At 70.7% G+C, this 56487-nt stretch carries 48 protein-coding genes and 16 pseudogenes (2 of these 64 running past the window's edge); 20 read left to right on the top strand and 44 right to left on the bottom strand.

Features of this window, described 5'->3' with window-relative positions; translation table 11 throughout:
* The 4 genes and pseudogenes from MTP03_RS09145 to MTP03_RS09130 form a co-directional block, all read right to left on the bottom strand.
* A protein-coding gene (locus MTP03_RS09145; RefSeq protein WP_248492105.1) for a thymidylate synthase crosses the window boundary here: on the bottom strand, nt 1–661 show its 5' portion. 98 nt of this gene lie to the left of the window's left edge; the window shows 661 of its 759 coding nt (coding positions 1–661); it begins with the start codon at nt 659–661; the stop codon falls past the left edge of the window.
* A 96-nt stretch (nt 662–757) separates the two neighbouring features.
* Nucleotides 758–1306 carry an HNH endonuclease gene (locus MTP03_RS09140; RefSeq protein ID WP_248491657.1) on the bottom strand — a complete coding sequence of 183 codons (549 nt, stop codon included), beginning with the start codon at nt 1304–1306 and terminating at the stop codon, nt 758–760.
* Complete coding sequence (locus MTP03_RS09135; protein WP_248491656.1) at nt 1234–1908, bottom strand: DUF222 domain-containing protein; 675 nt, start codon at nt 1906–1908, stop codon at nt 1234–1236. Before MTP03_RS09135 ends, MTP03_RS09140 begins: the two co-directional genes overlap by 73 nt.
* A gap of 168 nt (nt 1909–2076) precedes the next feature.
* A pseudogene (locus MTP03_RS09130) lies at nt 2077–2223 on the bottom strand (flavodoxin family protein); the annotation flags it as partial.
* A gap of 41 nt (nt 2224–2264) precedes the next feature.
* Here MTP03_RS09130 and MTP03_RS09125 point away from each other — a divergent pair.
* Entirely contained in the window at nt 2265–3386 is a 1122-nt protein-coding gene (locus MTP03_RS09125; protein ID WP_248491655.1) for a DUF4238 domain-containing protein, read from the top strand.
* On the opposite strand, the gene MTP03_RS09120 is transcribed toward MTP03_RS09125, so the two are convergent.
* The 4 genes and pseudogenes from MTP03_RS09120 to dapB form a co-directional block, all read right to left on the bottom strand.
* Complete coding sequence (locus tag MTP03_RS09120; RefSeq protein WP_248491654.1) at nt 3379–3861, bottom strand: flavodoxin family protein; 483 nt, start codon at nt 3859–3861, stop codon at nt 3379–3381. The genes MTP03_RS09125 and MTP03_RS09120 overlap by 8 nt on opposite strands.
* A gap of 19 nt (nt 3862–3880) precedes the next feature.
* Nucleotides 3881–4414, bottom strand: a pseudogene (locus MTP03_RS09115) (TIGR03086 family metal-binding protein); the annotation flags it as partial.
* Nucleotides 4411–4881 carry a hypothetical protein gene (locus tag MTP03_RS09110; RefSeq protein ID WP_371820930.1) on the bottom strand — a complete coding sequence of 157 codons (471 nt, stop codon included), beginning with the start codon at nt 4879–4881 and terminating at the stop codon, nt 4411–4413. The pseudogene MTP03_RS09115 and the gene MTP03_RS09110, both read right to left, overlap by 4 nt.
* A 5-nt stretch (nt 4882–4886) precedes the next feature.
* Entirely contained in the window at nt 4887–5630 is a 744-nt protein-coding gene (gene dapB, locus MTP03_RS09105) for a 4-hydroxy-tetrahydrodipicolinate reductase (protein WP_248491653.1), read from the bottom strand.
* A gap of 23 nt (nt 5631–5653) precedes the next feature.
* Here dapB and MTP03_RS09100 point away from each other — a divergent pair, with 23 nt between their 5' ends.
* Both MTP03_RS09100 and MTP03_RS09095 read left to right on the top strand, forming a co-directional pair.
* Complete coding sequence (locus MTP03_RS09100; RefSeq protein WP_248491652.1) at nt 5654–6034, top strand: MmcQ/YjbR family DNA-binding protein; 381 nt, start codon at nt 5654–5656, stop codon at nt 6032–6034.
* Nucleotides 6035–6043: 9 nt separating this feature from the next.
* Nucleotides 6044–7015, top strand: a complete 972-nt coding sequence (locus tag MTP03_RS09095; RefSeq protein ID WP_248491651.1) for a magnesium transporter CorA family protein — start codon at nt 6044–6046, stop codon at nt 7013–7015.
* Here MTP03_RS09095 and MTP03_RS09090 read toward each other — a convergent pair.
* Both MTP03_RS09090 and MTP03_RS22725 read right to left on the bottom strand, forming a co-directional pair.
* Nucleotides 6993–8066: an MMPL family transporter gene (locus MTP03_RS09090; RefSeq protein WP_248491650.1), complete on the bottom strand. Its 1074-nt coding sequence runs from the start codon at nt 8064–8066 to the stop codon at nt 6993–6995. The genes MTP03_RS09095 and MTP03_RS09090 overlap by 23 nt on opposite strands.
* A pseudogene (locus MTP03_RS22725) lies at nt 8063–8937 on the bottom strand (MMPL family transporter); the annotation flags it as partial. The pseudogene MTP03_RS22725 and the gene MTP03_RS09090, both read right to left, overlap by 4 nt.
* Here MTP03_RS22725 and MTP03_RS23575 point away from each other — a divergent pair.
* Nucleotides 8911–9066 carry a hypothetical protein gene (locus MTP03_RS23575; protein WP_371820929.1) on the top strand — a complete coding sequence of 52 codons (156 nt, stop codon included), beginning with the start codon at nt 8911–8913 and terminating at the stop codon, nt 9064–9066. The pseudogene MTP03_RS22725 and the gene MTP03_RS23575 overlap by 27 nt on opposite strands.
* Nucleotides 9067–9125: 59 nt before the next feature.
* Here MTP03_RS23575 and MTP03_RS09080 read toward each other — a convergent pair whose 3' ends face one another.
* The 10 genes and pseudogenes from MTP03_RS09080 to MTP03_RS09045 all read right to left on the bottom strand — a co-directional run bounded on the left by MTP03_RS09080 (nt 9126) and on the right by MTP03_RS09045 (nt 17313).
* The gene (locus MTP03_RS09080) at nt 9126–9968 is read right to left on the bottom strand and encodes a GNAT family N-acetyltransferase (RefSeq protein ID WP_248491649.1); all 843 of its coding nucleotides are present in this window, start codon (nt 9966–9968) and stop codon (nt 9126–9128) included.
* Entirely contained in the window at nt 9965–10129 is a 165-nt protein-coding gene (locus MTP03_RS09075; RefSeq protein ID WP_248491648.1) for a hypothetical protein, read from the bottom strand. The genes MTP03_RS09080 and MTP03_RS09075 overlap by 4 nt, the downstream gene beginning before the upstream one ends.
* Nucleotides 10130–10242: 113 nt before the next feature.
* A pseudogene (locus MTP03_RS23570) lies at nt 10243–10659 on the bottom strand (SidA/IucD/PvdA family monooxygenase); the annotation flags it as partial.
* Nucleotides 10660–10768: 109 nt separating this feature from the next.
* Nucleotides 10769–11248: pseudogene (locus MTP03_RS23565) on the bottom strand (SidA/IucD/PvdA family monooxygenase); the annotation flags it as partial.
* A gap of 99 nt (nt 11249–11347) precedes the next feature.
* Entirely contained in the window at nt 11348–14053 is a 2706-nt protein-coding gene (locus tag MTP03_RS09065; RefSeq protein WP_248491646.1) for a glucosidase, read from the bottom strand.
* Nucleotides 14054–14100: 47 nt separating this feature from the next.
* Nucleotides 14101–14781: a hypothetical protein gene (locus MTP03_RS09060; RefSeq protein ID WP_248491644.1), complete on the bottom strand. Its 681-nt coding sequence runs from the start codon at nt 14779–14781 to the stop codon at nt 14101–14103.
* An 81-nt stretch (nt 14782–14862) separates the two neighbouring features.
* Entirely contained in the window at nt 14863–15078 is a 216-nt protein-coding gene (locus MTP03_RS23560) for a hypothetical protein (RefSeq protein ID WP_371820928.1), read from the bottom strand.
* Complete coding sequence (locus tag MTP03_RS09055) at nt 15039–15611, bottom strand: pirin family protein (protein WP_371820927.1); 573 nt, start codon at nt 15609–15611, stop codon at nt 15039–15041. The genes MTP03_RS23560 and MTP03_RS09055 overlap by 40 nt, the downstream gene beginning before the upstream one ends.
* A gap of 30 nt (nt 15612–15641) precedes the next feature.
* The gene (locus MTP03_RS09050) at nt 15642–16718 is read right to left on the bottom strand and encodes a 2,3-butanediol dehydrogenase (protein ID WP_248491643.1); all 1077 of its coding nucleotides are present in this window, start codon (nt 16716–16718) and stop codon (nt 15642–15644) included.
* A gap of 85 nt (nt 16719–16803) precedes the next feature.
* A complete protein-coding gene (locus tag MTP03_RS09045) occupies nt 16804–17313 on the bottom strand; it encodes an Lrp/AsnC family transcriptional regulator (RefSeq protein ID WP_248491642.1) in 510 nt (169 codons plus the stop codon).
* A gap of 104 nt (nt 17314–17417) precedes the next feature.
* Here MTP03_RS09045 and ald point away from each other — a divergent pair, with 104 nt between their 5' ends.
* Entirely contained in the window at nt 17418–18533 is a 1116-nt protein-coding gene (gene ald, locus MTP03_RS09040) for an alanine dehydrogenase (RefSeq protein ID WP_248491640.1), read from the top strand.
* Nucleotides 18534–18545: 12 nt separating this feature from the next.
* Here the strand turns inward: ald and MTP03_RS09035 are convergent, their stop codons facing one another.
* The gene (locus MTP03_RS09035; protein ID WP_248491639.1) at nt 18546–20471 is read right to left on the bottom strand and encodes a putative nucleotidyltransferase substrate binding domain-containing protein; all 1926 of its coding nucleotides are present in this window, start codon (nt 20469–20471) and stop codon (nt 18546–18548) included.
* Here MTP03_RS09035 and MTP03_RS09030 point away from each other — a divergent pair.
* Together MTP03_RS09030 and MTP03_RS09025 are read left to right on the top strand one after the other, a co-directional pair.
* Nucleotides 20459–22095, top strand: a pseudogene (locus tag MTP03_RS09030) (amino acid permease). The gene MTP03_RS09035 and the pseudogene MTP03_RS09030 overlap by 13 nt on opposite strands.
* A gap of 115 nt (nt 22096–22210) precedes the next feature.
* Nucleotides 22211–23266: a glycerophosphodiester phosphodiesterase gene (locus MTP03_RS09025; protein WP_248491638.1), complete on the top strand. Its 1056-nt coding sequence runs from the start codon at nt 22211–22213 to the stop codon at nt 23264–23266.
* 122 nt (nt 23267–23388) lie between these two features.
* Here the strand turns inward: MTP03_RS09025 and MTP03_RS09020 are convergent.
* Nucleotides 23389–24719, bottom strand: a pseudogene (locus MTP03_RS09020) (M16 family metallopeptidase).
* Nucleotides 24720–24723: 4 nt separating this feature from the next.
* Entirely contained in the window at nt 24724–26970 is a 2247-nt protein-coding gene (locus MTP03_RS09015) for a polyribonucleotide nucleotidyltransferase (RefSeq protein ID WP_248491637.1), read from the bottom strand.
* Between the two features lie 387 nt (nt 26971–27357).
* On the opposite strand from MTP03_RS09015, the pseudogene MTP03_RS22710 reads away from it, so the two are divergent.
* The 5 genes and pseudogenes from MTP03_RS22710 to MTP03_RS08995 all read left to right on the top strand — a co-directional run.
* Nucleotides 27358–27555, top strand: a pseudogene (locus MTP03_RS22710) (hypothetical protein); the annotation flags it as partial.
* A 172-nt stretch (nt 27556–27727) separates the two neighbouring features.
* Nucleotides 27728–27991: a hypothetical protein gene (locus MTP03_RS22705; RefSeq protein ID WP_256465278.1), complete on the top strand. Its 264-nt coding sequence runs from the start codon at nt 27728–27730 to the stop codon at nt 27989–27991.
* Nucleotides 27964–28272: a phosphatidylglycerol lysyltransferase domain-containing protein gene (locus MTP03_RS22700; RefSeq protein ID WP_371820962.1), complete on the top strand. Its 309-nt coding sequence runs from the start codon at nt 27964–27966 to the stop codon at nt 28270–28272. The genes MTP03_RS22705 and MTP03_RS22700 overlap by 28 nt, the downstream gene beginning before the upstream one ends.
* Nucleotides 28188–29335 (top strand): annotated as a pseudogene (locus MTP03_RS09000) (phosphatidylglycerol lysyltransferase domain-containing protein). Before MTP03_RS22700 ends, MTP03_RS09000 begins: the two are co-directional and overlap by 85 nt.
* Entirely contained in the window at nt 29332–30651 is a 1320-nt protein-coding gene (locus MTP03_RS08995; protein WP_248491635.1) for a lysine--tRNA ligase, read from the top strand. The pseudogene MTP03_RS09000 and the gene MTP03_RS08995 overlap by 4 nt, the downstream one beginning before the upstream one ends.
* A 90-nt stretch (nt 30652–30741) precedes the next feature.
* Here MTP03_RS08995 and MTP03_RS08990 read toward each other — a convergent pair whose 3' ends face one another.
* Nucleotides 30742–32145 (bottom strand): serine hydrolase, encoded by a 1404-nt coding sequence (locus MTP03_RS08990; protein WP_248491634.1) that lies wholly within the window; start codon nt 32143–32145, stop codon nt 30742–30744.
* 124 nt (nt 32146–32269) lie between these two features.
* On the opposite strand from MTP03_RS08990, the pseudogene MTP03_RS08985 reads away from it, so the two are divergent.
* Nucleotides 32270–32639: pseudogene (locus tag MTP03_RS08985) on the top strand (nitroreductase family deazaflavin-dependent oxidoreductase).
* An 87-nt stretch (nt 32640–32726) separates the two neighbouring features.
* Here MTP03_RS08985 and rpsO read toward each other — a convergent pair.
* Both rpsO and MTP03_RS08975 read right to left on the bottom strand, forming a co-directional pair.
* Nucleotides 32727–32996: a 30S ribosomal protein S15 gene (gene rpsO / locus MTP03_RS08980; protein ID WP_126198343.1), complete on the bottom strand. Its 270-nt coding sequence runs from the start codon at nt 32994–32996 to the stop codon at nt 32727–32729.
* Nucleotides 32997–33086: 90 nt separating this feature from the next.
* Nucleotides 33087–34049 carry a bifunctional riboflavin kinase/FAD synthetase gene (locus MTP03_RS08975; RefSeq protein ID WP_248491633.1) on the bottom strand — a complete coding sequence of 321 codons (963 nt, stop codon included), beginning with the start codon at nt 34047–34049 and terminating at the stop codon, nt 33087–33089.
* Nucleotides 34050–34083: 34 nt separating this feature from the next.
* Here MTP03_RS08975 and MTP03_RS08970 point away from each other — a divergent pair, with 34 nt between their 5' ends.
* A complete protein-coding gene (locus MTP03_RS08970; RefSeq protein WP_248491632.1) occupies nt 34084–34782 on the top strand; it encodes a metal-dependent transcriptional regulator in 699 nt (232 codons plus the stop codon).
* Here MTP03_RS08970 and MTP03_RS08965 read toward each other — a convergent pair.
* The 3 genes from MTP03_RS08965 to MTP03_RS08955 form a co-directional block, all read right to left on the bottom strand.
* A complete protein-coding gene (locus MTP03_RS08965; protein ID WP_248491631.1) occupies nt 34772–35770 on the bottom strand; it encodes a hypothetical protein in 999 nt (332 codons plus the stop codon). The two genes, MTP03_RS08970 and MTP03_RS08965, sit on opposite strands and share 11 nt — an antisense overlap.
* Nucleotides 35771–35855: 85 nt before the next feature.
* Nucleotides 35856–36524: a DNA alkylation repair protein gene (locus MTP03_RS08960; RefSeq protein WP_248491630.1), complete on the bottom strand. Its 669-nt coding sequence runs from the start codon at nt 36522–36524 to the stop codon at nt 35856–35858.
* A 4-nt stretch (nt 36525–36528) separates the two neighbouring features.
* On the bottom strand, nt 36529–37602 hold the full coding sequence (locus MTP03_RS08955) for a citrate/2-methylcitrate synthase (protein WP_248491629.1): 1074 nt from the start codon (nt 37600–37602) through the stop codon (nt 36529–36531).
* Between the two features lie 54 nt (nt 37603–37656).
* On the opposite strand from MTP03_RS08955, the gene MTP03_RS08950 reads away from it, so the two are divergent.
* Nucleotides 37657–38697, top strand: coding sequence for a citrate/2-methylcitrate synthase (locus MTP03_RS08950; RefSeq protein ID WP_248491628.1), 1041 nt, complete (start codon nt 37657–37659; stop codon nt 38695–38697).
* On the opposite strand, the gene truB is transcribed toward MTP03_RS08950, so the two are convergent.
* From truB to MTP03_RS08935, 3 genes and pseudogenes are all read right to left on the bottom strand, one after another.
* A complete protein-coding gene (gene truB / locus MTP03_RS08945) occupies nt 38601–39506 on the bottom strand; it encodes a tRNA pseudouridine(55) synthase TruB (RefSeq protein ID WP_248491627.1) in 906 nt (301 codons plus the stop codon). The genes MTP03_RS08950 and truB overlap by 97 nt on opposite strands.
* Nucleotide 39507: 1 nt before the next feature.
* The gene (locus MTP03_RS08940; RefSeq protein WP_305852795.1) at nt 39508–40179 is read right to left on the bottom strand and encodes a 4'-phosphopantetheinyl transferase; all 672 of its coding nucleotides are present in this window, start codon (nt 40177–40179) and stop codon (nt 39508–39510) included.
* Nucleotides 40179–41185: pseudogene (locus tag MTP03_RS08935) on the bottom strand (metallophosphoesterase). The gene MTP03_RS08940 and the pseudogene MTP03_RS08935 overlap by 1 nt, the downstream one beginning before the upstream one ends.
* Nucleotides 41186–41302: 117 nt before the next feature.
* On the opposite strand from MTP03_RS08935, the gene MTP03_RS08930 reads away from it, so the two are divergent.
* The 3 genes and pseudogenes from MTP03_RS08930 to MTP03_RS08920 all read left to right on the top strand — a co-directional run.
* The gene (locus tag MTP03_RS08930) at nt 41303–42244 is read left to right on the top strand and encodes an ABC transporter substrate-binding protein (protein ID WP_248491626.1); all 942 of its coding nucleotides are present in this window, start codon (nt 41303–41305) and stop codon (nt 42242–42244) included.
* Between the two features lie 42 nt (nt 42245–42286).
* On the top strand, nt 42287–43096 hold the full coding sequence (locus MTP03_RS08925) for an ion transporter (RefSeq protein ID WP_248491625.1): 810 nt from the start codon (nt 42287–42289) through the stop codon (nt 43094–43096).
* A gap of 142 nt (nt 43097–43238) precedes the next feature.
* Nucleotides 43239–44909: pseudogene (locus tag MTP03_RS08920) on the top strand (cytosine permease); the annotation flags it as partial.
* Between the two features lie 27 nt (nt 44910–44936).
* On the opposite strand, the pseudogene MTP03_RS08915 reads toward MTP03_RS08920, so the two are convergent.
* A pseudogene (locus tag MTP03_RS08915) lies at nt 44937–45328 on the bottom strand (HNH endonuclease).
* Between the two features lie 80 nt (nt 45329–45408).
* Between MTP03_RS08915 and MTP03_RS23555 the strand changes: the two are divergent.
* Both MTP03_RS23555 and fmdA read left to right on the top strand, forming a co-directional pair.
* Nucleotides 45409–45477, top strand: a pseudogene (locus tag MTP03_RS23555) (FmdB family zinc ribbon protein); the annotation flags it as partial.
* Nucleotides 45478–45731: 254 nt separating this feature from the next.
* Entirely contained in the window at nt 45732–46988 is a 1257-nt protein-coding gene (gene fmdA / locus MTP03_RS08905) for a formamidase (RefSeq protein WP_248491624.1), read from the top strand.
* Here fmdA and MTP03_RS08900 read toward each other — a convergent pair.
* From MTP03_RS08900 to MTP03_RS08850, 11 genes and pseudogenes are all read right to left on the bottom strand, one after another.
* Complete coding sequence (locus tag MTP03_RS08900) at nt 46921–48000, bottom strand: hypothetical protein (protein WP_248491623.1); 1080 nt, start codon at nt 47998–48000, stop codon at nt 46921–46923. The genes fmdA and MTP03_RS08900 overlap by 68 nt on opposite strands.
* A gap of 72 nt (nt 48001–48072) precedes the next feature.
* On the bottom strand, nt 48073–48510 hold the full coding sequence (locus tag MTP03_RS08895; protein ID WP_248491622.1) for a hypothetical protein: 438 nt from the start codon (nt 48508–48510) through the stop codon (nt 48073–48075).
* A gap of 42 nt (nt 48511–48552) precedes the next feature.
* Nucleotides 48553–49879, bottom strand: a pseudogene (locus tag MTP03_RS08890) (MATE family efflux transporter).
* Nucleotides 49876–50820, bottom strand: coding sequence for a bifunctional oligoribonuclease/PAP phosphatase NrnA (locus MTP03_RS08885; protein WP_248491621.1), 945 nt, complete (start codon nt 50818–50820; stop codon nt 49876–49878). The pseudogene MTP03_RS08890 and the gene MTP03_RS08885 overlap by 4 nt, the downstream one beginning before the upstream one ends.
* Nucleotides 50817–51284 carry a 30S ribosome-binding factor RbfA gene (gene rbfA, locus MTP03_RS08880; protein WP_248491620.1) on the bottom strand — a complete coding sequence of 156 codons (468 nt, stop codon included), beginning with the start codon at nt 51282–51284 and terminating at the stop codon, nt 50817–50819. Before rbfA ends, MTP03_RS08885 begins: the two co-directional genes overlap by 4 nt.
* Nucleotides 51285–51382: 98 nt before the next feature.
* A complete protein-coding gene (locus tag MTP03_RS08875) occupies nt 51383–51673 on the bottom strand; it encodes a DUF503 domain-containing protein (RefSeq protein ID WP_248491619.1) in 291 nt (96 codons plus the stop codon).
* A 73-nt stretch (nt 51674–51746) separates the two neighbouring features.
* Nucleotides 51747–54566 carry a translation initiation factor IF-2 gene (gene infB / locus MTP03_RS08870; protein WP_248491618.1) on the bottom strand — a complete coding sequence of 940 codons (2820 nt, stop codon included), beginning with the start codon at nt 54564–54566 and terminating at the stop codon, nt 51747–51749.
* A 209-nt stretch (nt 54567–54775) separates the two neighbouring features.
* Nucleotides 54776–54940: pseudogene (locus tag MTP03_RS08865) on the bottom strand (ABC transporter substrate-binding protein); the annotation flags it as partial.
* Nucleotides 54941–55029: 89 nt separating this feature from the next.
* Entirely contained in the window at nt 55030–55236 is a 207-nt protein-coding gene (locus tag MTP03_RS08860) for a YlxR family protein (RefSeq protein WP_248491617.1), read from the bottom strand.
* Between the two features lie 56 nt (nt 55237–55292).
* Complete coding sequence (gene nusA, locus MTP03_RS08855) at nt 55293–56297, bottom strand: transcription termination factor NusA (RefSeq protein ID WP_248491616.1); 1005 nt, start codon at nt 56295–56297, stop codon at nt 55293–55295.
* Nucleotides 56298–56487, bottom strand: partial view of a hypothetical protein gene (locus MTP03_RS08850; protein ID WP_248491615.1) — the 3' portion only. The gene runs 86 nt beyond the window's last position; 190 of the gene's 276 nt are visible here — the last part of the coding sequence; its start codon lies off the right edge, out of view — the gene reads right to left on this strand; its stop codon occupies nt 56298–56300.

Genomic DNA, 56487 nt, shown 5'->3' with positions numbered 1-56487 from the left:
GTTCGAGCCGCGGGTACGGGTACGGTTCGCGGCTCAACTGCTCGGTGACCTGCTCGACGTGGTTGTCGTAGATGTGGCAATCGCCGCCGGTCCACACGAAATCGCCGGGTTCGAGGCCCACCTGCTGCGCCACCATGTGGGTGAGCAGCGCGTAGCTGGCGATGTTGAAGGGCACGCCGAGGAACAGGTCGGCGCTGCGCTGGTAGAGCTGGCAGCTGAGCTTGCCGTCCGCCGCGTAGAACTGGAAGAAGGCGTGGCACGGCGGCAGCGCCATGTTCTCGATCTCGCTGACGTTCCACGCCGACACGATGTTGCGGCGGCTGGACGGGTCGGTCTTGAGCAGCTCGACCGCCTTGCTGATCTGGTCGATGTGTTCTCCGTTCGGGGTGGGCCAGCTGCGCCACTGCACGCCGTAGACGGGACCGAGCTCGCCGTCCGGCGCCGCCCATTCGTCCCAGATGGTGACGCCGTTGTCCTGGAGCCACTTGACGTTCGAGTCCCCGCGGAGGAACCACAGCAGCTCGTACGCGATGGACTTCAGGTGCACCCGCTTGGTGGTGATGAGCGGGAAACCCTGGGACAGGTCGAACCGGAGTTGGCGCCCGAAGACGCTGCGCGTCCCGGTACCGGTGCGGTCCGGCCGGTGCGTGCCGTTCTCCATCACGTCGCGGAGGAGGTCTTCATAGGGCGTCGCGATCACAGCCCCAGTCTAGAGGCGACCACCGACAGGAACGGTCGCGGCGCGGGCGCGCCGCGCTCACGCCGCTTGGTCCGGTGCGGTGGACCGGTGGGTGTGCCCGCTGGGTGTTCTGGTGTCGACGGTGTGCCGACCGCTCGGGTCGGGGATGACGGTGCTGGCCCAGCCGGTGGCTTCCTTGGCGTAGTTGCACGCCGCGCACAGGCCCTGCCCGTTGTCGAACTCGGTGGGCCCGCCGGCCCCGTGCGGGACGATGTGGTCGATATGCGCAATCGGGGCGTCGCAGTACGGGGTGCGGCAGTAGCGATCCCGCGCGCGGATCATCTCGGCGAGCCCGTCGGGGAAGCACCGGGCCCGCGAATCCATGCCGACGACCGCGCCGGATTCCGGGGCGATGTAGAGCCGCTTGACCCAGGCGTTGCCCGCGGCGGTGGCCCGCCCGATGAGGTTGCGGGCGATCTCCGCCGGCATCGTGCCGCCGCCGTCCAGGTGCGCCGTGCCGGGCTGGTCGCCGAGCAGCACGGTGGCCGGCATCGTCAGATGCACCGTGACGGGCTGACCCTCGACGATCTCGCGGCCGGTGATCCGGGCGAACGCGGTGTCGGCCATGATCTGCCCCGCGTCCGCAGCTCCGCGCCGATGCCGATCAGGGTGTCCGCGTGCCGGCGCAGCGCCGCGTACACCCCGACGCCCTGCGCCACCGGCAACAGCACCGACACCCGCGCCATGCCCTCCGGCAACGGCCGGATCGTCACGGTGCGATCCTTTTCTGCCGACGCGTTCCGATCCACCGTGCCCTGCGGATCCAGGTCATACGCGACCTTCGACACCAGGTCACCGATGCGGCGCAGCCCGCACCCGGCGAGCGTCGCCGGATCGGCGCACAACAGCTCATCCGCGCGTCGTCGATCGCAGGCGTCCAGGTGCGCCAGGCCACCGACGATCACCAGGATCGCCTCCGGCGACAGATCACCTTCCCGCAGCCGGGCGCGCGTGTGCGGCAGGTTCTTCTCCAACTCCACCGCCCGGTTCAGGAACTTCGCGGCGGTGTGCGACGACATCCGCAAGGCGAGCCCGATCTCCCCGGCGACACCCTGCTGCCACCGGGCCTGCGGCAACCCCGCCGCGATCCGTTCGCACACCCGCTGCCGCAGCAGCTCTGCGGCCAACCGGTACTGCTCGAACACCGCCCGACAGCGCTGCCGTTCCATCGAACACAACTGATCGACCACGCCACCATCGGGCGGCTGATCTTATTCTACCCCAACGTCTTCTTTCATGCTTCGACGCTACTCCGACCGACTGACAAGTTTTCGATGACGCGGGCAGTTAACGAACACGACGACCGCCGGGCTCATCGGCCCTCGACGGAAAGCCGCCTACCCCTCCATCAGCTGCGCGGCCACCGTCGCGCCGAGATTCCAGCACTCCTCGAGCTGATCCTTCGTCGGTCTGCCCGACACCACCACGTACGGGGTCACCTTCACCCAGCCGAGCCCGGCGGTGATGGAGTCCACTGCTCGCTGGACGGTATCGCAGCGGGAACACCACGAATAGGATCAACGGAATGTCCGGCTCTGTTCCAGTTCCCGGCGGGTGGACCGTCAGACGAGTTCGAAATCCGTGGGGTCGCGTGCCGCACACCGGCGGCGGACGAAGCTTGACTGACCGTGCCCAGCAGCTCGTGGATCGCATCACAGAGAGAGCGCGTTCTCAGGACGCCGAGAGTGTGCGTCGCCACCACTACGTTCCTCGCGCCTACCTGCGCCGGTGGTCGTTCGACTCCCGTCGAGTTTGGACGTTGGATACGAAGACTGGATCAGTTCGTCCCATCGGGGTCGGTGACCTTTGCGTCGAAGAGAACTTCCACCGAGTGCTCGGGCGAAACGGCGAGCCCCACAATGCTGTCGAAATGATGTTCGGCGCTGTGGACCAGGAGCTTTGCCGTATGCAGAAGCTGTTCGATGGCCTCCAAGATGCCGAGACGCTAACGCTCGACGATCTCCAGATCCTCTGTGTTTCGATCGCCTCTCAGCGCATGAGGACTGTCCAACAGAGAAGGCTCCAGAGTCAGAGCGCCGCTTGGATGGCCGCGCAGAACCCCGACTTCAAGCCGTGGGTTCGGGACGCGGCCCCGCACTTCGCGGCGGGTATCCACACCAAAACGCTGTTCAGAGCCTTATGGGAGGCAACGGACGTGTTTGTCGGCAGGCAGATCGAGGTTTGGGAGGACGACGCCGAGCGGTTCATGACATGCGATGCCCCGGTGCTTGTCCCATTCCTCAAAGGTGGCAACCGACCGCCGCTCCTCGAAGCTGACCGAATCATATGGCCAGTGAGCCCGAGAAGAGCGGTGGTCCTGAGCCGCGAACTAGTGGGCGAACGCGCGATCATTCGCTCGGCGAACGGGAAGGACGTTGGAATCGTTCGTGACGCAGTTCTACAGGGCCGCGAACGAATGATTATCGCTGGGGAATTGCAGTCATCCCGTCTGGCCCGGTTGAAGCGATTCAACGGCCGCCGCGCTCAGGTTCAAATGCGGTGCTCAGACCGTAGCCCTGACGGCGAATACGTCCCACCACCTGGGTGTGTCGTCCGCACGTCGGATGCATTCGCGGCAAAGCCTGACGTCGTGCTCTGCGCCCAGGGCTTCCATCGCCCAGCTCCCGACATGTACGACCTCACTTAATCCCCACAAGCCTCTCGGCGCTACCCTCCATGAGCTGCGCGGCGACCGTCGCGCCGAGGTTCCAGCACGCCTCCAGGTCAGCCTTCGAGGGCTTGCCCGAGACGACGACGTTGGGCGTGACCTTCTCCCAGCCGAGGCCGCCGGTGATCGAATCCGCCGCCCGCTCGGCCCCCTCGGTGCCCTCGTTGCCGTGGACGTAGAAGCCCCACGGCCGCCCCCGTGTGGAGTCGAGGCACGGGTAGTAGATGTTGTCGAGCCCGTGCTTGAGCGCGCCGCTGAGGTACCCGAGGTTCGCGGGGGTGCCGAGTACATAGCCGTCGGCCTCCAGCACGTCGGCGGGCGACAGCGTGAGCGCGGCACGCCGCACGATCTCGACGCCCTCGATGTCCGGGTCGGTGGCGCCGGCGATCACAGCCTCGAACATCTCCTGGCAGTGCGGAGACGGCGTGTGGTGGATCACCAGCAGCGTGGTCATGTTCGCCCCGCGAAGGCCGGAGGCGATCCGCCGGCGCCTCGGACGCGGCGACGCCGCTCGGACCGAACATCCCTCGCGCACGCAGCTCTTCGATGACCGGCGCAGCCTCCGCGAGGAGGTACTCGGCCACCTCGCCCGGCGGTTCCCATGCCTGCGACAGGCCCATACATAGATCGTAGGCATGCAGGGCAAGCTCCATGACCCGCATGGTAATCAGCTCGCGCCCCGGTCGCGGGCCCGCACGATGATCGACGGGCGCATCGAGGTCGGCGTCCGCAAGCGCATCCCGGAACAACCGCTCGTATCGCCAGAACTCACCCACCGGATCCGATCCGACGTAGTCGTTCGACCGCGTCGTCGCGGTGTCCGCGGCAGAAGCACCCGCGAGGAGCATCGCGTACCGATGCCCGCCGCCCCCTACGTGGTCGATCAGCGCACGGTTGTCCCACCCGTCGCATCCGCTCGGACGGTCGAGCGTCTCACCCGAGACGGAGGACAGCAACCCGGCCCAGTACTCCTCGGCCGCGGCGAGCTTCTCCTGCACGCCCGTCATCGGGACGACTTCTCCATCGACACGGCTTTGGTCATCCACTGCCGGGCGCGGGACCGATCGCCGGCGTAGTCGTACGCCCGGGCCAGACGGTACGCGTTGACCCACGAATCCGGGTCGGCCTCGAACTCGGCCTTCACCTGCGCGAACAGCGCGTCGGCGGCGTCGCGCTGCACGCGGCCCGACGGCATCTTCGGCAGGTCCGAGACGTCGAGTTCCCGCCCGAGCGCCTTCGCCGAGGCCGCCAGCTTCTGATGCGCGTAGCCGTTGCTCAGCACCGACCACAGGATCCACAACCCGACGAGCCCGACGAGCACCATCCCGAAGCCGAGGCCGAGGTTCGCGCCGCCGCCGCGCCGAGCGATCATCCACGCCCAGGCACCGATCAGCCCGATGTACATGAGCATCGCGGCCGCGAGGAACCCGATGACCAGCAACTGGCCCAGGTTCCCCCGATCGCGGCGCGCCACAGGGCTCACAGATCCATGAACGGTTCGATGCCCACGGTGAGACCCGGCCGGGACGAGATGCCGCGGACGCCGAGCAGCACGCCGGGCACGAACGAGCTGCGATCGAGCGAGTCGTGCCGGATGGTCAGCGTCTCGCCCTGGGTGCCCATCAACACCTCCTGGTGCGCGACGAGGCCGGCCACGCGGACCGAGTGGACGCGGACCCCGTCGACCCTGGCGCCACGCGCGCGGTCGAACTCGGCCGAGGTGGCGTCGGGCATCTTGCCGCGCCCCGCGGCCTCCCTCGCCTCGGCGATCAGCTCGGCGGTGCGCGACGCGGTGCCGGACGGCGCGTCGGCCTTGTGCGGGTGGTGCAGCTCGATGACCTCCACCGAGTCGAAGAACTTCGCGGCCTGCGCGGCGAAGCGCATGCACAGCACGGCGCCGATGGCGAAGTTGGGGGCGATCAGTACGCCCACCTCGGGCTTCGCGGCGAGCCAGCGACGCACCGTGTCCAGCCGGTCGTCGGTGAACCCGGTGGTGCCGACCACGGCATGAATCCCGTTGTCGATGAGGAACTCCAGGTTGTCCATCACGGCGTCCGGGTGGGTGAAGTCGATCACCACCTGGGTGTTCGAGTCAAGGAAGCCGGTGAGCATGTCACCCGCGTCCACCGTGGCGCTCAGCGCCAGATCGTCGGCCGCCTCCACGGCGTCCACCATCGCGCGGCCGACCTTGCCGCCGGATCCCAACACACCCACGTTCAGCATGCGCCCGACGATACCCTTGCGCGGTGACCACTCGACCGGACGTTCCCGACGAATGGATCGACCGCCTCGCCGCCGTGCTGGAGGCGTTCCCCGAATGCGTCGCCGACCGGGCGTGGGTCGGCACGCGCTGGCGCGTCCGCGGGGCGACGGTCGCCCACGTCTTCGGCGGCGAGGACCAGCGGTTCCGGCTCATCTTCCGGGCCGAGCCCGGCGAGGTGCCCGCGTTCGAGAACCTCGGCGACCCGTACTTCCGGGTGAACTGGGGCGAGAGCACCGTCGGGATCCTCGTCGACGAACACACCGACTGGGGCGAGGTGGCCGAGCTCCTCACCGATTCCTACTTCGTGCAGGCCCCCGCCTCGCTCAGCGCGGTCGTCCCGCGCCCCGAGCCCGACGGGGCTTAGGGTCACGTCGTGGACCTCACCCTGCGCACCTTCAACGACGGTGCCGCCCCCTGCTTCGATCGCATCGATCACGCCGGCATCGACACGGCGGCGGAAGCGCTGCGGGCACCGTCGAGCATGGCCTGGGTGGACGTACTCGACCCGGCCGAGGAGGAGTTCGCGCCGCTTGCGGCGGCCCTGAAGCTCGACAAGCTGGCGGTCGAGGACGCGCTCACGGTCCACGAGCGCCCGAAGTCCCTGCGCTACGGGGAGATCCTCTTCGTCACCGCCTACACCCTCACCGAGGCCGGCGACACGAGCCGGATCTCGCTGTTCCTGTTCGAACACGGCCTGCTCACGGTCCGCCTGGGGCACGGATTCGACGTGGATGCGGTGTCGGAGAACATCTCGGAGAACGCCGACCTGCTCCGGTTCGGCCCGAAGTCCCTGGAGCTGATGCTGCTCGACGCGGTAGTGGACGGCTACACCGCGCGGGTCACCGCGATCGACGAGCAACTCGACGACGTGGAGTCGATCCTGTTCGACGGCCGGCAGAGCGATCGCGTCTCGCAGGTCACGTTCGACCTGCACAAGCAGGTGGGCGCGTTGCGCCGTGTCGTGCTGCCGATGCGCGATGTGGTCGGCTCGCTGCTGCGCCGGATCTCCGCGGCGCCCGACCTGCACGAGCTGCTCCCCTATGCCGAGGACGTGTACGACCACACCATGCGCGCGGCGGACTGGACCGAGGGCCTTCGCGACAGCGTGGAATCCGTGCGGTCGACCAACCTCGCGCTGGTCGACAACCAGCTCAACACGGTGATGAAGAAACTCACCAGCTGGGCGGCGATCATCGCCGTGCCCACGGCGATCACCGGGTACTTCGGCCAGAACGTGCCGTACCCGGGCTACGACCAGCCGTGGGGCTTCTGGCTCAGCGCGCTGCTCATGCTGGTGCTCGCAGGCGGCCTGTACGTCGCGTTCAAACGTCGCGGCTGGATCTGAGACCGCCCGGCCACCAGTTCGCCGTCCCCGCGGCCCTCATGAACGCGGGCACCAGCACCAGCCGCACCAGTGTGGCGTCCAGCAGGACCGCCAGCGCCAGCCCCACCCCCAGCATCCGCATGAACGACACCTGCGAGAAGCCGATCGCCGCGAAGACCACGGCCATGAGCAGTGCGGCCGCGGTCACCACGCGGGCGGTGCTCGCGATGCCACGCGCGACTGCCTCGTCGTTGGCCGCGCGGCCGCGTCCCGGCAGGGCCCGCCACTCCTCCCCGATCCGCGACAGCAGGAACACCTCGTAGTCCATCGACAGCCCGAACGCGATGCAGAACATCAACACGGGCATATCGGCGATGAGGTGCCCGGTCACCGTCGTCCCGAGCCCGCCGAGGTGCCCCTCCTGGAAGATCCACACCATCGCCCCGAACGTCGCCGAGAGCGAGAGCACGTTGAGCACCAGGGCCTTGAGCGGCAGCAGCACACTGCCCGTGAGCAGGAACAGCAGCACGAAGGTGGTCACCGCGATCGCGATCAGCACGCGAGGCACCGCCCCGAGTATCGACTCCACCGCGTCCCGATCCGCCTGCGCCGCACCGGAGAACAGCGTCGGCGCGGGGGCGGGGACCGCGCGTAGTGCGTCGAGCTGCTCGCGCCCCGCGTCCGACCTCGGGTCGTGGTCGCTCGTCACCGTCACCAGCCGGGCGAACCCGGATCGCGCCGACAGGTCGCCGCCCGCGACCCGTTCTCCGCGCGACCACGTCCCGTCGGGCCCCGTCACCGGCCCGGTCCCCGGGATGCGCGAGAGTGCCCGGGCGTAGTCCTCCGTCCCCGACGGTGCACCCTCGGGCAGCAGGATCAGCACATCCGAGGTGGGGTCGGGGCGGAAGCCGGTCCGCAGGTCGTCCCCCACCCGGTGCGACGATGCCGTGGCCGGCAGAGCGCGATCGTCCGGGTACGACAGGCTCGCGCCCAGGAACGGTGCGCCCAGCGCGAGGAGAAGCACCGTCACCCCGACCCCGAGCGGGATCGCCCGGCGCTGCACTGCGGTCACGAGGCGGTACCAGCGGGATTCGTCGGCGGCGCGGGGCCGCGCGCCACCCCGAGGCGGTCGATCCGGTCGCCGAGCAGCGTGAGGATCGCGGGAACCACGATCAGCGTCGCGGCGGCGGTGAAGGCCACGACCACCAGCCCGGCGTACGCGAACGAGCGCAGGAAGTACATGGGGAACAGCACCATCGCGGCCAGGCTCAGCCCCACCGTCACGGCGGAGAACACCACGGTGCGCCCCGCCGTGCTCATCGCCGCCACGAGCGCGTCGGGGCGTCCGCGCTCCGGCACCTCCTCGCGGTACCGGCTCACCACGAGCAGCGTGTAGTCGATGGCGAGCGCGAGGCTCATCGCGGTGATCAGGTTGAGCGCGAACACCGAGACGTCCGTCGCCTCGGCCACCAGGCGCAGCAGTCCGGACGTGGCGATGATCGCCGCGATCCCCACCACCACCGGCACCGCCGCGGCGACCAGTCCGCCGAACGCCCACACCAGCACCAGGAAGGTGATCGGCAGCGCGATCAGCTCGGCCCGCACGAGGTCCCGGCCCGACTGCTCGTTGATCTCCTGGTAGGTCATTGCCTCGCCGCCCGCCTCGACCCGCACCCCGCGGGCGGGGCGGGCAGCCCGTCGACGATCGTCCGCGCGTGGTGCGGCGCCTCCCCCGTGCCTCCGCGCAGGCTCGCCACGATCAACGTGACGGCCCCGTCCGCAGAGGTCAGGCGATCCACCGCCGCCGGATCGCTCCAGACCGACACCGCAGCCTGGACCGCCGGGTCGCGCGTCAGGCGCTCGGTGAGCGCCCGGCCGTACTCGGCGACCGCCGGCCCGGCCCCGGAATCATCCGCGTGCACCGCGAGCACCAGCGACGATCCGCCGCGCGCGAACCGCTCCTCGAGCACCGACTGGGCGCGGGCCGATTCGGCCCGCGGGTCGGTGCTGCCACCGCTGCGGAGGGCGCCGCCGACCCCCGCGCCGAGCGCCCCGAGGACCACCAGCAGTAGCACGGAGGCCGCCAGCACGGACCTAGGTCGGGCCGCGACCGCGCGGGTGAGTCGCGCGATCACAGCGCCGCAAGGAAGGAACGGACCTCGTCGAGACAGCCCGCGCGCCGCATCCGCTCGTCCTCGAACAGGACGAGGAAGTCGGCCATCTCGAAGTCCGGATCGTACGATGGCATGCCGCAGATGATTCCGCCGTAGCGCACCGCGACCCGGATCGTGGGCGGCACCAGGTCCTCGTCGGCCCCCTCGGGTCGCGGCAGGTCGGCGATGCCCACGCCGTCGACCGCCACCGGACGGATCGGGGTCGCGCGCACAGCGCCGTCCGCCAGCGCCCCGTGGTCGGCCACGAACCCCAGCGCCGCGCGCACCAGCGCGGCCCGGGGATGAACGCCGTCCTCCATCCGCACCGACATGCACCCCATCGCGTATCGGAATGCGGCGAGCTCGTAGAACTGCAGCAGCGCGATCCGCAGCAGCACCGAGACCACGCCTCCCCGGTAGTCTGCGGCGATCGTCGCCCGCCCCCACTCCGCGACCTCGTCGGCCAGGGCGGCGAACGCCGGGCTGAGGTGGAACATGCTGGTGGTGAACACCTCCCGCTCGCCATCCGGCGCCGGGAGGATGATCCGATAGCAGCCGACGATCTCGCCCGACGGTTCGTGCCGCACGAGCAGCTGCGCGCTGTAGTCGTCGAACCGGTCCACGTCGATCAGGCGTCCGAGGCGCGCGCTGAACACCGCGCCGGGCAGGGGCGCCCCCAGTTCGGTGGAGAACGCGTCGTAGCGCAGCGCCTGCGCGCGTTCGACGTCGCGCGGGTCGTCTGCGACGAACACGGTGAACGGCGTCGCGTCGGTGGCCCGGAACAACACGGTGCCCGCCAGCCGATCCGCCCGAGTGGTCATGGCGACTCCTCCTTCTCGAGCGCACGGACGATCTCGCCCGCGCGGATCGCGACGTTCGACAGGAGAGTGGTCCCCAGCCCGTGCCCCGGCAGGTCGGCGCCCTGCACGTACAGACCCTCGATCTCGCGGCCGTCCACCACGGCGCGGTGCCGGCGCGACACGCGCACCTCGCTGCCCGGCGGTGCCACCCCGCGAGCCCGGTGAGTCCTCCCGGCTCGAACCCGGTGGCGCACACCACGGCGTCGAACGCGGTCGACCACTGCTCTCCGGTGGTGCTGCGACGCAACGTCACCCGCACCTCGCCGTGCCCGACGGGCTCGACGGCAACCACCTCCGACGTGCGGTGCACGTGCAGCCGGCGCGGCCCGGTCACGGCCTCGCGGTACCAGCGGTCGTACACCTCGTGGGTCAGCGCGTGCTCGACGGCGGCGTAGTTGGTGTTCCCGTGGCGGCGGAGCAGATCGTCGCGGACCGCGGTCGGCGCACCGTCGAACTCGTCGACGACGCCCGGATCGAAGACCTGGTTCACGAACGGGCTCTCGTCCACCGCTCCCAGCCCGAAACCGTGGAACGCGAGGTCGACGGTGGCGCCGGCGTCGTGCAGGTACAGCGCCACCTCGGCCGCGGACTGGCCGCCGCCGAGTACCAGGAACCGCGACCGCGCGAACCCGCCGCGCAGATGAGGTTCCACCGCCGCGAGGCGGCCGAGCAGGTCGATGTTGTGGAACACACGGCCGGCACCGAGGAGGGCGCGCCCAGTCCGGTAGCAGCGGCCGCAGCCCGCGGGCCACCACCACCGAGCGCGCGCGGGTGCGGCGCGCCGCGCCGTCCGGCCCGCGGTGCGACACCACGAACCCGGTGCCCTCGCGCTCCGGCGACACGTCCGTCACCTCGTGCCCGTAATCGACCCGGTCGGCGAACGGTTCGGCGGCCCACGCGAGGTAGTCGGCGAACTCCGCCCGTTCCGGGGTCAGGGTGGCGCGGTTGATGAAGTCCACCAGCCGGCCCCGCGCGCCGAGATAGGCGACGAACGAGTACGGGCTGGTCTGGCTGCGCTGCGTGACGAGATCTTTGAGAAAGCTGATCTGCATCGACGCGCCCGGCAGGAGCATGCCGGGATGCCAGGCGAAGGCGGACCGTCGTTCCAGGAACCGGACGGTGCGCGCCCGCCGCGGGGACTCGTCCAAGGCGATCGCGAGGGCGAGGTTGGCCGGGCCGAAGCCGACCCCGAGCACGTCGACGCGGCCCCCGTCCGCAGTAGCCCCCGCGTCCGAACCCATGCGTGCTCTCTCATCGCCGGTGCGGGCCCTGGCACTAGACCCCGCCTTCCAGGAATCGTACTACCTGAAGTTGACGTACACCGTTCTTAAAAAGCAAGGTCAATGTGGGTTTTCTTGAGGTTCGAGCGGCAGACGCGGGTTGTGCAGATGCGCCACCAGGCCGGTCCAGCCGGTCTGGTGCGTCGCGCCGAGCCCCTCGCCGGTGTCCCCGTCGAAGTACTCGTAGAACGTGGGGTGCTGGGCCCACAGCGGGTTGTCGCTGCCCTCGATCCGGGACGCGTCCGCCGGGCGGCGGGCACCGGCACCGTCGGGCCGGGTGACCGGACGGAACAGCCCGACGAGCCCCTCGTCGATGACGTCGGCGGCCTCCTCCAGCGTGCACAGGTTGTCGGAGCCGGTGGGGATGGCGATGGTGAACTCCTCGCCGAAATGCCGGCCGTAGGTGCGGAGTTTGTCGGCGAGCAGCACGTTCACCGGGAACCACACGGGCCCACGCCAGTTCGAGTTGCCGCCGAACATGCCGGTGGTGGACTCACCGGGCTCGTACTGGATCGAGACGGTGTTGCCCTCCACGTCCTCGGTCACCTGTTGTTCGGCCTTGGACAGGGATCGGATGCCGTAGGGCGCCAGGAACTCCGCGGGATCGAACATGCGCTCCAGGACGCGCCGGAGCCGCTCGGGGCTCACCAGCGAGAGCAGGATCTTCCCCTCGGCGTCGCCGGAATCGCCGTTGGACAGGACAGGTTCCACGAGCTCGGGGCGGCGGGAGCGGAGCCAGTTGAGCCGGGCCGTCACGTCGGGGCACTTCTCGGCGACCCAGGGCGGTACATCAGTGGCGCCGAGCAGCGGCAGCAGCCCCACCATGGACCGCACGCGCATCGGCTGGGCGCTGCCGTCGGGCCGCACCAGCACGTCGTAGAAGAAGCCGTCCTCCTCGTCCCAGAGCGACAGGCTGTGCGAGCCGAAGTTGTACGTGGCGCGCGAGATCTGCAGGAAGTGCTCGAGGAACTTGGTCGCGCAGTCCTGCCACATCGGGTCGTGCCGGCTCAGCTCGATCGCGATCTTGAACATCTGCTGGCAGTAGAAGGCCATCCAGCTGGTGGCGTCGGACTGCTCCAGGCGATAGCCGGGCGGCAGCGGCGCCGAGCGGTTGAAGAAGCCGATGTTGTCCATGCCGAGGAATCCGCCCTCGAAGACTCCGGTGTCGTCGGAGCCCTTGCGGTTGACCCACCAGGAGAAGTTGAGCAGCAGCTTGGTGAACACGCGCACCAGGAAGTCCTGGTCGCGCCAGCCGTCGATGCGGTACACGTGCCAGGCCGCCCACGCGTGCACCGGAGGATTGACGTCGCCGAACTCCCATTCGTACGCCGGCAGTTGGCCGTTCGGGTGCATGGCCCACTCGCGGCACATGAGGACCAGCTGCTCCTTGGCGAACTCGGGGTCGACATGGGCCAGCGGGATGCAGTGAAAGGCCAGGTCCCACGCGGCGAACCAGGGGTACTCCCACTCGTCGGGCATCGAGATCACGTCGGCCAGGGAGAAGTGCTTCCACGTGGTGTTCCTGCGGCCGGGGTGCGCGCGTTCGGGCGGCGAGCCGTTCACCGCCGGATCGCCCTCGAGCCACTGCTCCACGTCGTACCGGTACAGCTGCTTGTTCCACAGCATGCCGGCGTACGCGCGGCGCGCCACCGTCCGGTCGTCGCCCGTCACGTCCTCGTGGATGACGGTGCCGTAGAACTCGTCCGCCTCGTCCCGGCGGTCGCGCAGCACCGCGTCGAACCCGGGGCCGAACGTGTCCAGCGACGGCGGGCGGACCGACAGGCGCAGGCGCACCGTCACGCTCTCCCCTGCCGGGACCGACGCGAACCGGTACCAGAACGCCGCCTTCGTGCCGCGGCCGGCAGGGTTGACGGCGGTCTCGTCGCCGTGGACGACCCGCCGGTTCACCGCGTCCTTCGGGAACGCCGACGCGTTCTCCGCGGCACCGAACAGGGCGACCGCGTCGGTCTCGTTGTCGCAGAAGAGGACCTGCGGCGCGCCCTCGGCCGCCAGGTGGTACTGGCCGAGCCACTGGTGATCCACCCGCACGGCCTCGAGGCCGCCGACCGTCGTCCCCGGTGCGTGGATCCGGGTGATCTCGCCGCGGCGATCGTCATGGCCCCACGCCCAGGTGTTGCGCAACCACACCTGGGGCAGCAGGTCCAGTGGGGCGGGCGACGGACCGTGATTGATCGCCTCGATCTCGACGCAGATGTCGTCCGGCGCTGCCTTCGCGTACCGGACGTGCACGTCGAAGAACCTGTTGTCGGCCAGCACGCCCGTATCGGCGAGCTCGTACTCGCGCTGCGTCCGGTCGCGGGCGGCACTGCCGTCGCGCAACTGCTGGTACGGGTACTCCGCCTGCGGGTACCGGTACATCCAGTGCATCCAGCTGTGCGTGGGCGTCCCGTCGACGGGCCACCAGTACTCCTTGACGTCCTCGCCGTGATTGCCCTGCTCGTTGGTCAGCCCGAACAGCCGCTCCTTGAGCACCGGGTCGTTGTGGTTCCACAGCGCCGCCGAGAAGTTGAGGAAGCCGTAGCGGTCGCAGATACCGCCCAGCCCGTCCTCGCCCCAGCGGTAGGCACGGCGGTGCGCCTGCTCGAACCCGAAACTCCCCCACGCGTCCCCGTTGCCGCTGTAGTCCTCGCGGACAGTCCCCCACTGCCGGCCGGACAGGTACGGACCCCACAGGCGCCAGGCACCGTCGGGCCCCGGGCTCTCTGCGAGGCGGCGGTGTTCAGCTGTCGATTCGGTGTGTTGCACCCGAGAATCTTCCTACATACCGCGCGCCGAGCACCCCGGAAGCACCGCTACGGCGCGTCGAGGATCCGCTGCCGTTGCTTGACGTACAACTGCACCGCGGTCGTGCGCAGCGTCACCGGATCCGGGGCGTCGGCGGTCCACACCTCGTGCCGGGCGACGATCCCGACGCCCCGCTCGGTACCCCGGATCACCACCACGTTCAGGTCCTCTCCCGCGGCGCGCGTGCGCTTCTGGCGCAGGTGGATCGCGGTGGCTCCGCGCGGCAATCCGTCGAACGAGAGCGATTCGACCTCGACCGGCCGCTCGTCGGAGCCGGATGCGCGGCAGGAGGCCAGCGTCGCCGCGGAGACATCCGGATTCCACGCATCCGACCGGAAGATCACGACGCTCGTGCTCGCCTTCGCATCGAGCTCGGCGTCCCGGTAGCTCGTGACGAGGCCGTAGCCGGTGACCCCGGGAGGCGGGTACAGGGCGGGCGTGCACGCGGTCACGCCGTCCGCGACGAGGAACGGCCGGCCGGGCTCCAGCCGCGCCGTCTCGTGCAGCGCGCGTTCGGGGACGTCCGCGGGCCGCAGGACCACGGTGTCCAGGGAGGCGGCCAGCGGAGGGCCGGACTGCTCCGAGGGATCCGCGTTCGACCGCAGGGAGACCGCCACGGCCACAGCGATCGCTGCCACCATCACCGCCGCTATCGCGACGATCCACGCCGTCCGCGCCTGCCGTCCCATCGCTTCCCTCCCTGGGGTTCGATGGTAGGCGCGCGGCGCCCGGGACGGGGACGTTCGCGCGACTCCCGACAGCGCGGCCGCTCAGCGCAGCGCGGAGACCGCCTGGGCGTGCATCTCCCAGAAGACGATCTCCGCCGGACCGTCGGCGGTCACCGTCAGTTCGCCCTCGCCGACGGTGCGCAGCGCGTCGCCCTCGGCCAGACGCGCACCGTCGAGCTCGGTCGAGCGCAAGCCGGACACCGAGACCGCACCGTCGATCACGTACAGGTGCCCGTACGGCGCTGCCGGCACCGCCACGGACTCCCCGCGGGCAGCCGCGCGGCCCACAGGGCCGCGGCGTCGTTGCGCACGACGACCGCGGGCTCGCGTCCCGCGATGCCGGACGCGACCAGCACCAGGCCGCGGCCGTCGATCGGCACGTCGGCCGTGCGGTACTCGGGCGCGCCGCCGGGGGCGTCGGGCGGGAGCCACATCTGGAGCACCCGGGTGACGGTGCGCGTCGAGCGTGGATTCTGTTCCCGGTGCGTCACGCCGTTGCCGGCGCTCATCGCCTGCACCTGGCCGCCACGGACGACGCCGCTGTCGCCCGACGAGTCGTCGTGGTGCACCTCGCCCGCGATCACCCAGGTGACGATCTCGACGTCGCGGTGGAAGTGGCGGTCGACGCCCGAGCCCGGGTCGATGAGGTCGTCGTTGTGCACCAGTAGTTGTCCGTGCGCGTTCTCTCCGAGGTCGAAGTTCCCGGTGAACGGCATCGACTGCCGCGTGTACAACCCCTCGCCGCGCCAGTGCGTGCGGTCAGCGGACGGGACGATCCTGGTCTCACTCACCCGACCACCGTAGGCCGCCCCACACCCTGATTACAGCCCCGCCCCCGACGGCGAGACGAGGATCTTCACGGCGGTCTCGTTGTGGTGCAGCAGGGTGTCGTAGCCGACGGTCACGAGCTCGTCCAGGCCGATCCTGCCGGTGATGAACGGAGCCAGGTCGACGGTGCCGCTCTCGACGAGGGCGATCGTCTCGGCGTGGTTGTTGACGTACGCGATCGTGCCGCGCATGTCGATCTCCTTGAGCACCAGCTTCTGCATGTCGACGCTGCCCGGATGGCCCCAGATCGACACCACCACGAGCACCGCCTGCGGCCGCAGGGCATCGAATAGAGTGTCCAGCGCCGGCTGCACCGAGGTGCACTCGAATCCCACGTCCGCACCCCGGCCCGCCGTGAGGCCACGCACGGCCTCGACGACATCCGTCTGCGTCGGGTCGAAGACGTGGTCGGCCACGCCGGTCTCGGCGGCGCGGTCGCGGCGCAACGAGCTCGGCTCGCTCATGGCCACGGTCAGGCCCCGCGCCTTGCACACCGCGGCGGTGAGCAGGCCGATCGGTCCGGCGCCGGTGATCAGGGCGAACGCGCCCGCCTGCGCGCCGGACCGCTGCAGCGCGTGGCACCCCACCGCCAGCGGCTCCACCAGGGCGGCCTGATCCAGCGGGATGTCCTTCGAGATCCGGTGCACCCATCGCCGCTGCACGACGATGCTCTCGGCGAGCCCGCCGCCGCGACCGCCGAGCCCGATGAAGTTCATGTTCGGCGAGAGGTGGTAGTCGAGGCTGTCCGGGCCGGTGTCCACACCGTCGGCGATGATGTACGGCTCCACGACCACGTGATCGCCCACCTGCAGGTCGTCCACGCCCTCGCCCACCGCCGAGACGACGCCGGACATCTCGTGCCCGATGGTCAGCGGCGCGGACTCGCCGCTCACCGGATTCGGATGCCCGTGGGGCGGCACGAAGATGGGCCCGTCGACGTACTCGTGCAGGTCGGTGCCGCAGATGCCGCACCACGCGACATCGATCCCGACGGTGCCGGGCGCCAGGTCCGGGGCGGGTACGTCCTCGATCCGGACGTCGTTGCGGTCGTAGTAACGGGCTGCGCGCATGGGTACCTCCGAGGAGCGGTTGTGATCCAGCCCACCCTCACCTGCCCGGGCGGGTCCGTCGAACGTTGCAGCGGGTTGCACGCCGTCAGAGCGGCGCCGAGCCGCGGACGTGCTCGAACACCAGCGAGGTGTTGGTGCCGGCCACCTCCTCGCGCGCGCTGAGGTACTCGACGAGGTGCCGCAGATCGTCGGTGTCGATCGCAGCGATGTGCAGCAGGTAGTCGTCGCCGCCCGCGAGGAAGTACGCGTCGATCACCGGCGGCAGGTCGATCACGGACTTCACGAACTGGCGGATGCGGTGCCGCGCGGTCGAGCGCAGCGTCACGGCGATCATCGCGCGGAGCGGCCGCCCGACGGCCGCGGGATCGACGTCGGCGAAGAATCCGCGGATCACTCCAGCCTCCGTCAGGCGCCGGACCCGCGTGTGCACGGTCGACGGTGCCAGACCCACCTCCTGCGCGAGCGCGGCGTTCGACACCCGCCCGTCGCGCTGCAGCACCAGCAGGAGCTTGCGGTCCACGTCGTCGAGCAGGGGACGACGATCGTTCGGCAGCGGCGGTCGATACGTCGCATTCTTCGAATTATCGTCGTCCATAGCGGCATGCTACAGAATCTTCCTCATTCTTGTTGATGATCTTCCGATGTTTCTTCACACTGTGTGACACAGGCCATACCCCAGCCACCACAGGAGAGCACACGATGCGCGTCGGAATCCCCACCGAGATCAAGAACAACGAGTACCGCGTGGCGATCACGCCCGGCGGCGCCGCCGAGCTGACCCGCCGCGGACACGACGTCCTGATCCAGAAGGGCGCGGGGCTCGGTTCCGCGATCTCCGATGCCGACTTCGCCGCCGCCGGTGCCCGCATCGTCGACACCGCCGACGAGGTGTGGGGCGACGCAGAGCTGCTCCTCAAGGTCAAGGAGCCGATCGAGGCCGAGTACGGCCGCATGCGCGCCGAGCAGACCGTCTTCACATACCTGCACCTCGCCGCCTCGCGGCCCTGCACCGACGCGCTGCTCGCCTCGCGGACCACGTCGATCGCCTACGAGACGGTGCAGCTCGAGGACGGCTCGCTCCCCCTTCTCGCCCCGATGTCCGAGGTCGCCGGCCGCCTCGCTCCGCAGGTCGGCAGCTATCACCTGATGCGCTCGAAGGGCGGGCGCGGCGTGCTCATGGGCGGCGTGCCCGGCACCGCGCCCGCGAAGGTCACCGTGATCGGCGGCGGCGTCTCGGGGATCAACGCCGCGCAGATCGCCGCCGGCATGGGCGCCGATGTCACCGTCTTCGACCTCGACGTGCGCAAGATGCGCGCCGTGAACGCCCAGTTCGGCGGCCGCGTGCACACCAGCTACTCCACGGCCCTCGCGCTCGAGGAGGCCGTCGTCGAGTCCGATCTCGTGATCGGCGCCGTGCTGATCCCCGGCGCCGCCGCGCCGAAGCTGGTCTCCACCGAGCTGGTCCACCGCATGCGCCCCGGCGCGGTTCTCGTGGATATCGCCATCGACCAGGGCGGCTGCTTCGCCGACTCGCGGCCCACCACGCACGACGCCCCGACCTTCGCCGTCGGCGAGACGGTCTTCTACTGCGTGGCCAACATGCCCGGCGCCGTGCCCCGCACCTCGACGTTCGCCCTGACCGGCGCCACCCTGCCCTATGTGCTGCGCCTGGCGGACAAGGGCTGGCAGGGCGCCTGCTCCGAGGATCCGGCGCTCGCCGCGGGCCTGTCGACCCACGACGGCGTCCTCCTCAACTCGAGCGTCGGTGCCGCCCTGGACATCCCGGCGAAGGAGCCGCAGGACGTCCTGGCTTGATCGGCGCCGGCGTCACCACTCGCCGGCGTCGAGGTACTGCGCCAGGTTCGCCATCCTGCGCTGTACCGCGGCCACCTCCCGCACGCACTGCTCGAGGAGACCGCGGTCCAGCGACGGCATGCGCCGGATCGACAGCACATCGCCCGGGATGCGGTCCGCCGCCATCTGGGCCACCTGGTGCTCCATGCGGATCCGCTCGAGAATCGTGAAGCAGTCGCGCAGCACCTCGGCCGAATCGTCGGGCAGCACGGGCGAATCCGCGCCGGCGGCCAGCCGGTTACGGGTCTGCAGCTTGGTCGAGCCCCGACTCAGAGCGGCCCACCGCGCGATGTTCACCACCGGCACCAGGGCGTGGGCCTTGATGTCGAACGTGCCGCCGCGCAACGAGATCACGTCGCGCATGGAACGGATCCGCGCCTTCGCAGTGAGGGCCTCGCGCAGCATGAGGATGAAGGACCGGGGGTGCTCCGAAAGATGTTGATACATACCGGCGACCGGCTGCAGGGTCAGGTCACCCCACACCGGGCGCCCGTCGACCAGCAGCGACGCCATCATCATGGCGTTGTTCGACAGGGGCGCGTCGATCCACTCTCCCGCCGCGTACAGCCACTCGGACTCGGTTCGGCAGAAGCGCGGTTGGGCGGCGACGGCCCCGTTGGTGTCCGACGGGATGCCGCACTCCTCGAGCCGCGTGTGGACCGCGGCTGCCAGGGCGAGAGCGGCGGACCGTCGGACCTCGATCTCCTCCGCCGATGCGCCGGGCATGTCCGTGAGGATGATCGCGCTGTCCACGTCCGAACTGGGCACCACCTCGCGACGCGACACGCTGCCCAGCGACAGCCAGGTGAGATCCCCCTCGCTCAGCTCGGGATGCACCGGCAGCTCGAGCTCGATGCAGCGGCGCACCATCGCCTCGATCGCGACCGCCGCCACGCCGGACACGTGGCGCACCGGCGCGGCCTGGCGCATGAGAACCGGGAAGATCTCCCGGATCGTGGCGCCGATCTCGGGCAGCTCCGCCGCAGCGGCCCGCTCGATCCGGCGTTGCAGTGCGAAGGTCGACGAGGTGGGCACCGTGAGGAAGTCGACGTCCTGAATCACGCCCTTCACCGACGCCTTCTGGTCCAGCACGGCCATGTAATGCAGCTTCCGGTCCAGCATCTCGATGAGCACGTCGCTGGACAGGGCCGACTCCGGTACGGCGTGCAGCGGCGCGGTCATCACCTCGGTCACGGGATCGGTCACGGGACGCCCCACGGAGATCACCCGCGCCCGCAGGTCGTGATCGGTGACGATCCCGAGCGGCTCGCCCAGTTCACTCTCCACCACGATGTAGCCGGACTTCGCCTCGGTCATCGCCGTCGCGGCCTCGCGCACGCTCAGCGCGGGCGGGCAGGTGACGGGTGCGCGGCGCACGATCTCGCCGGCCGTCCGTTCGCGGGCCTCGTCGCTCGACGGTGCCGCGATCGGCTTGGCGAGCTCCGTCGCGAGGAACGCCGCGCCGGCCGGCGTGGAGAACATGTCGCCGATCGCCCACGCGGGCAGCCGGAGCAGGGTCACCTCCGTCAGGGCGACGGCGCGCGGCCCGCCCCGCGCACCCACCAGGATCACGACGTACCCGAACACCCCGCCGGAACCCACGACCTCGTCCACATCGCCCGAATCGACCGCGGCCACCGTCGGGAAGTTCCACAGGCCCACACGGCCTTCCAGCACCACGTAGGCGTGGTCGGGCGAAGCGGACATACCGTCCAGGATCACCGCGGACTCCGCGTACTCGCGCACGGCCGAATCAGCCACGAGACGTGCGCGTTCGTCATCGGGCAGGCCGTCGAACGGCGCGTGGCGCGACAGGAACGCGAACAGCTCCCCGAGGTCGGAGAAGTCGGTCATGGCCCTATGTTTACACGCCACGGCGGCCCGATATGCAGAAGTCATCTCCCGGTAACGCGTCCGCGGAACCGTTGCGAGGTCTACATTCCCATCCAGCGCACAACCCCACGCGCACCAATTCGTCGAGGAGAAGAACGTCCATGACGCAACCCGCCAACAAGTTCGCGGCCGAGCAGGAGGGCTACAAGCAGACCCTCGGCAGGCGACACGTGCAGATGATCGCCATCGGCGGCGCCATCGGCACAGGCCTGTTCCTGGGCTCAGCCAGCCGCCTCAACAGCACGGGCCCCGCCCTGTTGTTCTCCTACGCCTTCGTCGGCGTGATCGCGTTCTTCCTGATGCGCGCCCGGGCGAGCTCGTGCTGTACCGCCAGAGCTCCGGCGCCTTCGTCTCCTACGCCCGCGAGTTCTTCGGCGAGGCCGCCGCATTCGCCGCGGGTTGGCTGTACTGGGTGTTCTGGGCGCTCACCGGCGTGGCCGAGCTCTCGGCCGTGGCGGTATACGTCCGAAAGTGGTGGGAACTTCCGAACTGGCTCTCGGTGATCATCGCGCTCGCCGTGGTGCTGGTGATCAACCTGCTCTCGGCGCGCGCATTCGGCGAGTTCGAGTTCTGGGCATCGGTTCTCAAGGTCGGCGCGATCGTGATCTTCCTGGTCGTCGGTCTGGTGATCGTGGTCGGCCAGATCACCGTCGGCGACGGCGCCGAGGCGCACACGGCCGGAATCTCCAATCTGTGGCGGAACGAGGGCGGATTCTGGCCGCACAGCGAGACCTTCGGCTGGATTGCCCCGATCGTCGTGATGTCCGGCGTCGTGTTCGCCTACGCCGCGATCGAGATGGTGGGCATCGCGGCCGGCGAGATGCAGAATCCGCAGCGCGAGGTCCCCAAGGCGGTCAACTCGGTGATCCTCCGCATCGCGGTGTTCTACTGCGGCTCGATCTTCCTCCTCGTGTGCATCCTGCCCACCAGCCAGTACGGCAATTCGGGCGCCGATGGCGAGCTGGAATCGCCGTTCGTCACCGTCTTCGAGCGAATGGGCGTCAGCTGGATGGCCACGCTCATCAACGGCGTGCTGATCGTCGCCGCCATGAGCTCGCTCAACGCGGGCCTGTACACCACCGGCCGCATGCTGCGCAGCCTCGCCGCCAGCCGTGAGGCCCCGAAGATCTTCATGCGGATGAGCAAGTCGGGTGTGCCCGCCAACGGCATCCTCGTGACGTCGATCTTCTACGTGTTCGGCGCCGTGCTCAACGCGCTCGTCCCCGGCAAGGCGTTCGACATCGCCCTGGAGGCCTCGGCCATCGCCGTCGTCGGCGTGTGGTCCCTGATCTTCCTGTGCCACATCCGCTACCGCCGGCTCTCGGACGCCGGCATCGTGACCAAGAGCCCGTTCCGGGCGCCGCTGGCGCCGTTCATGAGCTACGTGGGCCTGGTGTTCCTCTTCCTCGTGCTCGTCGGCATGGCCTACTCCGGCATCAAGTCCGAGGGCGGCTTCTGGGACAAGACCAACCTGATCGTCGTCGTGCTCGGCATTCCGGCCTTCGTCGCGATCATCGCGATCGGCTGGACGGCGGTGAAGCCCGCAGTCGGCCGCCACACGGGCGGCGACCTGTCGGCCAGCTGGTCGCTCAAAGACTCGCCGCGGGTGGATACCACCAAGAAGGACTAGCCACACCCGTAGACGGGGCGCCCGCCGGAATCCGGCGGGCGCCTCGTGTGCGCGAGCGCCCCAGCGGGCGGACGGTATTCACCGCCGGTTCACAGGCGCTGTCTACGGTGCCCCCATGACATCGCTCTCGCGCCTCCTGCCCCGGTTCTCCGCGCTCGCCGCGGCGGTCACCGTCGCCCTCGGTTCCGGCGCCCTGGTGGCCCCCGTCCAGGCGGCACCGTCGGTCCCGTTCGACCTGCAGTCGCACCGCGGCGGGCGGGGCGAGCACACCGAGGAGTCCCTGTACGGTTTCGCGCGGTCGATCGAACTGGGCGTGACCACCCTCGAGCTCGACGTCGTGCTCACGCGCGACGAGGTCCCCCTCGTCTGGCACGACCCCACGGTGCAGGCCGACAAGTGCGTCGACACCACACCGGCGACGCCGGGCGACAAGCAGTTCCCGTACGTGGGCAAAGTGATCCACGACCTCACCTACGCGCAGGTGCAGACGCTGGTGTGCAGCAAGAAGCTGGAAGAGTTCCCGTCGGCGAAGGTGGTCGCGGGCAACCGGATCGCGACGCTGCCGCAGCTGTTCGACCTCGTCGCGCAGTACCGGGGCAACGCGCTCGAGTTCAACATCGAGACCAAGATCGAGGCCGAGGAGCGGGCGAAGTCGGCGGAGCCGGCCGCGTTCGTCCGGCAGATCCTGGGCGCGGCGCGCACCGCGGGCGTGCTGGACCGCATCGCGGTGCAGAGCTTCGACTGGCGCTCGCTGCCGCTCGTGCGCGCGCAGGCACCGTCGGTGCCGCTGGTCGCGCTGTACGACGCGACCACCTGGAAGAAGGGCTCGGCCTGGCTGGGCCCCGTCCGCTACGAGAAGTTCGACGGTGACGTGGTCAAGGCCGTCAAGGCCGCCGGGTTCGAGATCCTCTCGCCCGACTACGAACTGTCCGATGCGAAGACGGTCACCGCCGCGCACGCCGCGGGGCTGAAGGTCATTCCTTGGACCGTGAACGACGCCGCCGACATGCGCGCGCAGCTCGCCCTGGGCGTGGACGGCATCATCACCGACTACCCGACCCGCCTGCGCGGCGTCCTCGCCGACGCCGGCAGGCCGCTGCCCCTCGGCTACACGGGATCCGCACTGCACGAGCATGTTCGGAAGGTCGTCGCCGCGCCCGGAACGGCGTAGCGCGCGGCGCGAATCGGGTGCGACTGCATTCCCACACCCGATTCGCGCGAGCACACCCGGCATGCGGGGTGTGCTCACGCGAATGGGGTGGGTTTGGGTTCTCCCACCCGATTCGCGCCGGGTCAGCCCAACCAGTTCCGGACCGCCGCGGGGACGCCGCGCTTGCCGCGGTGGGGTCCGAGGACCGCGCCGCCGAAGGACTGCGAGAGCAGGTCCTGCGCGACGCGGTTCACATCCGCGGCCGAGACCCTGTCGATCGCCGCGAGCGTCCGCGTGACCGTGCGCTGGTTCTGGTAGTTGATCTCACTGCGGCCGATGCGGTGCATCCGCGACTGCGCGTCCTCCGGCCCAGCACCAGCCCACCGCGGAGGGAACCCTTGGCGCGGGCCAGCTCCTCCGTAGTGAGGCCGTCGTCGCGGACGTCCTCGAGGACCTTGCGGGCCACTGCCGCCACCTCGCCCAGGCGCTCCGGGGAGCACCCTGCGTACACCGAGAACAGCCCGGTGTCGGCGTAGGTGTCGACCGCCGAGTAGACGGTGTACGCGAGGCCGCGCTGCTCCCGGATCTCCTGGAACAGGCGCGAACTCAGACCACCGCCGATCGCGGTGTTGAGCACCGACAGCGCCCAGCGGTCCGGGTGGAACCGGCCGTACGCCCGGGTACCGGCTACGAGGTGCGACTGCTCCCCGTCGCGGTTGACCACCTGCAGCGCCGGCGCGCCCGGGCGGCGCCGGATACCCGTGCGCACCGGGGCCGAGTCGGCGGCACCGTCGAGCCTGCCCTCGAACGCCCTCCGCGCCAGCTTCACCACCTGCGCGTGCGTGACGTTCCCGGCGACCGAGAGCACCATGCGCTCCGGCGTGTAGCGCCGCCGGTGGAAACCGCGCAGCCGCGCGGCGGTCATCGCCGACACCGAGTCCTCGGTCCCGAGCACCGGCCGCGCCAGCGGGTGGTCGCCGAACAGGGCGGCCGTCGCCGCCTCGTTGACCAAGTCCTCGGGATCGTCGTCGCGCATGGCGAGCTCCTCGAGCACGACCTCGCGCTCCACCTCGACGTCTGCGGGGCGGCACAGGCCGCCCAGGACCACGTCGGTCACCACGTCCACCGCGAGCTCGAGGTCGGTGTCGAGCACATGGGCGTAGTAGCAGGTGTGCTCCTTGCTCGTGAACGCGTTGATCTCACCGCCCACGGCGTCGACCTCCGCGGCGAGCGAGGCCGCGTCGCGGTGCGGGGTCGCCTTGAACAGCAGGTGCTCGAGGAAGTGCGCGGATCCGGCCGAGGCCGGGTGCTCGTCGCGCGAGCCGACCGCCACCCACAGGCCCACGGCGGCGGACCGGGACCCCGGCACCGTCTCCGTGACCACCCGCAGGCCGCCGGGCAGGACGCTACGACGAACGGGGGCACCCGAGCCGGATGCCCCCGTCCGCGCAGCCCGTTTCGTCAGGCTGCTGATGTTCCTACTCCTCGCCCGCGGCGGCGGAAGCCGTCTCCTCGGCCTGCTCCTCCACGACGGGGATCAGGCTGATCTTGCCGCGCTCGTCGATGTCGGCGATCTCCACCTGCAGCTTGCTGCCGACGTTCACGACGTCCTCGACCTTGTTCACGCGCTTGCCGTTCCCCAGCTTGCTGATGTGCACCAGGCCGTCGCGGCCGGGCACCAGCGAGACGAACGCGCCGAACGCCGTGGTCTTGACCACGGTGCCCAGGAAGCGCTCGCCCACCTTCGGCAGCTGCGGGTTGGCGATGGCGTTGATCCGATCGATCGCCGCCTGGGCCGACGGGCCGTCGGCCGCACCGACGAAGACGGTGCCGTCGTCCTCGATGGAGATGTTGGCGCCGGTCTCCTCGGTGATCGAGTTGATCGTCTTGCCCTTGGGTCCGATGACCTCGCCGATCTTGTCCACGGGCACCTTGATGGTGGTGATGCGCGGGGCGTAGGGGCTCATCTCGTCCGGAGCGTCGATCGCCTCGGCCATGACCTCGAGGATCGTGGTGCGGGCGTCCTTCGCCTGGCCCAGCGCGCCGGCCAGCACCTGCGACGGGATGCCGTCCAGCTTGGTGTCCAGCTGCAGGGCGGTGACGAATTCGGCCGTGCCGGCGACCTTGAAGTCCATGTCGCCGAAGGCGTCCTCAGCGCCGAGGATGTCGGTCAGGGCCACGTACCGGGCCTGGCCGTCGACCTCGTCCGAGACGAGGCCCATGGCAATGCCCGCGACGGGCGCCTTGAGCGGCACGCCGGCGTTGAGCAGCGACATCGTCGAGGCGCAGACCGAGCCCATCGAGGTGGAGCCGTTGGAGCTCAGCGCCTCCGAGACCTGACGGATGGCGTAGGGGAACTCCTCCACCGAGGGCAGCACCGGCACGAGGGCACGCTCGGCGAGCGCGCCGTGGCCGATCTCGCGGCGCTTCGGCGAGCCGACGCGGCCGGTCTCACCGGTCGAGTACGGCGGGAAGTTGTAGTGGTGCATGTAGCGCTTGCTGGTCTCGGGTCCCAGCGAGTCGATCTGCTGCGCCATCTTCACCATGTCCAGCGTGGTGACGCCCAGGATCTGGGTCTCGCCGCGCTCGAACAGCGCGCTGCCGTGGGCGCGCGGGATCACGGCGATCTCAGCGCTGAGCGAGCGGATGTCGGTGATGCCACGGCCGTCGATGCGGAAGTGGTCGGTGAGGATGCGCTTGCGCACGAGCTTCTTGGTCAGCGAGCGGAACGCCGCGCCGATCTCGCCCTCGCGGCCCTCGAACTGCGGGCCGACGGCCTCGAGCACCTCGGCCTTGACCACGTCGGTGGCGTTGTCGCGCTCCTGCTTGCCCGCGATCGACAGCGCGTCGCCCAGCTTCGCGGCACCCGCGGCCTCGACGGCGGCGAAGACGTCGTCCTGGTACGCCGGGAACAGCGGGAACTCGCCGGTGGGCTTGGCGGCACCGGCGGCGAGCTGCTTCTGCGCCTCGCAGAGCACGGCGATGAAGGGCTTGGCGGCCTCGAGGCCCTCGGCCACGACGGCCTCGGTCGGCGCGGTGGCGCCGCCCGCGATGAGCTCGATGACGTTCTCGGTGGCCTCGGCCTCGACCATCATGATCGCGACATCGGCGTCCTTGCCGGAGCCCGAGACGATGCGGCCGGCGACGACCATGTCGAACACGGCGCGCTCGAGCTGCTCGACGGTGGGGAACGCGACCCACTGGCCGTCGATGAGGGCGACGCGCACGCCACCGACGGGGCCGGAGAAGGGCAGGCCGGCGATCTGGGTCGACGCCGAGGCGGCGTTGATCGCCACCACGTCGTAGAGGTCCTTGGGATCGAGCGACAGGACGGTGACGACGACCTGGATCTCGTTGCGCAGGCCATCGACGAACGACGGGCGCAGCGGCCGGTCGATCAGGCGGCAGGTGAGGATCGCGTCGGTGCCCGGGCGGCCCTCGCGACGGAAGAAGGAACCGGGGATGCGGCCGGCGGCGTACATCCTCTCCTCCACGTCGACGGTCAGCGGGAAGAAGTCGAAGTGCTCCTTCGGGTGCTTGCTGTGCGACGTCGCCGAGAGCAGCATCGTCTCGTCGTCGAGGTACGCGGCGACCGAACCGGCGGCCTGCTGCGCGAACCGGCCGGTCTCGAACCGGATGGTGCGCGTGCCGAAGGAACCGTTGTCGATGACGGCGACGGTTTCGGTGATGTCGTCGTCGAACTCGACCTGGGTGTTGTCCGTCATGTTGTGGGGAAAAGACCTTTCGTCTTCGTCGGCCCGTCCTCGCCTGGCGGCGCGCACGCTGCGCGCGGCCGGAGTCGTTCGACGCGGCGGCGGGGCGCCCTGGCGCGGTCATCGATCGAAGCCGCCGGACGCGCGCCGTCGAACGACGACGGTTCCGGCAGCCACTACCGAGGACCACCCCGCGGGGAGTGACACCTGTACAGGCGCACCGCAGCAGTCGGAGCCGGATCTACCGGCGCCGACATCGGACGGACCGGCCTCAAGGCTATCATCGGAGGTCTTTTCCACGTGAGTCGCACACGCCGTGAGCACGCCCCGAGGAGGAAGCCCGTGTCCTTGACAGCCCGCGAGCGTGCGCAGGAGACGACGGCGGTGTGGATCGCCCGGATGATGCTGGTCGCGGCGGTGGTGTCGCTGCTCAGCGCGGTGATCCGCGGCGACCGGGTGCTGCCGCTCGTCGCCGACGTCCTGAGCCTGCTCGGCATCCCGTCGCACCCCAGCCTGCTGCTGGTCGCGGCGCTCACGGTGCTCAGCGGCGCACTGCGCCGGCGGTTGCGGGCCGCGCACACGGTGACCGTGGTCGTGATGGGCCTGCAGGTGCTGGTCAACGTCGCGACGCTGGCGATCATCGCGACGGACCAGCTCGACGCCGGCGAGGTGCACCGCCTCCCCGTGATCGTGCGGACGTATTTCGAGGTGCGCCTCTCACTGCCCGGCGCGGCGCTGGCGGCGGCGATCAGCATCGTGCTGGGCCGCGGTGATCGCGGCGCGCCCGTGCTTCCCGGCCCGACTCGCTCACGGCTCCCGACGCGCGGCGATCGGCGTGCTCGCGGTCGGAATGCTGCTGGTGTACCTGATCACGCTCGCCCTCACCTCGGCGTTCCCCGGCCGCTTGCGCGGCACCGTCGAGATCCTGGTCTGGGCGCTCCGATCGACTTCGGCGTCGCCGTGCCCCGCCAGATCGACGTGTTGCTCAACGGTCACTCCGGGCCGATGTGGGTGTACTCGCTCGCGGGGGTGATGGCGGCATCGGTGCTGATCCTGGCGCTGATGGCGTTCTGGCGCGCCGGCCGCGGCGACGAGCTGATGACCGAACCCGAGGAGCTCGAGGTCCGGCGTCTCCTGCTCGAGTACGGCGAGGACGATTCGCTCGGCTACTTCGCGACCCGGCGCGACAAGGCGGTGATCGCCGCACCCGACCGCCGCGCCGTGGTCACCTGCCGGGCGGTGGGGCCGGTGTCGATGGCCAGCGCCGACCCGATCGGCCACCGGGATTCCTGGCGCGCGGCCGTCTCGGCCTGATCGAGGACTGCCGCGCCCACAGCCTGTACCCGGCGGTCCTCGCCGCGAGCGCCGACGGCGCGCAGATGTACGCCGAGGCCGGGCTGCGCACGCTGACCATCGGCGACGAGGCGATCATCCACGTCGACGGGTTCACCCTCAAGGGCCGCGACATGCGGGCGGTGCGGCAGGCCGTCACCCGGGTCGGGGCGGCCGGGTACACGCTGCGGGTCCGCCGGCACGCGGACCTCTCCCCGCCGAGCTCGCCGAGGTGGCGGAGCTCGCCGAGGCCTGGCGCGGCGAGGAGACCGAGCGCGGATTCTCGATGGCGCTCAACCGGATCGGCGATCCCGTCGACGGTCGGTGCGTCCTCGTCTCCGCCCACGACGCCGACGGTGCCGTGCGCGGCCTGCTCAGCTTCGTGCCGTGGGGGACGCGCGGGCTCTCGCTCGACCTCATGCGACGGGACCGCGACGCGGAGAACGGCCTCAACGAGTTCATGGTCGCGATGCTCATCGACGCGTGTCCCGAGCTCGGGATCCGGCGGATCTCGTTGAACTTCGCGGTGTTCCGCTCGGTGTTCTCCGAGGCCGACCGCGTCGGCGCCGGGCCGATCACCAGGATGGTGGACTCGGTGCTCAGCTTCGCATCGAAGTTCTACCAGCTCGAGACCCTGTACCGGTCCAACGACAAGTACCGCCCCGAGTGGGTGCCCCGCATCCTCTGCTACGACCCCGTTCTCACCGCCGTGCGGGCCGGCATCGCGGTCGGCACCGCCGAGGGCTTCCTCCCCCAGGTGGGGCCGAAGTTCCTCGCCGGACCATCGGTGCCGGAACAGATCCCGCGTGATCCCGAGTTCGTGGACCGGCTGCTCGCCGAGGAGGAAAGGCTGCTCCGTCGCGAGGCCCCGCCGATGCGCCTGTCGGAGCAGCAGCGCGTCCGGCGCCGCAAGCTCGAGGCCCTCGAGGCCGCCGGCATGCCCGGGTATCCCCCGTCAGTGCCCCGGACGCATTCGCTCGGCGCCGTCCGGGAGCTCGCCTCCGGCCCCTGTCCGACGGTACGCGCGGCACCGTCGTCTCCGTGACCGGTCGCGTGCGCGCGATGCGCGACTACGGCGGGGTGACGTTCGTGGACCTGCACGAGGACGGGGCGCGCCTGCAGGTGATCGCCGAGCGTTCCCGGACGCCCGATGGTGCGCGGGACCTCTGGCGGCGGTCGATCGACATGGGAGACCTGGTGTCGGTGACCGGCGAGGTGGTGCGCTCGCGGACCGGCGAACCGTCGGTGCTGCTGGACGCGTGGGCGATGGCCGGCAAGTGTCTGTCGCCCGTGCCGAAGGTGTGGGTGCGGCTCGGCGACGAGACCCGGGCTCGTAACCGCCCGCTGGAGCTGATCACCGAGGGCGGTGCCGTCGACCTGCTGTACCGCCGGTCGCGGGCCGTGGCCGCCATGCGTTCGGCGTTCACCGATCGCGGATACTCCGAGGTCGAGACGCCGATGCTGCAGGCGGTGCACGGCGGGGCGGCGGCCCGCCCGTTCACCACCCACATCAACGCCTACGACATGGGCCTGTACCTGCGGATCGCCCCGGAGCTGTACCTGAAGCGACTGGCCGTGGGCGGCATGGGGCGGATCTTCGAGATCAACCGCAATTTCCGCAACGAGGGCGCCGACGCGACGCACAACCCGGAGTTCACCGCGCTCGAGGCGTACGAGGCCTACGGCGATTACACCTCCATGCGGCTGCTGGCGCGCGAGGTGATCCTGGCCGCCGCGGTCGCGGTGAACGGCCGGCCGGTGGCCGTGCGGCCCGACGGTGCCGGCGGCACCCGGGAGGTCGATCTCACTGCGGAGTGGCCGGTGGTGCGGGTGCACGAGGCCGTGTCCCGCGCCGCGGGCGTCACCCTGACCTCCGCGTCCACGCTCGACGAGGTGGCCGCCGTGTGCGAGCGGTGGCACGTGGCGGTGCCGCGCGGCGCGACCGCCGGGAAGCTCGTGATGGAGCTGTACGAGGCGCTGGTGGAGAAGCAGACCGAGTTCCCGACGTTCTACTGCGACTTCCCGATCGAGGTCTCGCCGCTGGCCCGCAGACACCGTGACGACCCGCGCCTGACCGAGCAGTGGGACCTGGTCGGCTTCGGCGCCGAACTTGGCTGCGCCTACACCGAACTGACCGATCCGGTCGATCAGCGCGAGCGGTTGACCGCGCAGTCGATGGCCGCCGCCGCGGGCGATCCCGAGGCGATGGAGCTCGACGAATCCTTCCTCGACGCGCTGTCCTACGCCATGCCCCCGACGGGCGGCCTGGGCCTCGGCGTCGACCGGATCATCATGCTGCTCGCCGGCGTGAACATCCGTGCTACCCTTGCCTTTCCGTTCGTTCGACCGCAGGACCGCTGATCCCGTGGCGCACGCCGCGAGCCGGGCGGGCCCCGGTAGTGGCGCGAATCGGGTGGGAGAACGCCGGCCACGCGGGCGATCAGCGCTGTGTCACGAGCAGGCGCTCCCCGTGCGCGACGCGCGTCCCTCACGATGCCGAATCACTCCCCCGGCGAGAAGCAACAGAGCGAGGGCTGCGGCTTCGGCGGCGAGAACGGTAAGGAGCAGCGCGACATCGGGTACCCAACGGGCGAGCACTGGCCGCGGGTAGCCGATCGATGCAGGACCGAACCACGCTGTCGCACCGGCGATCCCACACAACACCACGCCGAACGCCGTCCGCCCGGCGGCACGGGTCCCCGCGCTTCGCCGACGCGCGAAGCGCACCGTCGCCCATCCGATCGCGACAGCTCCGAGACCGGCCGCGGCAGCAGTACCGACGAGCACGGCGGACGGTCCCGCCCCGGCGTCCGGCGGATCCGTCCGGTCCCCCGCGGCCGCGCGCATCGCGTGCCGCGCCACCGCGGCGAGCCGATCGGACTCGAGTTCGCCGTAGCGGTTCGCGACGAGGACGAGCGCGCGTCCGGACTCTGGGAACACCGCGAGATGCGTGAAGTAGCCCGGCACCGCGCCGGAATGCCACCACACCTCGCGGCCGGCGATCGTCTCGCGATAGAGCCCCGGTCCGTAGTCCGCGCCGCGACCCGTCGGCACCGTCGGGAAGTCCCGGCCACCCTCATCCCGGACCAGCCACTGCGCGTACCGGGCGAGAGCGTCGACGGATCCGGCGAGGTAACCGTAAGCCAGGCCAGCTCCGTCGAAAGCAGGGACGGTGACGCGGGGGCGGGTGAAGAAGGGCACGTGCCCCGGCGGCACCCGGGAGGCGGAAGTCGCCGCGTCGGCGATGATGCCCGCTCCTGCGGGAACCGCTACCTCGGATTCGACCGCTGCGGAATACGGCGCGCCGGTGGACGCCTCGATGACCGCCTGCAGCAGAACGTAGTTCAGGCTCGAATAGCGGAATGTGCCGCGCGGCGCACGCGCGGGAACGGGCATGGTCCCGATCGTGGACGAGGCCGACCCGGCACGCGCCACGTCGGTCACCGACACGTCGTGCGGCAGGCCGCTCGTGTGCCGGATCAGGTCGCGCACCGTCACCTCGTCGCCGAGCCGGTCACGCGCGGCCGGTACCGCAGCGACCACCGGGGCGTCCAGATCGAGGGCACCGCGCCCCGCCAACCCGAGGGCGGTGCGGGCCGCGACCGACTTCGAGACCGAGCCCCAGACGAAGGGCGTGCTCGCCGTCACCGGACGTCCGGCACCGTCGACGCCGCCGATCGCCTCCTCTTCGATCCGGTCCGGACGGATGATCCGCACGGCGTATCCCGGCACGCCCGCGTCGGTCAGCAGGTGCCCGGTCCGCACGGCGACGCCGGTTCCGGCGGCTACCGGCCCTGCGGTCACCGCCCAGGTCAGTAGCCCGATGAGGCCGACGACGGCCCAGCGTGCTCGCATGCATGCTCCCTTCACTGCATCGGGGGCACGCTATCGACCGAGCGAGGGCGCGGTCCTCACCCGCAGGAGTGAGATGTGTTCAGCGCAGGTTGCGGCTCGCTCCGGCACCGGGTTCGATGAGGACATGCAGTTGCCGCAGTCCCTCGCACGCTTCAATCGCCACGTCACCAATCCGGTCCAGCGGCTGTGGGCCGGGTGGGCACCGAGCTTCGCCATCATCGAGCACCGGGGACGCAGATCCGGCGCCGCCTATCGGACCCCCGTCACGGCCTTCGCCACCGACGACGGCGTCGCGATCCTGCTGACGTACGGGCCCGACCGCGACTGGCTCAAGAACCTCCAGGCCGCCGGCGGCGGCTCGGTGCAGCGCGGCGGGAAGACCCGAACGGTGGTCGACCCGCGCGTCGTCCCCCGACGAGGCGGCGCCCCTCGTGCACAGTCGCACCTTCGCCCGGCTGCCGTTCGATCAGGCGGTCCTGCTCACCTACGCCTGACCACGCGCGCCGGTGGCGGCACACCGTCCGCGGAGAGACGGAACCGGCCCGCCCCTGGAGACCAGGGACGGGCCGGTTCGGAAGGTCTTAGCGACGGAGGCCGAGGCGCTCGATGAGCGAGCGGTAGCGGTTGATGTCGACCGAGGCGACGTACTTCAGCAGGCGGCGACGACGCCCGACGAGCAGCAGCAGGCCGCGGCGGCTGTGGTGGTCGTGCTTGTGCTGCTTGAGGTGCTCGGTGAGGTCGGTGATGCGCTTGGTCAGCATTGCGACCTGCGCCTCGGGCGAGCCGGTGTCGGTCTCGTGCAGGCCGTACTCGGCCAGGATGCTCTTCTTCTGCTCGGTGGTCAGCGCCATGCGAGGCTCCTTGTTCCAGTGTCGCGTCGTCGTGAATTCCGTGCCGCCACCGCGAACTGCAGCAGGCACGAGACGCCACTTTACCAGGGGTCAGGAGATTCCCAGAATCGCGCGGGTCTTGTCGACGTCCCCACCCATCGCGACGAGCAGCGCGTCGATCGAGTCGAACCGCTCCATGCCGCGCACCCGGTCCACGAAGTCGACGGCGACGTGCTGGCCGTAGAGATCGGCGGAAGTGTCGAGCACGAAGGCCTCGACGGTGCGCGTCCTGCCCGAGAACGTGGGATTGCTGCCGACCGAGACCGCGGCCGGATAGCGCTCGCCGGGCGTGACCTGCCCCACGACGGGGCCCGCGCCGAGCACGGTGAACCACGCGGCGTACACGCCGTCGGCGGGGATCGCCGCGAACATCGGGGGCGCCACGTTGGCCGTCGGGAACCCGAGCTCGCGCCCGCGGCCGTCGCCGCGCACGACCACGCCCTCCACGCGGTGCGGGCGGCCCAGCGCCTCGGCGGCGGCCTTCACGTCGCCGGCGTCCACGCAGGAGCGGATGTAGGTGGACGAGTAGGTGACCGAGTGCTCGGTGAGCAGCGGCACCGCGTCCACCGAGAACCCGAACTTGTGCCCCAGGCGGGCAAGCATCTCGACGTTGCCGAGGGCGCGGTACCCGAAGGTGAAGTTGTCCCCCACCACGACCGCGGCGGCGTGCAGCCGCTCGACCAACACGGAATGCACGAAGTCCTCGGCCGGCTGAGCCATCACGGTGGCGGTGAAGGGCATCACGCAGAACACATCGATGCCGAGTTCCTCGGCCAGCTCGGCGCGCCGGGTGAGCGTCGACAGTTGGGGTGGATGCGATCCCGGCCGCACCACCTCGGCCGGATGGGGATCGAACGTCATGAGCACGGCGGGCAACCCGCGTTCGCGGGCCTCCGACGTCGCTCGTTCGATCAGTTGGGCGTGTCCCCGGTGTACACCGTCGAACACGCCGATCGTCACCACACAGCGTCCCCAGTCCGCGGGAACGTCATCGAGCCCTCGCCAGCGAAGCACGCACTCACCCTATCGGACGGCCTATGGTGGGTGCGTGCCCAAGCCTCCCCTGCCCGATTCGCCGCGCCCCGTCGGCGAGCTGTCCGCGGTCACGCAGGACTACCTCAAGCAGATCTGGACCGCCCAGGAGTGGTCCGATGTGAAGGTCACGACCAAGTCGCTCGCCGACGCGCTCGGTGTCTCCGCGTCCACCGCCTCCGAGGCCATCCGCAAGCTCGCCGACCAGGGCCTGGTCGACCACGAGAAGTACGGCGCGGTCACGCTCACCGACGACGGTCGTGCCGCCGCCACGGCGATGGTGCGCCGGCATCGGCTCCTCGAGACGTTCCTCGTCTCCGAGCTAGGCTACGGCTGGGACGAGGTGCACGACGAGGCCGAGATCCTCGAGCACGCCGTCTCCGAGCGTTTCCTCGCCCGCCTCGACGAGCGCCTCGGCTACCCCGACCGCGACCCGCACGGCGACCCGATCCCCCAGCCCGACGGCACCGTCCCCACCCCCGACGCATGCCTGCTGTCGGAGCTCGAGGCCGGACAGACGTGCACGGTCGCCCGGATCTCCGATTCCGATCCCGAGATGCTGCGCTACTTCCAGGAGGTCGGCATCGCGCCCGACGCGCGGATCGAGGTCGTGGAGCTGCGCAAGTTTCTCGGCACGGTCGCGATCAAGGTCAACGACGGTGCCCCGCTCGACCTGGGCGACGTGGCCGCGCAGGCGATCTGGGTCAGGAGCTGACCTCCGCGGCGGCGCCGCGCGCGGACGTTCGGCCGGATCGCGCGCGGTACGCGAACCATCCGGCGGCGAGAACCACCAGCAGCATCACCGTGTTGTGGGCGTACTTCGGCGCCGCGTCGACGTGCCCCAGCAACGGGTAGTAGGTGAACGCGAGCACGCCCCGGACCAGCAGGTAGGCGAACCCGACCGCGGCCACGTGCACGGAACGCCACCGTCCGCGGCCCGCTGTCCGCAGGAGCAGGGCGATGCCGGCCATCGCGAGCGCCCCCATGGCGAGCCGGGCCCATCCCTCGCCACCGAGGTATTCGCCGGCCGCTGCGAGCGGAAGTGCGGCCAGGAAGACCACCCACACCCGCGTGGGCGGCCGAGCGGACACCGCGGACGATCGGCTCCCGGTGACCACCGCGGCGGCGACGCAGGCGAGCACCACCGCGACCGCCCCCGCGAGCTGCGCCGGGGACGCGGTGCGCGACTCTGGGTCCGCGACGATCATGCCGGCCGTCAGGAGGTAGGCGATCGGGGAGAGCACGACGCCGGTCCGTCCGAGCCACGGACTGTCCGCAGTCCGGGGACGCCATTGCTCGGCGAGCGCGACGGGTGCGCCGAAGCTGAAGATCACATGGCCGCCGATGAAGGTGAGCACGTTCCCCGCGCTGAACCCCAGCGCCGGGAGGTACGTCGCCTCGCGCATCGCCTCCCAGCCCTCGTAGCCCATGTAGTCCTCGGCGAAGAGCGACTGGTCGATGAGGCAGGCCTGCGTGACGCCGAGCCCGAGACAGAGCCAGAGCAGGGGACCCCACCCCCACCCGCGGCGGCGGGCGACTTCGCGCGCGAGCAACGCCGGTGCGCCGTAGAGGCCGGCGAAGAACACGACCGAGAAGGCGATGCCGCCCACATCCCCGGTGGTGTCCCCGTACGCCGCAAGGAGTTCCGCACCCACCGCACACAGCACGAGGAGCGCGGCGATCTGTATCCGACTGCCGGGCATGCCCCCACCATATTATTGACTGACTGCTCAATCAATAGTCTACGGCCATCCCGCACGACCGGACGCGTACGTCAGGCGGGGAGCCTCACAGGTTCTTGAGCGCCTCGCGGCGGGACAGGCCGCTGAGGCGATCCTCGTGCTCGGCGACGTAGACGCGCACCCAGCCCGGGTCGGTCTTGCCGTGCTCGCGCAGTGCCCAGCCGATCGCCTTGCGCAGGAAGAACTCCGGCTCTGACAGGGCCGGTTCGATCACATCCTCGAGCAGGGCCGTGTCGATCCGGTCCTTGCGGCCGAGCTGGGAGAGGATCGCGAGCCGGCGCAGCCACAGGTCGTCGCCGCGACTCCACCCACGCACCGCGGCCGCCGTCTCGACCGGGTACGCGTCCAGGAGAGCGGCGATGTGCCGAGCGGTCTCGTCGACGTGGTCCCACCACGCCCCCGTGACGGCGATGTGCTCGTGCAGCGGCAGCAGCGCGGGTTCGCCCCGCCCCAGCCGGTACCGGAGCAGGTGCTGCGCGGCGTAGCGCTCCTCGCGGTACTCCGCGTCGTCCCACAGCGCGAGGACCACGTCGCGCAGTTCGTCGAGGTCCGCAGGCGGGTTCTCGCGACGCGCATCGGCGGTGATCGCGCGCACCTGCGGCGAGGGCACACCGAGGAAGGGCATCGCGGACTTCATGTACGCCTGCATCTTCGGCGCCCGCTCGGGGTCGGCGGCGGCCCGCAACCCGGTGCGGACATCCTCCACCAGGGTCATGACCTCACCGAACCCCGCCGCTGTTCGCCCCGCGCCAGCGCAGCGGCGCCTCCTCGTACTCCTCTGCGACGTGCGCGGCCATCCCTACGGTGCGCCCGTACTGGAACAGCACCTCCGTCGCCCGGGCCGGAAGGCCCAGCGTGTGAGCGACGGCCGCGCCCGCGAGGTCGATGTTGACGGCGCGGCCCGCGCGGGCCGCGAGCGCGGACACCGCCTGCAGCGCAGGTGCATCCGGCATCTGCTGCGCGATCAGGCCCAGGATCACGGTGGCCCGCGGATCCTCTCCGGTGTACACGATGTGCCCGAACCCGGCGAGGTGCCCGCCCCACGTCGCGTCGGCGATCGCCCTGTCGAGATCCGCGCCGTCGAGCACCCGACCCAGCAACTCGTGAGCGAGCGCGGGCGCGCCGCCGTGCAGCGGCCCGGACATGGCGCCGTAGCCCGCGGCCAGGCAGTCGTAGAGCCCGGCGCGGGCCGACGCCGCCACCCGTGCCGCCGTGGTCGAAGCCGCGAGCCCGTTGTCGATCAGGCAGGTGGCCTGGGCCTGCACCCACGGATGGTCGAGCCGCACCTCCGGCACCAGCGAGGCCAGCACGGGCAGCAGCCCCAGCGCGCGCTCGGCGGTCGCCGACCGGTCGGCGCGCAACGGATCCTGCGCCGCCAGCAGCGCCACGGCGAGCGGAATGCGACGCTCCAACGCCACCGTCCGCGCCGCCGCGAGGTCGATCGCCGGCGGGGGCACGGCACCGTCGGCCTCGAGGACGAAGCGCGCCGCCCCGGCGAAATCCAGCTCCGCGCACACCTCGGCGATGGGCCGGCCGCGCAGGTGGAGCGAGTCGCCGCGCAGCACGGAGACGCGCGTGGTGACGGCACGGAAGCGCAGCAGCCGATCGGCCTCGCGACGCCCGTCGTGTTTGGCCGCGGCCAACGAATCGACCTGCGTGCGGTCGAAGAGCGACTCCGCCTGCCCGGGCATGCGCCGCGAGACCAGCACGCCGCGGCTGACGTAGGAGTACAGCGTGCCGCGCTTGACGCCGAGCCGCTGCGCCGCCTCCGACGTGGTGATCCACCTGTCCACCCGTTGATTTAATCAACATTGCAAGGGTTGATCAACATCGCGCACACTCGGGCCATGACCACACCGTTGATCGCCCCGGCGGGGCTCAAGAACGTCATCGTCACCGATACCGAGCTCGGCGACGTCCGGGGCGAGGAGGGCTTCTTCCACTACCGCGGACACGACGCGGCCCGCCTCGCGGCGGACGTCGCGTTCGAGGATGCGTGGCACCTCATGCTGTTCGGCTCACTCCCCGGATCCGACGGTGCCGCGTTCGCCCGGCGGGTCGGCGCCCTGCGCGAGGTGCCTGGCTCCGTCGTCGACCTGCTCCGCGCGACGGTCCGCCCGGACACCGACCCGATGCACGCCCTGCGTACCGCGTTGGCCGCCACGGGCTCCGGCGACCGGCCGCTGATGGACCTGCCCGAGGACGAGCGGACCGAGGCCGCCCTGCGGTACGCGGCGAGTGTGCCCACCGTGCTGGCGGCGGCGCACCGTCTGGCCCGGGGAATGGACGTCCTCGAGCCCGACCCGTCAGCCGCGCACGCCGCCGACTACCTGCGGATGGCGACGGGATCCGCCGCCCCGGAGCACGCCACTGCGCTGCAGACCTACCTGGTGGCCACGATCGACCACGGTTTCAACGCCTCCACGTTCGCCGGGCGCGTGGTCGCGTCGACCGGCTCGGACATGGCGTCGTGCCTGCTCGGCGCGCTGGGCGCGTTCCTCGGTCCGCTGCACGGCGGCGCGCCGAGCCGGGCGCTCGCCGCGCTCGACGAGATCGGGGATCCGGCGAACACCCGGGAGTGGGTGCGGGAGCGGATCTCCCGCGGCGAGGTGATCATGGGCTTCGGGCACGCGGTGTACCGCACTCACGACCCGCGGTCCGAGTTGCTCAAGGGCGTGGTGCGCGGGTTCGACACTCCCCTCGTCCACCGGGCGATGGCCGTGGAGGACGAGATCGAAACAGCCATCAACGAACTCAAGCCCGGGCGCAGGCTGTACGCGAACGTCGAGTACTACGCCGCGGGCCTGACAACGAAGACCGAGCTCGCGCGTCTACCGGACTCCTGGAGGAGCGCGAACGCGCGGCCGTCGGGGGTGACGGCCGCGTAGACGCCCGACAGCCCCACCGGGTCGAGCCACTTACCGAGCGACAGCGCGACCGCCTGCTCCTCGGTGATCTCGCGGGCGGGGAAGCCGGCGGCGATCGCCGCATCGATGCCGTACGACAGGCGCGGGGTCTCGAACAGCTCGTCCAGCGTGATCGCGTGGTCGAGCCCGTACGGGCCGACGCGGGTGCGGCGCAGCGCCGTCAGGTGCCCGCCCACGCCGAGGGACTCCCCCAGGTCGCGGGCCAGAGCACGGACGTACGTGCCGGACGAGCACTCGACGGTGACGTCCAGGTCGAGGTACTCGCCCTCCCGCCGGAACACGTGCGCGGCGAACTCGTCGACGGTGACCGGGCGGGCCTTGAGCTGGACGTCCGCGCCCTCGCGGACGAGCTGGTGGGCGCGCTTACCGTCGACCTTGATGGCGCTGACCGAGCTCGGCACCTGCTCGATGTCGCCGGTCAACGGCGCCATCGCGGCCCGGACCGCGTCCTCGTCGAGACCGGAAGCCGATGCGCCGCCGGTGGTCTCGCCCTCGGCGTCGTCGGTGGAGGTGGACGCCCCCAGCCGGACGGTGGCCGTGTACGCCTTGGTGGTCAGCGCCAGGTGTCCCAGCAGCTTGGTGGCGCGCTCGATGCCGATCACCAGCACGCCGGTCGCCATCGGGTCGAGCGTGCCGGCGTGGCCGACCTTGCGGGTGCTCATCGCGCGCCGGCAGCGCGCGACGACGTCGTGGCTGGTCAGGCCCGCGGGCTTGTCCACGATGATCAGGCCGGCACCGTCGGGTTCGAGGAAGCTTCTCTCCGTGGCCATCTCACACCACCGCGATCGAGGTGACGATGAGGCCTTCGGTGATCCGCCACCGCCCGTCGAAGGCGGCCACCGGCGCGCCGCCGTCGGTGGTGCGGCCGTCGATGAGGATTCGGGAGCGGAACGTGCCTGCGGCCGTCGCGTCGTCCGTGCGCTCGGTGAGATCGAAGGTGATCTCCGCGTCCTCGAATCCCAGCCACCGCCCGGTGATCGGGTTCCACGCCTTGTACGTGGCCTCCTTGGCGCAGAACAGCAGGCGATCCCAGTGCAGCCCGTCGTCGGGGCGCTCGGCGAGCACCTCGCGCTCGGACTCGACCGACACCGTCGGGAGCACCTTGTCGGGCAGGGGCAGGTGCGGCTCCGCGTCGATCCCGACGGTGCGCACCCCCATCCGGAAGCCCACCACCGCACCGCGGTAACCGTCGCAGTGCGTGAGAGCGCCGACCACGTTGCGCGGCCAGTCGACGCCCCCACCTTCGCCCTTGACGAGCACGGCGTCGCCGATCCCCAACTCCCCCAGCGCCTCGCGGGCAAGGTGGCGGACCGTCGCGTACTCGGCCCGCCGCTTGGGCACGGCCTTGGCGATCTGCGCGGCCTCGCGCGGGTGCAGCGGCGCGGCGACGTCGGCGTGCGCCTCCCGCGCCACCACTCCGCGCGGCAGCATGGACTGCAGGATCACAGCTGATTCCCCTTCTCCCGGGCGGCCTTCCGTTCGGCGATGCGCGTGCGGGCCGCCTGCCGCGGGTCACCGGCCCGCGCCCGTGCGGCGGCGCGGGCGGCTTCGAGCTTGGCGGGGTCCCGGTATTCGGGATCCACCTCGAAGTGCAGGCCGTACGGGCCGATGGTCTCGGGCGTGTAGTCCGGCGCCGGCAGGATCCGGCGCAGCAGCGGCTCGGGCAGGCCGCGCTGCTTCCACTCCCGGGGGTAGCCGACTGACACCTCCTCGAACCGGACGCCGTCGTACCAGGTGGTCCGCGGGATGTGCAGGTGTCCGTAGACCACCGCCTCCGCCCGGTGGCGCGTGTGCCAGTCCCGCGTTTCGACGGTGCCGCACCACAGCTGGAAGTCCGGGTAGAACAGGACCTCGGTGGGTTCGCGCCGCAGGGCCAGTGGTTGACCAGAACGGTCCGCGTCCCGGCCGGCAGCGCGGCGAGGCGACGGCTGGTGTATTCGAGCCGCGCCCGGCACCACGCCTCGCGCGTCGCGTAGGGCTCCGGCGAGAGCAGGAACTCGTCGGTGGCGACCACGTTGTTGTCCTTCGCCCGGCTCAGCGCCTGCAGCGCCGTGAGCCCGTCGTCCCGGAACGTGTAGTCGTAGAGCAGGAACATCGGGACGATCGTGACCGGACCGGACTCATCCTCGAAGACGGGATACGGATCCTCGGGGGTGAGAACGCCGTGGTGCCGGCAGATCTGCACCAGGTGCTCGTACCGGGGCTCGCCGAAGACCTGCATCGGGTCCTTGGAGGTGGTGTACAGCTCGTGGTTACCGGGCACCCAGATCACTGTCGCGAAGCGCGGGACGATGGCCGCGAGCACCTCGTCGAGCTGGTCCGTGCGCTCGCACAGGTCGCCGGCCAGGATCAGCCAATCCGCGCCCGACGCGCTCCGGACCCGATCGACGATGCCCTCGTTCCCGCGGTGCCCCACGTGCAGGTCACTGATCGCATAGAGGTTCGCCACCCCTCCACGCTACCGGGCCGTCCCTCTGGGACGCGTGAGCGGAACACGGACCGCGCGCGGCGAATCGGCGGGACGTAGATCAGGTAACCCTAACCACACCTGCTAGCGTCTACCGCCATGACGACCTCCCCGCGCCCGAGCCGGCGCCGATTCCTCGCCGCGACAGTCGCCCTCGCGACCGCCGCCACCCTCGCCGCGTGCGGTTCGAGCGCCGAGGGCGACGCCGCCGCCGAGACGCGCACCGTCGCCCACGCGATGGGTGAGACGAAGGTCCCGGCGAACCCGCAGCGGATCGTGGTGATCGACTCGCCGCACACGGACGCGCTGGTCGCGCTGGGCATCACGCCGGTCGGAGCCGCCGTCGCCGCCGCGAACGACGGCTTCCCCGGCTACCTGCGCGACAAACTGGGCGGGACCGCGAACGTGGGGCTGATCGCCGGCCCGGACATCGAGGCGATCGCCGCCCTCAAGCCCGATCTCATCATCGGCTCGAAGGTGCGGCACGAGAAGCTGTACCAGCAGCTGTCCGCCATCGCCCCCACCGTGTACTCCGTGGACACCGGCACCAACTGGAAGGAGCAGGCGAACATCACCGCCACGGCGGTGAACCGCTCCGAGGAGATGAACAAGCAGCTGGCGGACCTCGATTCCCGGGCCACGGAGGTGGGACGGAAGGTCGGCGCCCCCGGCAAGTCCGTCTCGATCGTGCGGTGGCGGGGAGGCGGCACGTTCCGGATCTACGGCCCGGGCACCTTCTCGGGCAGCGTGATCACCGCGATGGGCTTCAGCATCCCGCCGAAGCAGTGGGGCGAGTACTCGATGATCGAGCCGTCACTGGAGAACTTCGGTGAGATCAACGGCGACTACGTCTTCCACACCCTCGGCGCCAATTCGACCGCCACCGCGCAGGCCGTGACCTCGCGCTGGGGCTCACTGCCCGCCGTGGCCGCGAACCGCGCCTTCGCCGTCGAGGACGAGACCTGGATGGTGGGCATCGGCGTGATCGGCGCCGGACGCATCATCGACGACGTGCAGCGCCTGGTGAAACCGCAGGCCTGACTTCCCGCGGAGCGCGGTCGGCACTGCGTATCGTCGGTGGCGATGAGCACATCGACCGACGCCGGCCGCGCGCCCTACCCCCGCAAGCCACCCGTCCTGTGGACCGACTGGACGATGGTGGTGCTCGCGTTCGTCTCCGTCGGCCTCATCGTGTGGATCACCTTCTTCGACGTGGCCGACCGGACCCGCAACGCCGTGCTCATCCTCGACGCGGTGATCTGCGCGGTGTTCGCGATCGAGTTCCTCTACCGCTGGCGTCAGGTGGGCTGGCACCGCAAGTTCCTCCTGGTCAACTGGTACGAACTGCTGGGTATGATCCCCGCTCTCGTCGTGCCGAGCCCCGCGCCCCGACTGTTCCGCCTGATCCGCATCGCGGTCGCGCTGGCACGCCTGGCCCGGGCGATCGACCGGCTCTACGGGGACCGGATCACCGCGGCCGTCGTGAACCGGGCCACCGACACCGTCGTCGACGCGGTCAAGCGGCCGATCACCGTGGCCGTGCTCGACGAGGTCACCGAAGTCCTCAAGACCGGTCACTACACCAAGAACATCGCCGCCGCCCTCGAGGAGAACAAGCCCGAGATGAGCGGCATGATCCTCGAGACGATCAAGAACGACCCGCAGACCAGACGGGTCAAGTACATCCCGTTCCACGACGAGATCATCCAGCTGATCGTGGACACCACCTTCCGCATGGTGCTGCAGGTGCTCGCCGATCCGCGCACCGACGAGCTGGTCGCCGACATGCTCCGCGAGAACATCGATCAGATCCGGGACTCGGTCAAGCGCAAGGAGGACCAGGCCCAGCGCGCGGCGGGCAACACCGCCGTCACATCCCCGTCGACGCCGTAACCGACCCGTTACCGCCGGGTCACCCCGACCGAACGCGGTCCCCGCACGATTCTTCCAACCCGAGCCGGACGGCTCGAGACGGAAGGATCACCGTGACAGCACTACAACCCCGGAGACGACCGGCGCACCGTCGAGCGGGCTCCGCGACGCCGCCGCCCGCGAGACCCTCGAGGACTACACGCTGCGCTTCGCGCCGCGCAGCTACCGCAAGTGGGGACCCGCCGTGGTCGCCACCTCGGCGCTGGGCGGCATCGCCTACCTCGCGGATTTCGCGATCGGCGCGAACATCGGCATCGCGGGCGGTACGGGCAACGCGCTGCTGGGGATCGGGTTCTTCGCGATCGTCATCATGGCGACCGGGCTGCCCCTGTCGTACTACGCGGCGCGGTACAACATCGACCTCGACCTGATCACCCGCGGCAGCGGATTCGGCTACTACGGCTCGGTGCTGACGAACGTGATCTTCGCGTCGTTCACCTTCATCTTCTTCGCACTCGAGGGCGCGATCATGGCGCAGGGCCTCGAACTCGGCCTCGGCATCCCCTTGCCCGTCGGCTACCTCGTGAGCTCCGTACTCGTGATCCCCCTGGTGATCTACGGCATGAACACCCTCGCGAAGCTCCAGGTCTGGACCACGCCGATCTGGCTCGTGATGATGGCGCTGCCGTTCGCCTACCTCCTGCTGCGCCACCCGGAGGCCATCGGTGACTTCTTCGCGTACTCGGGTACCGACATCGTGCGCGACGGTGCCGGCACCGTCGTCTCCGCCACGCCCGCCGGGCACGGCGTGAGCCTCGCCGGCACCATGCTGGCCGCCGGCGTCTGCCTCTCCCTCATCGCGCAGATCGCCGAGCAGATCGACTACCTGCGGTTCATGCCGCCCAAGACCGCGCAGAACCGTCGCGCCTGGTGGACCGCGATGCTCACCGCCGGACCGGGGTGGGTCGTCTTCGGCGCCATCAAGCAGGTCGTCGGCCTGTTCCTCGCCGTCTACCTGATCGCTCAGACCGCCGACAACGCCGGAATCGCCAACGAGCCGGTGCACCAGTTCGTGGAGATCTACTCCGACTTCCTGCCCGGTTGGCTCGCGATCACCCTGGCCGTGATCCTCGTGGTGATCAGCCAGATCAAGATCAACGTGACCAACGCGTACTCGGGCTCGCTCGCGTGGACCAACAGCTTCACCCGCGTCACCAGGACCTACCCGGGCCGCCTCGTCTTCGTGGTGCTCAACGTGGCGATCGCGCTGGTGCTCATGGAGGCCGACATGTTCAGCTTCCTCAACTCGATCCTCGGCTTCTACGCCAACTGCGGCATCGCCTGGATCGTGGCCGTGGCCAGCGATATCGCGATCAACAAGTATCTGCTGAAGATCTCTCCGAAGGACCCGGAGTTCCGCCGCGGCATGCTGTACGCCGTGAACCCCGTCGGGTTCGTCTCGGTCGTCGTCGCCGGCGGCCTGTCGATCGCCACCTTCTTCGGGCTCCTCGGCCCGGCGCTGCAGCCCTACTCGCCGCTGGTCGCGCTGGTGCTCGCATTGGTGCTGCCGCCCGTGCTGGCGGTCGCCACCCGCGGCAGGTACTACCTGCGGCGCGGCGACGACGGGATCGACCTGCCGATGTTCGACGAGGACGGCAACCCGTCGGGCGAGAAGCTCCTGTGCTGTGTGACCGGGATCGAGTTCGAGCGGCCCGACATGGTGGCCTCCGCGATTCCGGGGCCGAACGGCGAGAAGCAGTACATCAGCTCGCTCGCCCTCTCCACGGACAAGTCCGGGGCACACCTCCTCCCGGCGGATCCGCCCGTGCGGTAACGGCTTCGACGGTGCGCCGGCCTCCCTTCAGGGGGTCGGCGCACCGTCCTCCTCGTTCGGCCGGACCCGCAGGTGCATCAGGATCTCGGCGTGGCCCTGCAGAAACGCCTTCTCGTCGAGCTTCTTGCGTCGCATCCATCCGGTGACCTCGGAGTTGCACTTGCTCGCGTTGCACGAACGGCACGCGGGCACCACGTTCCGCTGCGTGTACCGGCCGCCGCGGGAGATGGGCAGCACGCAGTCCTTCTGGAACGGGCCCGCGCCCCGCAGTACGCGCACACGCCCCACAGGGCGACCAGTTCGTCCCACTCGGCAACGGTCAGGTCGTTGTCGGCCGCCGCGACGCGGCGCGCCCGGCGACGGGCGATCCGGGTTCTGCGCGGGACCGACTTGCGTGGCGACGGCGACGTCGGGGACATCGGCCCACCATACTCACGAGAAACGATACCGATTCGGTAGTTTCCCCTCGGGGACCGGGCGAAAGGAATACCTTCCACTCATGCCTACGTATGAATTCCGCTGCGGCAGTTGTGGACCTTTCGACGCGATGTTCACGATGCGCGATGTCCCGGATGCCACGGCGTGTCGCTGCGGCGCGTCGGCCCCGCGCGGCATGACCGCGCCCCGGCTCGGCCACGGCGCGTCCGGCGCAATGCGCCTGCTCGACGCGACGAAGTCGACCGCCGATCGTCCCGCCGTCGTGGGCGCCCCCGCCGGCGCGCCCCGGCCGGGCCGGGCCCCGGCACCGTCGGACCCGCGGCACGCACGCCTCCCCGTCCCTGAGTCCCTCCGAGTAGTCCACCGAAGAAAGGCCGAGATCCCATGCCCGAAGTCGTCTTTCCGCTCGATTCGAGTAAGAAGTTCACAGATCAGGAGAAGATCGGCCACAACCGGTGGCACTACGCCATCCCGCCGGCGGTCACGGTCAAGCCGGGCGACACGTTCCGGGTGCACTGCCGCGAGTGGTTCGACGGTGCCATCCACAACGACGACTCGGCCGAGGACATCCTGAACGCGCCGCTGACCACGGTGCACACGTTGTCGGGCCCGATCGCCGTCGAGGGCGCGAAGCCGGGCGACCTGCTCATCGTGGACATCGTGGACGTGGGCCCGATCCCGCAGGAGGACAGCGGCCCGCTCGCGGGCCAGGGTTGGGGCTATACGGGCATCTTCGCGAAGGACAACGGCGGCGGCTTCCTCACCGAGCAGTTCCCCGACGCCTACAAGGCCGTCTGGGACTTCACCGGCCACACGGCCACCTCGCGGCACGTGCCGCACGTGAGCTTCACCGGCATCATCCACCCGGGCCTCATGGGCACGGCACCGTCGAAGGATCTGCTGGCGCGGTGGAACGCCCGCGAGGCGGCGCTCATCGCGACCGATCCCGACCGCGTGCCGCCGCTCGCGCTCCCGCCCGAGCCGAACGACGCGATCCTCGGCACCCTCACGGGCGACGCCTTCGCCGCGGCCGCCGCAGAGGGCGCGCGCACCGCGCCGCCGCGCGAGAACGGCGGCAACCAGGACATCAAGAACCTCACCCGCGGCACGCGCGTGTTCTACCCGGTGTTCGTGGACGGCGCGAACCTGTCGGTGGGCGATCTGCACTTCAGCCAGGGCGACGGCGAGATCACCTTCTGCGGCGCCATCGAGATGGGCGGGTTCATCGACCTGCACGTCGACATCATCTCCGGCGGCATGGAGACCTACGGCGTCAGCGAGAACGCGATCTTCCTGCCCGGCGGCGACGTGGGCCCGCGCTACGAGCAGTTCCTCGCGTTCTCCGGTACGTCGGTGACGCTCGACGACGAACAGCGCTACCTGGACAGCCATCTCGCGTACCAGCGGGCGTGCCTGCACGCGATCGACTACCTGACCAAGTTCGGCTACAGCCCGGAACAGGCGTACCTACTGCTCGGCGCCGCACCGATCGAGGGCCGCCTGTCCGGCGTGGTCGACATCCCCAACTCCTGTGCCACCGTGTACATTCCGACGTCGATCTTCGACTTCGACGTCACCCCCGGCAAGGACGGGCCGACGCGGATCGATCCCGGTCAGGGGGCGCCGCGCGCCTCGCGGTGACCGTTCCGCTCGCACAGCGCCCACAGCCGGGCGGTCTCCCGGACCGCCCGGCTGTAGGCGTACGCATGGTCGGGCCCCGACGGTCCCAGGTCCGCACGCAGCGACTGCGCGACGGCCAGCGCCTCGTGGAACGCGGCGGTCGGCGGTCGGCGCACGTCTCCGATCGCCGGGAAACGCAGGCGCAGTTCCGGATCGGTCTCGTAGCGGAGGTACGCGGCGAGGATGCGGTCGTGCTGGACGAGCGCCGCATCCCAGAGCGCCCGATCGGCTGATCCGGGCGCCGTCGTCGTCCCGGACCCGCCGCGCCCCGTGCCATCGGTGTCCGCGCCGCCGGCTCCGGAAGGGACGGAGCGGCGAGCGGCACCACGTCGACACCGGGGATCGGTCCGCACACCGTGACGAAGGGCGCCAGCGCCGCTGTGAGGTCCGCCGGGTCGGTGCGACCGAGCAGTCGACCGCGCAGGCCCCGGGCCTCGAGCCGGGTCACCGCGGCGAACGCGGCGAAGGATCCGGCGAGGCCGCCGGCGCCGATCACCCCGCGGGGCAGGTGGGCCAGCGCGTCCTCCACCGCCGACGGGCGATGGATCAGCGGCGAGCCCACCGGGCCCACCGTCTCGAGCCGCTCCCGCAGCGCCACCACATCGGACGCCGCGCCGAGCACCGAGATGCGGTGCGCCTCATGCAGACTGAGCTGTCCCAGCCGCAGCGCGACGGCCCACTGCAGGTCGGTGAGGGACGTGAAGTGCCGCTCGTCGGGGAACACGCCGTGTCCGGCGTCCCGGACGGCGTCGAGCAGTTCGGCCACCGTCGGGGGCGGGCATTCGATCTCCGCCTCCGACGGTCCGCTCAGGTGCGGGCCGTCGGCCAGAGCGTCGCGGTCGTCGATCAGCGTGATGCGCTCCGGCTCCGCCGGGTCGACCGCGACCGGCAGGATCATGCCGGGACCGGGCCCCAGCCACGCGTCCGAGCGGCGCACCGGGTACGCCGCCGCCGCGCCGGGCACCCAGACCACGTCGGGGCCGTCTGCGGGGTGCGCGATCCGCAGGAACCCCTGGTCAGCATTGGATCGCCGGGAACGCCGGAATCAGGCCGGGAACGGCAGGCCCGGCGGGATCGTGATGGTGCGCGGCGCGCCCGGCGGCAGGTCGATGCCCGGCGGGATGACGATGGTGGTCGGATACGGCTGCGTCGTCTGCGGCTGCGTCGTGGTCGGCACGGTCTCGGTCGTCTGCGCCGGATAGTCGGTCGTGGTCGGCGGGGTGTACGGGGCCTCGTAGGTGGGCACGGGCTGCACCGGAGCCGCCGGCGCCGTCGTGGTCGGGGCCGAGGAACGCGCCGCCTTCGAGGGGGTCGACGGTGCCGAGGAGGCCGGACCGCCCGCACTGGGGTTCACGGTGAACGACGGCACCGACCCGGAGTCCGACGGGGCGCACGCCACGACGGCCCCGAGGCCGAGAACGACGGCGCCCCCGGCGACGAACCGGCGGAACGCTCGGGTGCGCGGAATCACAGTGAATGTCATATGCAACATCCGACCGCATTTGCCCACGCATTGCAAGCCGCATCACGCCGGCGCGGTGCCGACCCGCTCCCACCGGTTCCCGGCGAACCGACCGACGACCGCGGCGCAGCGCAGCACCATGAACGCCGCCAGTCCGGACCAGATCCCCGCCAGCGCCCACCCGAAGGCGTACGAGAGCCAGATCAGCGGCAGGAAGCCCACGAGTGCCGACACCATCGTCGCCGTGCGCAGGTACGCCGCGTCCGCGGCCCCCGAGCACCCCGTCGAGCGCGAACACGACGCCCGCGACCGGGACCATGCCCACCAGGAACCACCACGGCACCGTCAGCGCCTCGAGGACGGAGGAGTCAGTCGTGAAGACGCCCGGAAGCGCACCGCTCAGGACCGCGAGGGCTGCGGCGATGGCGAGTGCGAACCCCGTCGACCACACGGTGACCCGGCGCCCCAGCGACCTGGCCCCGGACTTGTCGCCCGCCCCCAGCGCGGCGCCGACCAGGGTCTGCGCGGCGATGGCCAACGAATCCAGAACCAGCGCGACGAAGTTCCAGAGTTGCATCGCGATCTGGTGCGCGCCGACGTACTGGGCGCCCGCCCGGGCCGCCACGGCCCCGGCGGAGATGAAGCACACCTGGAACGACAGGCTGCGGACGATGAGGTCGCGTCCCAGGACCAGCTGGGCACGGATCAGGTCGGGCCGCAGGCGCAGCGAGGGCGCGGCCCGGACCAGCGCACCGAGGAACAGCAGTCCACTGACCACCTGGCCCGCGAGATTCGCCCACGCGGAGCCGACCAGCCCCAGTTCCGGCGCCCCGAGCCACCCGAACACGAGGACCGGGCACAGCACCGTCGACAGGCCGAGGCCCGCGAGGACGTACACGAGCGGGGCACGCGGTCGTTGTACGCCGCGCAGCCAGCCGTTACCTGCCATCGTGAGCAGGATCAACGGAATGCCGAAGGACGCGACCCGCAACCACGACTCGGCTGCCACGGCGATCTCGTCCCGCCCGGCGATGGCGCGGGTCACGGGACCGGCGAAGAGGTGGACCAGGGTGAGCAACCCACCGCCGACCAGCAGCGCCACCCAGGTGGCCTGGACGCCCTCGGTGACGGCACCGTCGGCGTCCCCTGCCCCGAACCGCCGCGCCGACCGCGACGTGGTGCCGTACGACAGGAACGTCAGCTGCGTCGACACGGTGGCGAGGATGAGGCCGCCGACCGCGAGCCCGGCCAGCGGCAGCGCGCCCAGTCGGCCGATGACGGCCGTGTCCCACAGCAGGTAGAGGGGCTCCGCGGCGAGAACGCCGAGGGCCGGGAGGGCCTGCCCGACGATTCGCCGGCCGAGACCCGACGGGACCGCCGGGGCGCTCACGTGTGGGCGAGGAACGCGGCGACGACGTCGTCGACGGTGCCGGCTGCGGAGTAGCCCGCCGCGAGGCGATGCCCGCCGCCGCCGAACCCGCGCGCGACCTCCGAGACGTCCACGTCGGCGCGGGCGCGCAACGACGCCGACCACTCGCCGCCGTCGCTCTCCTTGAACAGCGCCGCGACCTCGCAGTCGTCGGCCGTCCGCAACAGGTCGATCAGCGATTCCGCGGCGTCCCAGCCGAGCGGTCCGCGGTCGACGGCCCGGCACACCGAGTAGACCAGGCCCCGGCCGTCGAAGGCCTCGGGGACCGCAGTCGCGGACCCGAGCACGGCCGCGACCATCGAGAACCACGCACGCGGGTGGGTGTCCAGGAGATCGCGCGACAACTCGCGTCCCCGCGCCCCGGCGGCGAGCAGGCGGGCGGCCATGACGTGGCCCTGCGGCGACGACCAGCGGAACGATCCGGTGTCGGTGACCAAGCCGGCGTAGAGGCAATCCGCGGTCGGACCGTCCACCTCGACCCCGAGCGCGTCGATCACGGCCAGGACGAGCTCGGTCGTGCTGTTGGCGGCAGGGTCGATCAGGTCGACGGTGCCGAATCCCCCGTTCGTCGCATGGTGGTCGATCACGACGCGCACGGGATGGGCCAGGAACCGCTGCTCCAGGCCCGCGAGCCGCTCCGCGCTCGCGCAGTCCACCGCCACTGCCACGTCGGCATCGATCGGATCGGTGAAACCGTCTGCGCCGGCGAGGGACCCGATGCCCGAGGGGAGGTCGGGGCCGGGATGACTGACCGACACGTCCGCGCCGCGGGAGCGGAGCGCGCGGGCGAGCGCCAGGCCCGACCCCAGGGTGTCGGCGTCGGGGCGGACGTGGCAGTACACCGCCACGCGCGGCGCCCCGTGCAGCGCGGCCGCTACGGCCGCGACGGGGGATGCCGTCACCGCTCGTCCTCATCCGGGTCCGACCCCGGAACATCGTCGTCGTGCTTGTACGGATCCGCCTCGCCCGCGGGTTTCGCGTTCGCGGCGACGGCGGCGACCCGCTCGTCCTGCTCGCGCGCCTTCGCCAGCAGCGCCTCCATGGTGGCGACCGCGGCCGGGACACCGTCGAGCTCGAATCGCAGCGTGGGCGTGAACCGCACGCCGGTACCGGCGCCCACCTTGCTCCGGAGCTGCCCGCGGGCCTTCTCCAAGCCGGCGGCCGCCGCTTCGTAATCGGGCTCGACGTCCAGCGTGGGGCCCATGACGGTGTAGAAGACCGTCGCGTCGTGGAGATCGTTGGTCACCCGCGCGTCGGTCACGGTCACGTGATCGAGACGCGGGTCCTTGATGTCGTGCTCGATCGCCGTCGCGACGATCGCCGAGATCCGCTTGGCGAGCCGAGCGGCCCGTGCCGGGTCAGCCATGGCTGCTCCTTCCTCTACGCATCGAACGAAACAACCCCGTGGGACTGCGAGCATATATCGACGGGGTTTCGGCGGCTTCGGGGATGCGCCCATCGGACTCAGTCCTCGGGCCCCCAGAGCCGCCGGCGCACCGACAGCAACTCCACCTCGGGGTGGCCCGCCGCGGTGCGCTCGCACCGATCGAGGATCTCCCCGACGTGCGCGGCATCGGGACCGACGACGCCGACCCCGAGGATCGCGCGCCGATGCAGGTCCTGCGCGCCCACCTCGGCGGCGGACACGGAGAACCGCCGCAACTCGGCCAGGATCGGCTTGATCACCGATCGCTTGTGTTTGAGCGAATGCACATCGCCCAAGAGGAGATCTATCTCCAACGCACCTGTGAACATCTAACGGGCCACCCGGCCCGGGGGTTAGAGGGTTCCGGGCCGAGTGCGCACGCACCCGGCCCGGAACCGGTGACTAATCGCGGGCCTTCTCGACCAGCTCGTAGGTCTCGATCACGTCGCCGATCTTGATGTCGGAGTACGAGAGCGTCAGACCGCATTCGTAGCCCTCGCGGACCTCGGTCGCGTCGTCCTTCTCCCGCTTCAGCGAGGTGACCGTGAGGTTCTCCGCCACGACCGCCGAGTCGCGCAGCAGGCGCGCCTTCGCGTTGCGCCGCATGATGCCCGACTGGACCATGCAACCGGCGATGTTGCCCACCTTCGAGGACTTGAAGATCGCGCGGATCTCGGCCTGGCCGAGCTCCTTCTCCTCGTAGACCGGCTTGAGCATGCCCTTGAGCGCTGCCTCGACCTCGTCGATCGCCTGGTAGATCACCGAGTAGTACCGGATCTCCACGCCCTCGCGGTTGGCGAGCTCGGTGGCCTTGCCCTCCGCGCGGACGTTGAACGCGATGATGATCGCGTTCGACGCCGACGCCAGGTTGACGTTGGTCTCGGTGACGCCACCGACACCGCGGTCGATGACCCGCAGCTGCACCTCGTCGTCGACCTCGATCCCCAGCAGGGCCTCCTCGAGCGCCTCCACGGTGCCCGAGTTGTCGCCCTTGAGGATCAGGTTGAGCTGGCTGGTCTCCTTCAGCGCGGCATCCAGATCCTCCAGCGAGACGCGCTTGCGCGAGCGCGCGGCCAGGGCGTTGCGCTTGCGCGCCGCGCGCCGGTCCGCGATCTGCCGGGCGATGCGGTCCTCGTCGACGACCAGCAGGTTGTCGCCCGCGCCGGGTACCGACGTGAAGCCGATGACCTGCGCCGGACGCGACGGGGTCGCCTCGGTGATGTCGTCGCCGTTCTCGTCGACCATGCGGCGGACGCGGCCGTAGGCGTCGCCCGCGACGATCGAGTCGCCCACGCGCAGCGTGCCGCGCTGGATGAGCACGGTGGCGACGGGGCCGCGGCCGCGGTCGAGGTGCGCCTCGATGGCCACGCCCTGCGCGTCCATGTCGGGGTTCGCCCGCAGGTCCAGCGACGCGTCCGCGGTGAGCAGGACCGCCTCGAGCAGCTGCTCGACGTTGGTGCCCTGCTTGGCGGAGATGTCGACGAACATCGTGTCGCCGCCGTACTCCTCGGGAACCAGGCCGTACTCGGTGAGCTGCCCGCGGATCTTCTCCGGCTGCGCGCCCTCCTTGTCGATCTTGTTCACCGCCACCACGATCGGCACCTCGGCCGCCTGCGCGTGGTTGATCGCCTCCACCGTCTGCGGCATGACGCCGTCGTCGGCCGCGACCACGAGGATCGCGAGGTCGGTGGCCTTCGCACCGCGGGCACGCATAGCGGTGAACGCCTCGTGACCCGGGGTGTCGATGAACGTGATCAGCCGCTCGTTGCCCTCGAGCTCCGTGAGCACCTGGTAGGCACCGATGTGCTGCGTGATACCGCCGGCTTCGCCCTCGCGGACGTTCGCCTTGCGGATCGTGTCGAGCAGTCGGGTCTTACCGTGATCGACGTGGCCCATGACGGTGACCACCGGCGGACGGTATTCGAGGTCCTCCTCGCCGCCCTCGTCCTCGCCGTAGGTGAGGTCGAAGCTGTCGAGCAGCTCGCGGTCCTCGTCCTCGGGGCTGACGACCTGGACGACGTAGTTCATCTCCTCGCCCAGCAGAACGAGGGTCTCCTCGTTCACCGACTGGGTCGCGGTGACCATCTCACCCAGGTTGAACAGCGCCTGGACCAGCGATGCCGGGTTCGCGTCGATCTTCTCCGCGAAGTCGCTCAGCGACGCGCCGCGGGCGAGACGGATCGTCTCCCCCTGGCCGCGCGGCAGCCGGACGCCACCGGCGATCGGCGCCTGCATGTTCTCGTACTCGGCGCGTTTCGCCCGCTTCGACTTGCGGCCGCGACGCGGAGCGCCACCGGGCCGGCCGAACGCACCCGCTGTGCCGCCGGGACGGCCACGACCGCCGCCACCGGGACGACCGCGGAAACCGCCTGCGGGAGCACCGGTTCCGGTACCACCGCCGGGCCCGCCGCGGTAGCCGCCGCCACCGCCGCCGGGACGACCGCCCGGGCCGCCACGACCACCGGGGCCGGGACGGCCCTGTGAGGCCGGACGCGCGGCGCGCGCGGGCATCGCACCCGGATTCGGGCGCGGGGGCATGCTGCCGGGGCTGGGACGCGGGCCACCGGGTCCGGCGGCCGGACGTGCGCCGCCCTGCGGGCGCGGACCACCCTGGCCGGGCGTGGGTCGACCGCCCTGCGGACGGGGGCCGCCCTGACCTGGCGCGGGGCGTCCGCCCTGCGGGCGCGGTCCACCCGGGCCCGGCTGCGGACGCGGGGCGCGCTCGACGGGGGCCTGCGAGGAGAACGGGTTGTTGCCGACCTTCGGCGTGCGTGGACCGGGCTTCGGGCCGGCCGGACGCGGGCCCGGGCGTGCCGACGGTGCCGACGGACGGGCCTCGGGGGCCGCCGGCACCGCGCTCGCGGCAGGGGCGGCCGGTGCCGCGGGAGTCGGCTTCGGCTCCGGAGCGGCCGGCGCCGGGGCCGCGGGACGCGGACCCGGGCGGGCCGACGTTGCGCGGGGTGCATCGGCTGCGGGGGCCGCCGGTGCGGCGGTGCTCGCGGCCGCGGGGCCGGGCTTCTTCTTGGCCGGGGCGGGCCCCGGCTTCGCGGCACCGTCGGACTTCGATCCGTACGATTCGCGCAGGCGTCGCGCCACGGGTGCTTCCACTGTGGACGACGCGGACTTCACGAACTCGCCCTGCTCACTGAGCCGAGCGAGGACTTCCTTGCTGGTGACACCGAGCTCTTTAGCCAACTCGTGCACGCGGGCCTTGCCTGCCACTACTCTCCTCATCTGCGAGGTCGAGGGCGTTGCAGGTCCCGCCGACCTCGGTTAGTAACTCCGATTGCCGTTCATCGCTGGTGCTTCACGGTGTGCTCATGTCTTCAGCTCGATTCCTTCATCTCCGAGTAGGTCGGCCTTGGAAAAGACCGACCGCCTTCAGACCGCTCATAATCATAGCGCGTCCTGGCAAATCCGTTTCACCTCAGGTCACGGAACCGGTCCCGGGTGGCGACGCCGCCCTCCTTCTTCAGGTGCCGACCGAAGGACGCCGTGACGAAGTCCGGATCAGTGGCCATCACCGCTTCGTACAACGGCGCGGTGTCGGCCAGGCGATGGACCTTTGCGTTCGCCTCGGCGAGGCTGGGTAGGACGGCATGGATGGACCTTCTCTGCGGATCAGGCGCACCGGATCCGATGCACGACCTCTGCGGGAGAGGTCGCCCTCGCATGCACACCTAGCCTAGCCTAAATCATTGCCATGCCTCAGGTTCCCTGACCCGGGGAGCCCGCAGGGCCGCCGGAAGGCGCCACGCTTCCGCGCCGCCTCGAGGCAGGCCGGGTCGTCGTGCAGCCACGCTCCGCGGCCGGGCAGCCGGTGCCGGTCGTCGCGGACCAGGTGCGGCGGACCGTCGGACCCGTCGGCCGGCGGGAGCGCGACGAAGCGCACCAGCTCCCGCGCCGGAGCTCGGCGCCGGCACCCGACGCAGGTGCGGACGGGCTCGCTCACTGCGCGTCGCCGGCGGTCTCCGCATCGGAGCGGATGTCGATGCGCCACCCGGTGAGCCGCGCGGCGAGGCGGGCGTTCTGCCCCTCCTTGCCGATGGCCAGCGACAGCTTGAAGTCCGGGACCACGACGCGGGCGGCCTTCTCCTTGGCGTCGACCACCGTCACCGACACCACCGACGACGGCGACAGCGCGTTGCCCACGAACACCGCCGGGTCGTCGTCGTGCGCGATGATGTCGATCTTCTCGCCCTCGAGATCGCTCATCACGTTCCGCACGCGCTGGCCCATCGGGCCGATGCAGGCCCCCTTGGCGTTGAGGCCGGGCACCGAGGTGCGCACCGCGATCTTCGAGCGGTGCCCCGCCTCCCGCGCGACCGAGGTGATCTCGACGCTGCCGTCGGCGATCTCCGGGACCTCGAGCGCGAACAGCTTCTTCACGAGGTTCGGATGGGTGCGCGAGAGCGTGATCTGGGTGCCGCGCTGGCCCCGGCTGACGCCGACGACGTAGAACTTCATCCGGTCGCCGTGGCCGTAGGTCTCGCCCGGCACCTGCTCCGCGGGCGGCAGCAGACCCTCGTGGCCCTCGCGCTCCCCGCCGATCCGCACGACGACGAAGCCGCGCGCCGCAGCGCGGGCGTCGGCCTGCACCACGCCGGAGACGACCTCGCCCTCGTAGACGGCGAACTCGCCGAAGGTGCGGTCGTTCTCGGCGTCGCGCAGCCGCTGGGTGATCAGCTGCCGCGCCGAGTCCGCCGCGATGCGGCCGAAGCCCTCGGGGGTGTCGTCCCACTCGGTGATGACGTTGCCGTCGGCATCGAGCTCCTGGGCGAGGACCTTCACCTCGCCGGTGCGGCGGTTGACGTCGATGCGGGCGTGCGGCTCGTGGCCGTCGGTGTGCTTGTACGCGGTGAGCAGCGCGACCTGGATGGCCTCGATCACGGTATCGACGGAGATGTCCTTCTCCGCCTCGATCGCCCGCAGGGTCGCCATGTCGATGTTCATCTAGTCCTCTTCTCCGGCGTTCGCGCCGCTCTCGTCGGTCAGGTCCTCCGGTTCGGCACCCGACTGCACGCGCCCGGGCGTGATGCCCGAGAGCTCGATCTCCTTGGGGTTGGGCTTGCGGAACTCGACGCGCGCCGCGGCCGCCGCCACATCGGCGAGCGCGAGCGCACGCGTCGTCGGGGCGGCTCCC

This window comes from Tsukamurella sp. PLM1, assembly GCF_023168325.1.
Taxonomy (GTDB): Bacteria; Actinomycetota; Actinomycetes; order Mycobacteriales; family Mycobacteriaceae; genus Tsukamurella.
The sequence above is the reverse complement of the archived record's forward strand: the minus strand, read 5'-3'. Positions and strand labels throughout refer to the sequence as shown.

What these genes read in the sequence shown, in the direction of transcription:
- MTP03_RS09140 (WP_248491657.1), bottom strand. Translation starts at nt 1,306, where the DNA reads ATGGCCGACACCGCGTTCGCCCGGATCACCGGCCGCGAGATCGTCGAG.
- MTP03_RS09135 (WP_248491656.1), bottom strand. Translation starts at nt 1,908, where the DNA reads ATGGAACGGCAGCGCTGTCGGGCGGTGTTCGAGCAGTACCGGTTGGCC.
- MTP03_RS09125 (WP_248491655.1), top strand. Translation starts at nt 2,265, where the DNA reads ATGTCCGGCTCTGTTCCAGTTCCCGGCGGGTGGACCGTCAGACGAGTT.
- MTP03_RS09120 (WP_248491654.1), bottom strand. Translation starts at nt 3,861, where the DNA reads ATGACCACGCTGCTGGTGATCCACCACACGCCGTCTCCGCACTGCCAG.
- dapB (WP_248491653.1), bottom strand. Translation starts at nt 5,630, where the DNA reads ATGCTGAACGTGGGTGTGTTGGGATCCGGCGGCAAGGTCGGCCGCGCG.
- MTP03_RS09080 (WP_248491649.1), bottom strand. Translation starts at nt 9,968, where the DNA reads ATGACCACTCGGGCGGATCGGCTGGCGGGCACCGTGTTGTTCCGGGCC.
- MTP03_RS09060 (WP_248491644.1), bottom strand. Translation starts at nt 14,781, where the DNA reads ATGGGACGGCAGGCGCGGACGGCGTGGATCGTCGCGATAGCGGCGGTG.
- MTP03_RS09050 (WP_248491643.1), bottom strand. Translation starts at nt 16,718, where the DNA reads ATGCGCGCAGCCCGTTACTACGACCGCAACGACGTCCGGATCGAGGAC.
- MTP03_RS09045 (WP_248491642.1), bottom strand. Translation starts at nt 17,313, where the DNA reads ATGGACGACGATAATTCGAAGAATGCGACGTATCGACCGCCGCTGCCG.
- ald (WP_248491640.1), top strand. Translation starts at nt 17,418, where the DNA reads ATGCGCGTCGGAATCCCCACCGAGATCAAGAACAACGAGTACCGCGTG.
- MTP03_RS09035 (WP_248491639.1), bottom strand. Translation starts at nt 20,471, where the DNA reads ATGACTTCTGCATATCGGGCCGCCGTGGCGTGTAAACATAGGGCCATG.
- MTP03_RS09025 (WP_248491638.1), top strand. Translation starts at nt 22,211, where the DNA reads ATGACATCGCTCTCGCGCCTCCTGCCCCGGTTCTCCGCGCTCGCCGCG.
- MTP03_RS09015 (WP_248491637.1), bottom strand. Translation starts at nt 26,970, where the DNA reads ATGACGGACAACACCCAGGTCGAGTTCGACGACGACATCACCGAAACC.
- MTP03_RS22700 (WP_371820962.1), top strand. Translation starts at nt 27,964, where the DNA reads ATGTGGGTGTACTCGCTCGCGGGGGTGATGGCGGCATCGGTGCTGATC.
- MTP03_RS08990 (WP_248491634.1), bottom strand. Translation starts at nt 32,145, where the DNA reads ATGCGAGCACGCTGGGCCGTCGTCGGCCTCATCGGGCTACTGACCTGG.
- rpsO (WP_126198343.1), bottom strand. Translation starts at nt 32,996, where the DNA reads ATGGCGCTGACCACCGAGCAGAAGAAGAGCATCCTGGCCGAGTACGGC.
- MTP03_RS08965 (WP_248491631.1), bottom strand. Translation starts at nt 35,770, where the DNA reads ATGCCCGGCAGTCGGATACAGATCGCCGCGCTCCTCGTGCTGTGTGCG.
- MTP03_RS08960 (WP_248491630.1), bottom strand. Translation starts at nt 36,524, where the DNA reads ATGACCCTGGTGGAGGATGTCCGCACCGGGTTGCGGGCCGCCGCCGAC.
- MTP03_RS08950 (WP_248491628.1), top strand. Translation starts at nt 37,657, where the DNA reads ATGACCACACCGTTGATCGCCCCGGCGGGGCTCAAGAACGTCATCGTC.
- truB (WP_248491627.1), bottom strand. Translation starts at nt 39,506, where the DNA reads ATGGCCACGGAGAGAAGCTTCCTCGAACCCGACGGTGCCGGCCTGATC.
- MTP03_RS08930 (WP_248491626.1), top strand. Translation starts at nt 41,303, where the DNA reads ATGACGACCTCCCCGCGCCCGAGCCGGCGCCGATTCCTCGCCGCGACA.
- MTP03_RS08925 (WP_248491625.1), top strand. Translation starts at nt 42,287, where the DNA reads ATGAGCACATCGACCGACGCCGGCCGCGCGCCCTACCCCCGCAAGCCA.
- fmdA (WP_248491624.1), top strand. Translation starts at nt 45,732, where the DNA reads ATGCCCGAAGTCGTCTTTCCGCTCGATTCGAGTAAGAAGTTCACAGAT.
- MTP03_RS08895 (WP_248491622.1), bottom strand. Translation starts at nt 48,510, where the DNA reads ATGACATTCACTGTGATTCCGCGCACCCGAGCGTTCCGCCGGTTCGTC.
- rbfA (WP_248491620.1), bottom strand. Translation starts at nt 51,284, where the DNA reads ATGGCTGACCCGGCACGGGCCGCTCGGCTCGCCAAGCGGATCTCGGCG.
- MTP03_RS08875 (WP_248491619.1), bottom strand. Translation starts at nt 51,673, where the DNA reads ATGTTCACAGGTGCGTTGGAGATAGATCTCCTCTTGGGCGATGTGCAT.
- nusA (WP_248491616.1), bottom strand. Translation starts at nt 56,297, where the DNA reads ATGAACATCGACATGGCGACCCTGCGGGCGATCGAGGCGGAGAAGGAC.